46 protein-coding genes and 1 pseudogene are annotated in these 45,314 nt (G+C 72.6%); 24 read left to right on the top strand and 23 right to left on the bottom strand.

Annotated elements, in window-relative coordinates; genetic code table 11:
• Nucleotides 1-121 precede the first annotated feature (121 nt).
• Nucleotides 122-886, bottom strand: a complete 765-nt coding sequence (locus ACFV2S_RS10220; protein ID WP_385556033.1) for an alpha/beta fold hydrolase — start codon at nt 884-886, stop codon at nt 122-124.
• 88 nt (nt 887-974) lie between these two features.
• On the opposite strand from ACFV2S_RS10220, the gene ACFV2S_RS10215 reads away from it, so the two are divergent.
• On the top strand, nt 975-1,502 hold the full coding sequence (locus ACFV2S_RS10215) for a PadR family transcriptional regulator (protein ID WP_385556031.1): 528 nt from the start codon (nt 975-977) through the stop codon (nt 1,500-1,502).
• A gap of 318 nt (nt 1,503-1,820) precedes the next feature.
• Entirely contained in the window at nt 1,821-2,024 is a 204-nt protein-coding gene (locus tag ACFV2S_RS10210) for a cold-shock protein (RefSeq protein WP_147981444.1), read from the top strand.
• Between the two features lie 84 nt (nt 2,025-2,108).
• On the opposite strand, the gene ACFV2S_RS10205 is transcribed toward ACFV2S_RS10210, so the two are convergent.
• Nucleotides 2,109-3,749, bottom strand: a complete 1,641-nt coding sequence (locus ACFV2S_RS10205) for an ABC-F family ATP-binding cassette domain-containing protein (RefSeq protein WP_385556028.1) — start codon at nt 3,747-3,749, stop codon at nt 2,109-2,111.
• Between the two features lie 79 nt (nt 3,750-3,828).
• Nucleotides 3,829-5,463, bottom strand: coding sequence for an ABC-F family ATP-binding cassette domain-containing protein (locus ACFV2S_RS10200; RefSeq protein ID WP_385556026.1), 1,635 nt, complete (start codon nt 5,461-5,463; stop codon nt 3,829-3,831).
• 326 nt (nt 5,464-5,789) lie between these two features.
• Between ACFV2S_RS10200 and ACFV2S_RS10195 the strand changes: the two genes are divergently transcribed.
• Genes ACFV2S_RS10195 through ACFV2S_RS10185 form a run of 3 tightly spaced genes read left to right on the top strand, consistent with a single transcriptional unit; the run spans nt 5,790 to nt 7,282 of the window.
• Entirely contained in the window at nt 5,790-6,068 is a 279-nt protein-coding gene (locus ACFV2S_RS10195; protein WP_385556024.1) for a hypothetical protein, read from the top strand.
• A gap of 12 nt (nt 6,069-6,080) precedes the next feature.
• Nucleotides 6,081-6,608, top strand: coding sequence for an HAD domain-containing protein (locus ACFV2S_RS10190; RefSeq protein WP_385556022.1), 528 nt, complete (start codon nt 6,081-6,083; stop codon nt 6,606-6,608).
• A 56-nt stretch (nt 6,609-6,664) separates the two neighbouring features.
• Entirely contained in the window at nt 6,665-7,282 is a 618-nt protein-coding gene (locus ACFV2S_RS10185) for a hypothetical protein (protein ID WP_385556020.1), read from the top strand.
• A gap of 70 nt (nt 7,283-7,352) precedes the next feature.
• Here the strand turns inward: ACFV2S_RS10185 and ACFV2S_RS10180 are convergent, their stop codons facing one another.
• The 5 genes from ACFV2S_RS10180 to ACFV2S_RS10160 all read right to left on the bottom strand — a co-directional run bounded on the left by ACFV2S_RS10180 (nt 7,353) and on the right by ACFV2S_RS10160 (nt 13,760).
• Nucleotides 7,353-8,129, bottom strand: a complete 777-nt coding sequence (locus tag ACFV2S_RS10180; protein WP_385556018.1) for an ABC transporter ATP-binding protein — start codon at nt 8,127-8,129, stop codon at nt 7,353-7,355.
• A complete protein-coding gene (locus tag ACFV2S_RS10175) occupies nt 8,126-10,936 on the bottom strand; it encodes an ATP-binding cassette domain-containing protein (RefSeq protein WP_385556016.1) in 2,811 nt (936 codons plus the stop codon). The genes ACFV2S_RS10180 and ACFV2S_RS10175 overlap by 4 nt, the downstream gene beginning before the upstream one ends.
• Nucleotides 10,937-10,948: 12 nt before the next feature.
• A complete protein-coding gene (locus ACFV2S_RS10170; RefSeq protein WP_385556014.1) occupies nt 10,949-12,196 on the bottom strand; it encodes an ABC transporter substrate-binding protein in 1,248 nt (415 codons plus the stop codon).
• A gap of 113 nt (nt 12,197-12,309) precedes the next feature.
• Complete coding sequence (locus tag ACFV2S_RS10165; RefSeq protein WP_385556013.1) at nt 12,310-12,987, bottom strand: class I SAM-dependent methyltransferase; 678 nt, start codon at nt 12,985-12,987, stop codon at nt 12,310-12,312.
• Nucleotides 12,988-13,106: 119 nt separating this feature from the next.
• The gene (locus ACFV2S_RS10160; protein WP_385556011.1) at nt 13,107-13,760 is read right to left on the bottom strand and encodes an SMI1/KNR4 family protein; all 654 of its coding nucleotides are present in this window, start codon (nt 13,758-13,760) and stop codon (nt 13,107-13,109) included.
• A gap of 120 nt (nt 13,761-13,880) precedes the next feature.
• Here ACFV2S_RS10160 and ACFV2S_RS10155 point away from each other — a divergent pair, with 120 nt between their 5' ends.
• On the top strand, nt 13,881-14,825 hold the full coding sequence (locus ACFV2S_RS10155; protein WP_385556009.1) for an ADP-ribosylglycohydrolase family protein: 945 nt from the start codon (nt 13,881-13,883) through the stop codon (nt 14,823-14,825).
• A gap of 130 nt (nt 14,826-14,955) precedes the next feature.
• On the opposite strand, the gene ACFV2S_RS10150 is transcribed toward ACFV2S_RS10155, so the two are convergent.
• Together ACFV2S_RS10150 and ACFV2S_RS10145 are read right to left on the bottom strand one after the other, a co-directional pair.
• Complete coding sequence (locus ACFV2S_RS10150; RefSeq protein WP_385556259.1) at nt 14,956-16,230, bottom strand: pyroglutamyl peptidase; 1,275 nt, start codon at nt 16,228-16,230, stop codon at nt 14,956-14,958.
• Between the two features lie 115 nt (nt 16,231-16,345).
• Entirely contained in the window at nt 16,346-18,559 is a 2,214-nt protein-coding gene (locus tag ACFV2S_RS10145) for an FUSC family protein (RefSeq protein ID WP_385556007.1), read from the bottom strand.
• A 162-nt stretch (nt 18,560-18,721) separates the two neighbouring features.
• Between ACFV2S_RS10145 and ACFV2S_RS10140 the strand changes: the two genes are divergently transcribed.
• Nucleotides 18,722-20,242 carry an MFS transporter gene (locus ACFV2S_RS10140; RefSeq protein WP_385556257.1) on the top strand — a complete coding sequence of 507 codons (1,521 nt, stop codon included), beginning with the start codon at nt 18,722-18,724 and terminating at the stop codon, nt 20,240-20,242.
• 251 nt (nt 20,243-20,493) lie between these two features.
• Entirely contained in the window at nt 20,494-21,012 is a 519-nt protein-coding gene (locus tag ACFV2S_RS10135) for a TetR family transcriptional regulator (protein ID WP_385556255.1), read from the top strand.
• Between the two features lie 18 nt (nt 21,013-21,030).
• Here the strand turns inward: ACFV2S_RS10135 and ACFV2S_RS10130 are convergent, their stop codons facing one another.
• The gene (locus tag ACFV2S_RS10130) at nt 21,031-21,735 is read right to left on the bottom strand and encodes a response regulator (RefSeq protein ID WP_385556005.1); all 705 of its coding nucleotides are present in this window, start codon (nt 21,733-21,735) and stop codon (nt 21,031-21,033) included.
• A 17-nt stretch (nt 21,736-21,752) separates the two neighbouring features.
• A complete protein-coding gene (locus ACFV2S_RS10125) occupies nt 21,753-22,931 on the bottom strand; it encodes a sensor histidine kinase (RefSeq protein WP_385556003.1) in 1,179 nt (392 codons plus the stop codon).
• A gap of 301 nt (nt 22,932-23,232) precedes the next feature.
• Here ACFV2S_RS10125 and ACFV2S_RS10120 point away from each other — a divergent pair, with 301 nt between their 5' ends.
• Together ACFV2S_RS10120 and ACFV2S_RS10115 are read left to right on the top strand one after the other, a co-directional pair.
• Nucleotides 23,233-23,631, top strand: coding sequence for a hypothetical protein (locus tag ACFV2S_RS10120; RefSeq protein WP_385556001.1), 399 nt, complete (start codon nt 23,233-23,235; stop codon nt 23,629-23,631).
• Between the two features lie 140 nt (nt 23,632-23,771).
• Nucleotides 23,772-24,503, top strand: a complete 732-nt coding sequence (locus ACFV2S_RS10115) for a DUF4232 domain-containing protein (protein WP_385555999.1) — start codon at nt 23,772-23,774, stop codon at nt 24,501-24,503.
• Nucleotides 24,504-24,538: 35 nt separating this feature from the next.
• On the opposite strand, the gene ACFV2S_RS10110 is transcribed toward ACFV2S_RS10115, so the two are convergent.
• Complete coding sequence (locus ACFV2S_RS10110) at nt 24,539-24,688, bottom strand: hypothetical protein (protein ID WP_385555997.1); 150 nt, start codon at nt 24,686-24,688, stop codon at nt 24,539-24,541.
• Here ACFV2S_RS10110 and ACFV2S_RS10105 point away from each other — a divergent pair.
• Both ACFV2S_RS10105 and ACFV2S_RS10100 read left to right on the top strand, forming a co-directional pair.
• Nucleotides 24,675-25,331 (top strand): maleylpyruvate isomerase N-terminal domain-containing protein, encoded by a 657-nt coding sequence (locus ACFV2S_RS10105; RefSeq protein ID WP_385555996.1) that lies wholly within the window; start codon nt 24,675-24,677, stop codon nt 25,329-25,331. The genes ACFV2S_RS10110 and ACFV2S_RS10105 overlap by 14 nt on opposite strands.
• Nucleotides 25,332-25,473: 142 nt before the next feature.
• Nucleotides 25,474-25,917: a hypothetical protein gene (locus ACFV2S_RS10100; protein WP_385555994.1), complete on the top strand. Its 444-nt coding sequence runs from the start codon at nt 25,474-25,476 to the stop codon at nt 25,915-25,917.
• A gap of 116 nt (nt 25,918-26,033) precedes the next feature.
• Here the strand turns inward: ACFV2S_RS10100 and ACFV2S_RS10095 are convergent, their stop codons facing one another.
• Both ACFV2S_RS10095 and ACFV2S_RS10090 read right to left on the bottom strand, forming a co-directional pair.
• The gene (locus ACFV2S_RS10095; RefSeq protein ID WP_383789719.1) at nt 26,034-26,267 is read right to left on the bottom strand and encodes a hypothetical protein; all 234 of its coding nucleotides are present in this window, start codon (nt 26,265-26,267) and stop codon (nt 26,034-26,036) included.
• Between the two features lie 329 nt (nt 26,268-26,596).
• Nucleotides 26,597-27,538 (bottom strand): LysR family transcriptional regulator, encoded by a 942-nt coding sequence (locus tag ACFV2S_RS10090; protein ID WP_385555992.1) that lies wholly within the window; start codon nt 27,536-27,538, stop codon nt 26,597-26,599.
• Nucleotides 27,539-27,609: 71 nt separating this feature from the next.
• Here ACFV2S_RS10090 and ACFV2S_RS10085 point away from each other — a divergent pair, with 71 nt between their 5' ends.
• The 5 genes from ACFV2S_RS10085 (at nt 27,610) to ACFV2S_RS10065 (ending at nt 30,953) form a co-directional block, all read left to right on the top strand.
• Nucleotides 27,610-28,272, top strand: a complete 663-nt coding sequence (locus ACFV2S_RS10085; protein ID WP_385555990.1) for a maleylpyruvate isomerase family mycothiol-dependent enzyme — start codon at nt 27,610-27,612, stop codon at nt 28,270-28,272.
• Nucleotides 28,269-28,814 carry a DUF1772 domain-containing protein gene (locus ACFV2S_RS10080; protein WP_385555988.1) on the top strand — a complete coding sequence of 182 codons (546 nt, stop codon included), beginning with the start codon at nt 28,269-28,271 and terminating at the stop codon, nt 28,812-28,814. Before ACFV2S_RS10085 ends, ACFV2S_RS10080 begins: the two co-directional genes overlap by 4 nt.
• Before the next feature lie 92 nt (nt 28,815-28,906).
• Nucleotides 28,907-29,365, top strand: coding sequence for a group II truncated hemoglobin (locus ACFV2S_RS10075; RefSeq protein ID WP_385555986.1), 459 nt, complete (start codon nt 28,907-28,909; stop codon nt 29,363-29,365).
• A 107-nt stretch (nt 29,366-29,472) separates the two neighbouring features.
• Nucleotides 29,473-29,595, top strand: coding sequence for a hypothetical protein (locus ACFV2S_RS10070; protein WP_385555984.1), 123 nt, complete (start codon nt 29,473-29,475; stop codon nt 29,593-29,595).
• A 146-nt stretch (nt 29,596-29,741) separates the two neighbouring features.
• Entirely contained in the window at nt 29,742-30,953 is a 1,212-nt protein-coding gene (locus ACFV2S_RS10065; RefSeq protein ID WP_385556253.1) for a DUF2254 family protein, read from the top strand.
• Nucleotides 30,954-31,657: 704 nt separating this feature from the next.
• On the opposite strand, the pseudogene ACFV2S_RS10060 reads toward ACFV2S_RS10065, so the two are convergent.
• A pseudogene (locus ACFV2S_RS10060) lies at nt 31,658-32,719 on the bottom strand (sulfatase-like hydrolase/transferase); the annotation flags it as partial.
• A gap of 275 nt (nt 32,720-32,994) precedes the next feature.
• Between ACFV2S_RS10060 and ACFV2S_RS10055 the strand changes: the two are divergent.
• The gene (locus ACFV2S_RS10055) at nt 32,995-33,255 is read left to right on the top strand and encodes a hypothetical protein (protein WP_385555982.1); all 261 of its coding nucleotides are present in this window, start codon (nt 32,995-32,997) and stop codon (nt 33,253-33,255) included.
• 82 nt (nt 33,256-33,337) lie between these two features.
• Here the strand turns inward: ACFV2S_RS10055 and ACFV2S_RS10050 are convergent, their stop codons facing one another.
• Together ACFV2S_RS10050 and ACFV2S_RS10045 are read right to left on the bottom strand one after the other, a co-directional pair.
• Nucleotides 33,338-33,505: a hypothetical protein gene (locus tag ACFV2S_RS10050; RefSeq protein ID WP_385555980.1), complete on the bottom strand. Its 168-nt coding sequence runs from the start codon at nt 33,503-33,505 to the stop codon at nt 33,338-33,340.
• 8 nt (nt 33,506-33,513) lie between these two features.
• Nucleotides 33,514-33,741 carry a hypothetical protein gene (locus ACFV2S_RS10045; RefSeq protein WP_385555978.1) on the bottom strand — a complete coding sequence of 76 codons (228 nt, stop codon included), beginning with the start codon at nt 33,739-33,741 and terminating at the stop codon, nt 33,514-33,516.
• Nucleotides 33,742-33,971: 230 nt separating this feature from the next.
• Here ACFV2S_RS10045 and ACFV2S_RS10040 point away from each other — a divergent pair, with 230 nt between their 5' ends.
• Both ACFV2S_RS10040 and ACFV2S_RS10035 read left to right on the top strand, forming a co-directional pair.
• Nucleotides 33,972-34,505, top strand: a complete 534-nt coding sequence (locus ACFV2S_RS10040; protein ID WP_385555976.1) for a hypothetical protein — start codon at nt 33,972-33,974, stop codon at nt 34,503-34,505.
• A gap of 678 nt (nt 34,506-35,183) precedes the next feature.
• On the top strand, nt 35,184-35,453 hold the full coding sequence (locus tag ACFV2S_RS10035; protein ID WP_385555974.1) for a hypothetical protein: 270 nt from the start codon (nt 35,184-35,186) through the stop codon (nt 35,451-35,453).
• A gap of 53 nt (nt 35,454-35,506) precedes the next feature.
• Here the strand turns inward: ACFV2S_RS10035 and ACFV2S_RS10030 are convergent, their stop codons facing one another.
• The gene (locus ACFV2S_RS10030; protein WP_385555972.1) at nt 35,507-35,707 is read right to left on the bottom strand and encodes a hypothetical protein; all 201 of its coding nucleotides are present in this window, start codon (nt 35,705-35,707) and stop codon (nt 35,507-35,509) included.
• 354 nt (nt 35,708-36,061) lie between these two features.
• Here ACFV2S_RS10030 and ACFV2S_RS10025 point away from each other — a divergent pair, with 354 nt between their 5' ends.
• Entirely contained in the window at nt 36,062-37,741 is a 1,680-nt protein-coding gene (locus ACFV2S_RS10025; protein ID WP_385555970.1) for an FG-GAP-like repeat-containing protein, read from the top strand.
• Between the two features lie 25 nt (nt 37,742-37,766).
• Here ACFV2S_RS10025 and ACFV2S_RS10020 read toward each other — a convergent pair whose 3' ends face one another.
• The 4 genes from ACFV2S_RS10020 to ACFV2S_RS10005 form a co-directional block, all read right to left on the bottom strand.
• Nucleotides 37,767-38,768 carry a nucleotidyl transferase AbiEii/AbiGii toxin family protein gene (locus tag ACFV2S_RS10020; RefSeq protein WP_385555968.1) on the bottom strand — a complete coding sequence of 334 codons (1,002 nt, stop codon included), beginning with the start codon at nt 38,766-38,768 and terminating at the stop codon, nt 37,767-37,769.
• Complete coding sequence (locus ACFV2S_RS10015; RefSeq protein ID WP_385555966.1) at nt 38,765-39,421, bottom strand: hypothetical protein; 657 nt, start codon at nt 39,419-39,421, stop codon at nt 38,765-38,767. The genes ACFV2S_RS10020 and ACFV2S_RS10015 overlap by 4 nt, the downstream gene beginning before the upstream one ends.
• Before the next feature lie 33 nt (nt 39,422-39,454).
• Nucleotides 39,455-39,748: a hypothetical protein gene (locus ACFV2S_RS10010; protein ID WP_385555964.1), complete on the bottom strand. Its 294-nt coding sequence runs from the start codon at nt 39,746-39,748 to the stop codon at nt 39,455-39,457.
• A 178-nt stretch (nt 39,749-39,926) separates the two neighbouring features.
• Nucleotides 39,927-41,672 carry a lysyl oxidase family protein gene (locus ACFV2S_RS10005; protein WP_385555962.1) on the bottom strand — a complete coding sequence of 582 codons (1,746 nt, stop codon included), beginning with the start codon at nt 41,670-41,672 and terminating at the stop codon, nt 39,927-39,929.
• Nucleotides 41,673-41,976: 304 nt separating this feature from the next.
• On the opposite strand from ACFV2S_RS10005, the gene ACFV2S_RS10000 reads away from it, so the two are divergent.
• The 3 genes from ACFV2S_RS10000 (at nt 41,977) to ACFV2S_RS09990 (ending at nt 45,170) form a co-directional block, all read left to right on the top strand.
• Nucleotides 41,977-42,546: a dihydrofolate reductase family protein gene (locus ACFV2S_RS10000; protein ID WP_385555960.1), complete on the top strand. Its 570-nt coding sequence runs from the start codon at nt 41,977-41,979 to the stop codon at nt 42,544-42,546.
• Nucleotides 42,547-42,791: 245 nt separating this feature from the next.
• On the top strand, nt 42,792-44,045 hold the full coding sequence (locus ACFV2S_RS09995; RefSeq protein WP_385555958.1) for an extracellular solute-binding protein: 1,254 nt from the start codon (nt 42,792-42,794) through the stop codon (nt 44,043-44,045).
• Nucleotides 44,046-44,291: 246 nt separating this feature from the next.
• Nucleotides 44,292-45,170, top strand: a complete 879-nt coding sequence (locus tag ACFV2S_RS09990) for an alkaline phosphatase family protein (protein WP_385555956.1) — start codon at nt 44,292-44,294, stop codon at nt 45,168-45,170.
• Nucleotides 45,171-45,314 lie beyond the last annotated feature (144 nt).

Here is a 45,314-nt window from a genome sequence, read left to right as displayed (position 1 = left end):
GGCACCGCCTCCCCCTGCCCCGCCCCCCCCCCCCAGCGGGCGGGCGCCCGCCCCCGCGGGGGGCCCCCCCCCCGGGCCCCCCCCCCGCCCCGCCCGCCCCCCCCGGGGCCCCCCCCACGGTTCAGGGCAGTGGCCGGCCCGCCACCGCCCGGGCGAAGACCTCGGGGTGGTCGAACATGATGTTGTGGCCGGCGTCCGGGACGGTCACGACGTCCACGCCGGCCGCCCGGAGCGCGTCCGCGCCCGGGAGGTCGCCGCTCCGCTCTCCCTGCAGGAAGACACGGGGCACGCGTGCGCGGAGGAGCATCTCGCGCATCACGGGGTCGGTTCCCCGCACCAGGTGGACGGCGGACCGGTGCAGGGCCAGGGGGTCGGCGAGGCGCATCGTGGCCGCCCAGGTGGGGCCGACGCGTTCGAGGACGCGGGCGAAGCCCCCGCCCCGTACGAACTCCTCCTCCGTGTACGACGCGATGCCGCTGCTGCCCGCCGTGGGCGGCGGGAACGGGTCGAGGTTGCCCTCGGTGACGACGAGCCTCCCGACCAGGTCGGGTCTGCGGTGGGCGAGGACTACGGCGACCGCTCCGCCCATGCTGTGACCGGCGATCACCCCTTCGCGGACCCGGGCCGCGTCGAGCGCGGCGGCCAGGGCGTCCGCGTGATCCTCCAGGGAGTAACCGAAGTCGGCGGGCCGGTCGCTGATGCCGTGCCCCGGCAGGTCGACGAAGAGGACCTGCCGGCCGGCGAGTTCACGTCGGGCCCCGATGTGGGCGTGGTACACGGTGGACGCGGCGCCCAGGCCGTGGACGAACACCACGGCGGGCCCCTCCCCGACCGCTTCGGTCCACCGGATGACGCTGCCCCGCTCGTCGATTCGCGCCTCGCGCACTGTTCCGCTCCCCTCTCGCGTACTTCGCCATCACAGTACTACGTCACCGTAGTACTACGGCATCGTCGTCATGCGAGAGAATGCGGGCATGCTGGAACTTTCGATCCTCGGCTTCCTCTACGAGACACCGCTGCACGGCTACGAGCTGCGCAAGCGCATCACCGCCCTCACCGGCCACGTCCGTCCCGTCGGCGAGTCCACGCTGTACCCGGCGATCAAGCGCCTGGAGAAGAGCGGCCTGCTCGTACGGGAGTCCCGGCCCGGACCTTCCGCCGCCCCCCGGCAGGTCCTCACCCTCACCCCCGCCGGCCGGGACGAACTCCGACGCCGCCTCGCGGAGGCCGAGGGACCCGAGGTGACGGACGAGAACCGCTGGTTCACGCTCCTGGCCTTCCTGCGTCACCTCGACGAGCCGACCGCCCAGGCCGCCGTCCTCCGGCGCCGCCTCGCCTTCCTGCAGGAGCCCGCCAGCTTCTTCTACGACGGCGAGCGCCCCTTGCGCGCCGAGGAGCTGGACGATCCGTTCCGCCACGGCATCCTCACCGTGGCCCGCGCCACGACCCGCGCGGAACTCGCCTGGCTCCACACGACGCTCACCGACCTGGAGAACGCGTAGGGTCTCTCGCCGCGCCCAGAGTCGTACGGGACAGCGAGAAGACCGCTCGCGTCTCGACCTGGATCTCCGCGGCCCACGCGGCAAGCCGCTGCGCCTGCGGCCCGAGCGCGATCAGGCTCCGGCCGTACGCACCGATAGAGCGCGAATCGGCCAAGGCTCGCGCCCGGCGTCGGCGACGACATCGCGGCTCTCCGGAGCAAGATCCCGTGAACGGGTGTAGGCACGGGGGCACTGGGGCAGTACTGGTTCGGGCGTCCGATGGGGACGCCCGGGGTGGCCCACCTCCGGGCCACCGCTGAATTGACCAGAAGGACGAGCATGGCCAGCGGCACCGTGAAGTGGTTCAACTCCGAAAAGGGCTTCGGCTTCATCGCCCAGGACGGCGGCGGACCGGACGTCTTCGCCCACTACTCCAACATCTCCGGCAACGGATACCGCGAACTGACCGAGGGCGAGACGGTGACGTTCGACATCACCCAGGGCCAGAAGGGCCCCCAGGCGGAGAACATCATCCGCGGCTGAGTCCTGCTCCCGCACCCCGGCGGCGCCTGCACGAGGTGGAGGCGCCGCCGGGGTGTTCAGGCGGGCCGGCGCCCGCCCGGCGGCCTACTCCTCCACCGGTTCCAGCCGCAGCTCGCGCCCCTGCCACCGGCGGCGCAGCCAGCGGTCGTGGCTCGCGAGCACGATCGCGCCCGGGCCGCTGCCCAGCGCCGTCTCCAGCTCGTCGCACAGGCGCGGCGAGAGGTGGTTCGTCGGCTCGTCGAGCAGAAGGAGCCCGGGTGGCCGGGCCATCAGGAGTGCCAGCGCAAGGCGGCGGCGCTGCCCCACCGAGACCTGCCCGACGGGCTTGTCGAGGTCCGCTTCCGCCAGCAGCCCGAGGCGCGCCAGCGGCATCCGCTCGGCCCGCTCCGGGCCCAGTGTCCGCGCGTACGTGTCCCGTACCGTGCGCTCCGGCCGGTCGAAGACGGTGTCCTGCGTGAGCAGCCCCACGGTCAGCCCGCGCCGCCTGCGTACCTCGCCCCGGGCAGTGAGGCGTCCCGCGAGCACGGCGAGCAGGGTCGACTTGCCGGCTCCGTTGTCCCCGGTGACCAGAAGCCGTTCAGCTGTCGACACCTCGACGAGGCCGGGCAGGACGAGCCGTCCCGGCACGCGCACACCGTGCAGGGACACCAAGGGCTCCGGGCCGTCCGCCGGGAGCGTGTCCGGCACATCCGGCGGGGGCGCCGCGAACCGCAGAGGGGTCGGTGGTTCGGCGACCCGGGTGCGCTCCAGCTCCCCCAGGCGTCGCGTCGCGCTGCGTACGCGACGGGAGATCTGGCTCTGGACGCGGCCCGCCCGGTGGCCGTATCCCATCTTCTCGTGGTCGCGGGGTCCCCGGTCCGGCGCGAGCCGGTGCGCGGTCACGCCCGCCGCGTACCGCACCGCCTCCAGCTCCTCCTGCTCCTCGGCGTAGCGGCGCTCCCAGCGCTCCCGCTCGGCGTGCTTCTCGCGCACGTAGGCGCTGTAGTCGCCGCCGTAGCGGACCGGCCCGTCGACCGCGGGATCGAGGTCGATCAGGTCGGTGCACACGGCGTCGAGGAACGCCCGGTCGTGGCTCGCGAGGACCACGGCTCCGGGCAGGCCGCGCACCTGCTCCTCCAGGAATGCGGCGGCACCGTCGTCGAGGTGATTGGTCGGCTCGTCGAGCAGCAGCGCCGCCGGCCGGCGTACGAGCAGCGCCGCCAGGGCGAGCCGGCCGCGCTGTCCGCCGGACAGCGAGCCCACCGTCCGGTCGTGGCCGAGCGCGCCGAGGCCCAGCCCGGTGAGGACGAGGGCCGCGCGGCGGTCGGCGTCCCAGGCCTCGCGGTCCTGGACCTGTTCGAGGAGTCTGCCGTACGCGTCGAGCAGCCCGGGGTGACGCGGATCGTCCTCCGGGACGCGTCCCAGCTCCTCGCCGAGCCGTTCCAGCCGCGCGAGGTCCTCACGGGCCTCGCGCAGTGCCTCGTCGAGGACGGCGGAGACGGTGGAGGCGGTTGCGAAGGGCAGCTCCTGGTGCAGGAAGCCGAGGTCTGCCGGGCGGGTGACGCTCCCGGAATCGGCTTCGTCCACACCGGCCAGCACCCTCAGGAGGGTGGACTTGCCGGTGCCGTTCTCCCCGATCAGGCCGATGCGGTGGCCGGGCGAGGCGGTGAGGGACACGCCGTCGAGGACGCGGCGGCCCCCCAGGACGCGGACGATTTCATGGGCGAGCAGGGCGGGCTGGGGCACGGGGATCCGTCCGGTGTGATCGAGGGTCGGCCCGCCGGGCACGAGGCCTCGGAGGCGGGCCGCTGAACGCACCGGCGGCTCACACCTCCGGAGCCCCCGTCGTCCCGAGCACCCCGTCGGCCAGCCGCAGCCAGCGGTTCACCCCGATCCCGGCGAGGAACCTCTCGTCGTGACTGACCACCAGGAACGCACCCCGGTAGGAGTCGAGCGCGCTCTCCAGCCAACCCACACCGACCAGGTCGAGGTTGTTGGTCGGCTCGTCGAGCAGCAGCAGCTGGGGGGCCGGGTCCGCACACAGCACGCAGGCCAGGGTGGCGCGCAGCCGTTCGCCGCCGGAGAGCGCGCCGACGGGCAGGTGCGCCCCGGGGCCGCGGAAGAGGAAGCGTGCGAGCAGGTTCAGGCGCTCCGCCTCGGGACGCGCGGGCGCGGCGGCGGCGAAGTTCTCCGCGACGGTGCGCTCCGGGTCCAGGAGGTCCAGGCGCTGGGAGAGATAGGCGACGCGACCGTCGCCGCGCTTGATCTCGCCTTCGACCGGGGTGAGTTCACCGGTGATCAGCCGCATCAGGGTGGTCTTGCCCGCACCGTTGGGCCCGGTCAGCGCGATGCGCTCGGGGCCGCGTACGGAGAGGTCGATGCCGCCCTGCGCGAAGACGTCCTTCCCGGCGTGCCGGACCTGCATCCCCTCGCCGAGGAAGAGGTCGCGACCCGCGGGCACCTGGGTGTCGGGCAGGTCCAGCGTGATGCGCTGCTCCTCGCGCACGGCGCGCCCGGCCTCGTCGAGACGGGCCTTCGCCTCGCCGACCCGGGCCGCGTGCATCTGCCCGGCCCGGCCCGCGGACTCCTGGGCTCCACGCTTCATGGTGCCGGCGAAGATCTTGGGCAGCCCGGCGCTCTTGAGGTTGCGGGAGGCGTTGCTCGCGCGGCGGTCGGCGCGTTCCCGCGCCTGCTGCAACTCCCGCTTCTCGCGCTTCAGTTCCTGCTCGGCGTTGCGGACGTTCTTCTCCGCGACCTCCTGTTCGGCGCGTACGGCCTCCTCGTAGGCGGTGAAGTTGCCGCCGTAGAACCGCAGCCGTGAGCCGCCGAGTTCGGCGATGCCGTCCATGCGGTCGAGCAGGGCGCGGTCGTGGGCCACGACGAGCAGAAGGCCCTTGAAGTCCGACAGCACGTCGTACAGCCGGTGCCGGGCGTCGCGGTCGAGGTTGTTGGTCGGCTCGTCGAGCAGCAGGACGTCGGGGCGCCCCAGGAGTTGTGCGGCGAGGCCGAGCTGGACGACCTGACCGCCGCTGAGGGTGCTCAGCCTCCGGTCGAGGGCGAGCCGGGCGAGGCCGAGCCGGTCGAGCTGGGCGCGGGTGCGCTCCTCGATGTCCCAGTCGTCGCCGATGGTGGTGAAGTGCTCCTCGCTCACGTCCCCGGACTCGACGGCGTCGAGGGCGCGGATCACGTCGGCGACACCGAGCACCTCGGCGACCGTGAGGTCACCTGTCAGGGGCAGTTCCTGAGTGAGGTGACCGAGCGTGCCGCTGACGGTCACCGAGCCGGCGGAGGGCCGCAGTTCACCGGCGATCAGCTTGAGCAGGGTGCTCTTGCCGGAGCCGTTGGGAGCGACCAGACCGGTACGGCCGGAGGTCAGGGCGAAGGACAGGTCGTCGAAGACCGGGGTGTCGTCGGGCCAGGCGAAGGACAGGTTCGAGCAGACGACAGAGACGTCGGACATGGTGAGACCTCAAGAGGGCTGGGGGTGGAGACAGCTCCGCCCCGGGCAGGTGTGGGAGAAGGAGGTACGACGAACGAACCACTCCGGCGGCGCTTCCTCAGCACGCCCAGTGGCCGTCAGATCCGGATCTCACCCGGAGATGTCGTCGTCACCCACCACGTCTGCGACTCCTCGATACACGGTCTACGTCTCCCTCAGCGTAACAGGAGGCTTGTCCGTTCGGCCCGGGAATATCAGACCCCGGCATGTCGCCACCGCCGTTTGAGACACCGTCTTAGTGCTCCGCCCGAGATCCTCACCGCTTGCGTCCGGGTTACCCTGCGCCCGTGAAGGTCTATCCCCTCTGGCACATCGGGCACCAGAACGAAGCCGGCCCCGACGACGAGACGGTTCACGTCGACGACGGGGGCGTGTTCATCGACGAGCAGGACGGCGACGACGTCAAGCTGCTCGGCATCTACTCCTCCGAGGCGGCGGCCGCGGAGGGGATGCGCCGCGCGCGTCTCCTGCCAGGCTTCGTCGACGAGCCGGACTGCTTCGAGATCGGAGAGTACGAGCTCGATGAGGACGACTGGACCGAGGGCTTCGTCCGCGTGCCGGTCTGAGGGGGTGGTTCTGTGACCAGCTCCGCACGGCTTCCGCTGCTGTTCCTCGACGTCGACGGACCGCTCATCCCGTTCGGGGCGGACCCGCGCCAGTACCCGATCTATCCGACCGGTCTCGACCCGCGCGAGGCCGAGGCCCATCCGCTGCTCTCCAGGATCGATCCGGAGCACGGAACCAAGCTGGCCGCGCTCGGCTGCGAGGTGGTCTGGGCCACGACGTGGGAGGAGGACGCGAACGAGTTCATCGCTCCCCTGATCGGTCTTCCACGCCTGGACGTGGTGGTCTGGCCGGAGGTGTCCGACCTCGATGAGCAGGACGAACACGCCGGTCTCCACTGGAAGACCCGTACCCTCGTCGCTCGGGCGGCCGGGCGTACGTTCGTGTGGGTCGACGACGAGGTCACGGACGCCGACCGGGTCTGGGTCGCCGCTCATCACCCGGGGCCCGCCCTGCTCCACCGCGTCGACGCGCGCCGGGGACTCACCGACCGCGACTACGCCGCTCTCCACTCGTGGCTGCTGGAGCGGACTGCGGTCTGAGCTGCGCTCCGGGCGCGCGGACGCCGTCGTGGGGCGGCGTCAGGAGAATGCCTGGCATGGGTACAGACATCAGCGGCTTCATCGAGTATCGAATGCCGCGAGACGATCAGGAGTCGGCTTGGTGTGGCGCACACGACCTCAGCTCCCTTGACGATGACCGCAACTACGACGCGTTCGGCTGTCTCTTCGGGGTCAGGAACTTCGCGAACTTCCGTCCCCTGGCCGCAGGCCGGGGGTTTCCCGCCGATGCCTCGGCCACCGTGCGGGCGCGCTTCGCCCAGTTGACCGAGTGGTACGGCGAAGACGGCTTTCACGGCATCACGTGGATCACGTGGGCCGAGGTGAAGGCCGCCGACTGGGACGAGCCCGCGGAGAAGCCCGACAGCCGGCTGCACGAGTACCGCCAGACTCCGGGCGGGCTCAGGATGACGGGCAAGGCTTCCTGGAGCCCGGCGTTCGTCGAGGCCGTCGGTCTCGAACCGGGCGAGGTGCGGGAGTGGCCCGACGGAAGCGAGTGGCTCGTCGGGGACACCCTCTACAGGTCCGTCACCCTCCGCCGCAGAGACGCCGTCAGCGAAACCGGCGCGTGGCAACCCGTCTGGGAAGCCATGCGAGAACTCGCCGAACAGCACGGTGACGACAACGTGCGCCTCGTCGTGTGGTTCGACGACTGAGCGGGACGTTCCGAGTGGCCTCGTCGGCCGGCGACCGGTGGAAGGCCCCGGCCGTCATGACGGGGGCGCATCAGGCACCGGCGTCAGGGAGCTCGGTGGTCGCACCGCCCGGGTCCGGGCCGGTGCCGAGGTATGCCTCTCGCACCGCCGGGTCGGCCTGGACCTCGGCCGCCGTCCCCTCGGCGAGCACCCGGCCGAGGTCGAGCACCACGACGCGTGAGCACAGCTCCATCACGAAGGCCACGTTGTGTTCGACGAGGAGCACCGCGCATCCCTCCTCGTCGGCCATGTGACGGATGACGGCCGCGAGTTCGCGTCGCTCCTGCGCCGTCGTCCCGGACGCGGGCTCGTCCAGGAGCAGGACCCGGGGCGGGTCCGCGAGCGCGCGGGCCAGTTCGACCATGCGGGCCCGGCCGACGGGCAGGGCGCCCGCGTAGGTACCGGCGAGCGGGTCGAGCCCGCACTCGTGGAGGACGGCGGCGGCCCGCGCCCGGCGCAGGCGTGCCGCGGGCCGGGCTCCGCCCCGCCAGTCCTGCGCCACGACCAGGTTGTCCGTGACGGTCAGCTGTCCGAAGAGCTGCTGGCGCTGGAAGGTCCGGCGGATGCCGTGCCGGGCCCTCCAGACGGGGGATCGGCGGGTGATGTCCGTACCGTCGTACGAGATCGAGCCCGCGTCCGGCCGCCGCATCCCCGACAGCACGTCGAAGAGGGTCGTCTTGCCCGCGCCGTTGGGGCCGATGAGGCCGCAGACCTCGCCGGGGCGGACGGAGACGGCCACGTCGCGCAGGGCGTGGACGCCGCCGAAACGGACGTCGATCCCGCTCGCGCGGAGCAGTGCCTGGCTCATCGGCGGACTCCCGTTCCCAGGTAGGCCTCGGCGAGCCGGTCCCGGTCCACCTCGGACCGGGGCCCGGACCAGGCGATCTCGCCCTGTGCGAGGTACGCGACGGTGTCGGCGATGCCGAGCACGTCGGCGGCCTTCTCCTCGACGAGGACGAGCGCGGTGCCCTGGTCGCGGAGTTCCGTCAGGAGACGGAAGACCTCGTCCACGACGCGTGGCGCGAGGCCGAGGGAGGGTTCGTCGGCGACGAGGACCGCCGGTGGCCGCTGGAGGAGCGGGGCGAGGGAGAGGAGCTGCTGCTCGCCGCCCGACAGGGACCCGGCGGCGACCGTGCGGCGGGCGGCGAGTGCGGGGAAGCGCGCGTACACGGCGTCGCGGTCCTCGGCCGCCGTCAGCTGCAGGGTGAGGTTCTCCTCGATGGAGAGCCCGGCGAAGATGCCGCGCCCCTCGGGGGCCAGCCGCACCCCGCGGAGCGCGCGGGCGACCGTCTCGTCGCGGGTCGCGTCCTCGCCCCGTACCCGCACGAGGCCGCCGGCCGGCCGCAGCAGTCCCGCGGCGACCCTGCAGAGGGTGGACTTCCCGGCCCCGTTGGGCCCGAGCAGGACCAGTACCTCGCCACCGCGCACCGCGAGGTCCACGCCGTTCAGCACGGGCGCTCCGCCGTACCCGGCGTGGACGCCGCTCAGTTCGAGCACGGCCGGCGCTTCGTGGGGGCCGCGGCCTCCTTCCGGGGCGGTGCCCGCGGCACGTGTGGCGGCGGGCGTGGACGGTCCGCCCGCGGTGGCGGTCATGTCTCCGGGCGCGACGGTGATTCCGCCCTCCGGGTGTCGGGGGCCCTCGGCCCGCTCCACCGACCGCGCCGCGCGGGGCGGAGGGACGGCACCCGCCAGGCCCTCGCGTCGGGCCGCGCGGCGGGCCGCGAGCCGCGACGGGAGCGCCGCGCAGTACCCGTCAGGGTCGTTCGCCAGTGCCAGCCCCGCCAGGCCGAAGAGGATCACCGGCAGGTGCGCGGACTCCGTCACGTACGTCGTCAGCAGATGCGGGGCCACCGCGAGGACCAGCCCCGCCACGACCGCGTACTGCGGTCTGCGGACTCCGGCCGCGACCACGACGGCCAGCCACACCAGGCCCGTCATCGCCGTGAAGTCCGTGGCCGTGATCCTGGTGTTGTACGAGGCGTAGAGCACCCCTCCGAAGCCCGCGAGGCCCGCGGACACCGTGAAGAGCAGGAGCTTCGTCCGTACCACCGACACCCCCGACGCCGCTGCGGCCTCGGGGGCCGAGCGGACGGCCAGCACGGCCCGGCCCCAGCGGGAGCCGCGCAGCCGGGTGAGGAGCGCGACCGCCACCGCGCTGAGCAGCACGAGCGCGAGCCCCAGCGCCCGGTCGTCGCCCAGGTCCAGCGGTCCGGCCACCGGCCTCGGGATCTCCCACCCGGTGTCGCCGTTGCGGAGCCCGCCGAGCTGGAAGAGCACCTGGTCGGCGAGGAAGGCGAGCGCCAGGGTGGCGAGGGCCAGTGATCTGCCGCCGAGCCGCAGTGCGGGGAGCGCGACCACCGCGCCGAGGAGGGCCGCCGCCGCGGTGCCGGCCGCGGCCGCGGCGACGAAGGGCCAGCCGTGGCTCATCAGGAGCCCGGCCACCAGGGCCGCGCCGGTCACGAACGTCGCCTGGGCCAGCGACACCATCGCGCCGAGCCCGGTGACCACCGTGAACGACATGAGGACGAGCCCGATCGCGAGTCCCTGGGCCAGGATCCCGCTCCAGAAGGGCGTGGTGACGGTGTAGAAGGCCGTGGCCAGGAGGGCTCCGGCGACCGCCCACGCGCCCCAGCGGCGGCCCCACCCCTTCCCGGCGAGGTGGTCGGCCGGTGGCGGGTCCGCGGCGGCCGTGCCCGCCGCGCGGCGGCGCCGGCGCCCCAGGAGCACGAGGCCGGCGAAGAGGATGAGGAACGGTACGGCCGTGCGGAAGCCGGTGATGTCCTCGGCGAACGACGCGTATCCCGCCACCAGGTTCTGGAGGACTCCGAGTCCGAGGCCGCCGGCGAAGGCGAGGGGCACCGACAGGAAGCGTCCGAGGACCGCGGCGGTGGCGGAGACGAACAGGAACAGCGTGTAGTCGTGTGCGGAGAGTCCGAGGAGCGGGGTGGCGAGGACCCCGGCGAGGCCCGCGAGAGCCGACGACAGCATCCACGCGATCGAGGACAGCCGGTCGGCGCTGATGCCCCGCAGTTCGGTCAGGGCCCGGTTGTCGACGGCCGCCCGCAGCTGGAGGCCGAGCCTGGTGTGCCGCATCAGGACCCACAGGGCGGCTGCCGCGAGGGCGGTGGCGATCCAGGTGATCAGCTGGTCGGAGTCGATGCCCACGCCGTCGAGCGGCTGCCAGGACACGGCGGGGCTGGGCCCGACGCCGGGCAGCCCGTACTGGTTCTCGGCGGGCACGACCGGGGCGCCCGCCCGTTCCAGGAGTTCGACCGTCCACAGTCCGGCGGCGGGCAGGGCGACGAGCAGCCCGATGGTGGCCACGATCTGTGCCGTCTCCCCGGCCCCGACCAGCTTTCTGAACATCAGCCGGTCGAGGCCCCAGCCGAGGCCGGGCGCCACGAGGCAGACCAGGAGCAGGGCGGTGGGGACGGCCGGCCAGCCGAATCCGGAGTGCAGCTCGTAGAACGCGAGCGCGCACAGGTAGGCGGTGGCTCCGTGCGCGAAGTTGAAGAGCCCGGAGGCGGAGTAGGAGAGCACGAGGCCGGTCGCGAGCAGCGCGTACAGCGCGCCCGAGACCAGCCCGCTCAGGACGAAGCCCAGCAGGTCACCCACGTGACGCGCCCCTCAGCCGAAGGGGATCGGCGGATAGCACGTGAACGGCACGGCGACCTCGTACCGCCCGTTCTTCAGCCGGACGAGTGCGCCGCAGCCGAAGCTCTCCTTCTGGCCCTTGGGCTCGGCGCGGTCACCCACGAGCGTTCCGGTGTCGGAGAAGCCGACGGCGGCCTTCTGGAAGGAGTCGACGGAGAGGTCCTTGCCGGCCTTGGCGGCGATCGAGAGGAAGAGGTCGGCGCTCATGTACCCCGTCATGATGTGCATGTTGAGGGGTACGTCCTTGCCGCCCGCGGCCTTCTTGACGTCGGTCTTGAACTGCCGCATCGCGGGGGTGTCCGACTCGAAGGGCTGGAACTGGAGCAGCACATATACCCCGTCGAGGGCCTGCTTCGTCGCGTCCTTGGTGAGGAGCCCGGGGTCGTAGTCCGTCGGATCGGAGATGACCCCTTGGTAGCCGGAGCGCTTGAGCGCGGTGAACAGGCCGATGTTGTACGGGGTCTGCATCACGGAGACGACGGCGTCGGGTGCGGCGCCGCCGGGGCCGGAGCGGAGGATCTCCTTGGTGTACGCCGACCAGTCGCTCGGCATCGAGGTCGCGGGCACCACGGCCTTGGCGTAGGCGACCTGGAAGCCGGCCGCCTTGAAGCCCTGCGTGAAGGTGCGGATGCCGAACTTGCCGGCGTCGTTGTCGCCGGCGATCAGCGCGACCGACTTGCCGCGCGAGCCGCCGAGTACGGAGGCGAGGCCCTCGGGCCAGGTCTGGTTGAGCGTACCGCCGGGCGTCGGGACGAGGCAGCCGTTGAAGCCGTAGAGATGCGCCGGACCGCAGAACGAGGGGAGCGTGCCCCAGCCCACCGTGGGCACCTTCTGGGCGTCGAGGAAGTCGGCCCCGGCGAAGGTCACCGAGCTCATGGGAGAGACCGCGAAGACCTTGTCCTGCTGGACGAGCTTGCGGGCCGCAGCGAGGTTCCTCGACGGATCCTGCCCGTCGTCCTCGGCCCCCAGGTACTCGATCCTCCGGCCGTTGACGCCGCCCTCGGCGTTGGCCCGGTCGTAGCGGGCTCGGGCGCCGAGGTCGGTGTCCTTCTTGGAGTAGCCGCTGGCGGACGTCATGGAGACGATCCCACCGACCCTGATCGAGTCGGCGGTGACTCCGCGTACGGAGGAAGGGCCGCTTCCACCGGTGGAGGCGGAGTTACAAGCGGTGACGAGGAGCAGGGTCAGGGCGGCTGCTGTGACGCGCAACGGTCGAGGCACGGGCGATCCCTCCGTCGGGTGACCGCATTCTGTGACCGGGCCGATGAACCGTCAATAACTGATGCACCGTCAATTGACGATACGTCAGAGACCGCTTCGAGCGCGGACGTGCCTCAGTCCGCCTCCCCCACGCCCTCCGCGAGGGCCGGGCGGCGGGCGTACGTGAAGAGGTGCTCCTCGGGAGCGGCGCGGTCGTCGTCCGGGGTGAAGAACGACACCGCGTGGTGCAGCACGTCGAGGCCGCAGTCCTCCCGCTGGAGGCGCAGGTACTCCTCCACCGGGAAACTGGAGACCCGCACCGCACGCTCCATCCAGACGATCTCGACGTCCTCCACGTCCGCGGGCACGGTCGCGGTCACCAGGAACCCGCCCGGCGCGAGCCAGCCGGCCATGCGCCGGAGAGCGGCGGACGCCTCCGCCCGGGTCATCATCATCAGCGGGAAGAACGCGCACACCGCGTCGAAGCTGCCCTCGGGTGCGTCGAAGGCACGGAGGTCGCACTGCTCGAAGCGGGCCCCGGGCACCTGGGCGCTCGCGAGGGCGACCATCTCCGCGGACACGTCGATGCCGGTCACCTCGCAGCCGGCGCGCGCCAGGAGATCGGCGACCGGACGGCCCGTGCCGCTGCCGACGTCGAGGACCCTGGCCCCCGCGGCGAGCCGTGCGGTGAGCCACTCGATCGCCGCCCGCTGGGCCGGCAGCCGGACGAAGGCGCGCTCGTACTCGATCCCCAGGCCGTCGAACAGCTCCGCCGCCGACACCGTCCGCGCCTTCGCACCGTCGTGGTCCATTCCGATTCCCCTTCCGTCGCCGGATGCGTACGTGGGGTTCGTACCACGCGCGGGCCCGTCCGACGGAGGCTTTCCGCCGACGCGGCCCGGCCGTCGGGCGGGGCAGCGCCGGTACGCCGTCACGCGGAGCCGTCCCCGGACGGGAGCCGTCCCGCTCTCCGGGCGGTGGCCCTCGGGCCCGAGGGGGCGTGGGCGACGGTCGCCGGAGAGGTGAGTCCCAGTGCGCTGTTGTCCTTGCCGTCGCGCATGTGGTCCAGCCAGCGTTCGTACCAGCTCAGGAAGTCCGGGGCCGAGGAGACGTTCGGGCGCAGGAATCCGCTCGAATTGCCGGTGACCACGCGGCCGGTGAGCGGTCCGGTCACGCCGACGAGGCACAGGTCGGAGCAGCCCATCTCGACGACGTTCAGGAACCGGTCTCCCCCGAGCGCGTCGGGGTGGTGGACGTGGTGGAATCCCCTCGGGGTGTTGTCCGGGAGTTGGCGATCCATGGTGTACAACCTGCACCGCTCCAGGGGAAGCAGGCCGTAGAAGGGGCCGGCGCCGCTGCCTCCGAGCTCGACGAGGAACTGTCGGTAGGCGGACGGCAGTACGATGCGGTGTTCACGCTCGAAGGCGTCCAGCCGGTCGGGCCCGACACGCGGGCCGAGGCGGAACCCGTGGTGTTCGGCGCCCATCGAGTGACTGCCCCCGACCAGGTACGGAGCCTTCGCGAGTTTGGACCGTATGCGGACTGTGCGAGCAGTGCGGATGGTGCGGGCTGTGCGGGAGTCCATCGGAGGATCTCTTCTCTTGTCTCCGGGCACTCTACCGACGCCCGGACGCCCGCCCCCGCGCGCGGGGACCGCGGAGAAATCGGAGTGCCCGGGCCGCCGTGGCCCTGTGATACTGCCGCGATGATCGACCTTCCTTCCGCCGCCGCGGACTCCCTGTCCGGACTCGCCTTCGGTGACGCCTTCGGCGACCGCTGGTTCGGCATCCTGCGCCGCGAGGGCACCACGGCCCTGGAGGCACGGACGCTGCCGCCCGAGCCGCTCTGGCGCTGGAGCGACGACACCGCCCAGGCGGTGGTCCTCGTCCGGGAGCTCGCCGAGGGCGGCGGGGACGTCGACCAGGACCGTCTCGCCGTGCGTCTCGCCGAGGCCTACGCCGACGACACCCACCGCGGCTACGGAGCCTCGATGCACGACGTGCTCCGCCGGATCGGAGCGGGCGAGCCCTGGCGGGACGTGGTCGCCGGACAGTTCGCCGGCCAGGGCTCCTGGGGCAACGGCGCGGCGATGCGCGTCGCCCCGCTGGGGGCCTGGCACGCCGCCGACCTCGACGTCGTCGCCGAGCTGGCCGCACGCCAGAGCGCGGTGTCCCACCACCACCCGGAGGCGGTCGCCGCCGCGGTGGCCGTGGCCCTCGCCGCCGCCCTGGCGGCGCGCAGCCGCGGCGGGCCCGCACCGGTGCGTGCGGACCTCCTCCACGCCGTGGCCGCACGGCTCCCCGACAGCGACGTCCGGTCCGGGCTGCGGATCGCGGCCCGGATGCCGGCGCACACATCGGTGCGGCACGCGGCGGAGGTCCTGGGCTCCGGCTACCGGATGTCCGGACCCGACACCGCGCCCTACGCCCTCTGGTGCGCGGCGGGACACCTCGACGACCTGCAGGAGGCCCTGTGGACCACCGTCGCCGGGCGGGGCGACATCGACACCACCTGCGCCGTCGCGGGCGGGGTCGTCGCCGCCCGCACGGGCACCGGAGCCCTCCCGCCCGCCTGGCACGCGGCCCTGGAGCCGCTGCCCCCGCTCGGGCGGGGCGTTCGGGGTGGCCGCACGGGTCGGGGCCTCACCTGATCGCGGGGCTCGTCCGATCGCGGGGGCGTCGTCCGACCGCGAGGGCCTCACCTGATCGCCGGGGCCTCCCCTGGCGAGCCGGGACTCTGCGCCCGGGAGCGCGGAGACGAGGAACCCCGGATCACCCGGATCACCCGGACCTCCGGGAACCGGCGGCCACGGCGACGATCGCGCGGACCTGGGCGATGATGTCGAGCCGGTTCCGTACGAACTCGGTGTCGGTGACCGTTCCCGTGGCCGGGTCGGTGTTTCCGGGGCCGAACTCGAGGACCGGCGTGTGCACATGCCCGCCGGGCAGCCGTGTCAGGCCGAGGCGGTCGCGCAGCAGGGTGGCCCGGTAGGCGATCTCGTTGGACAGGTAGTTCCCGCCGCCGCCCGCGCGGGCGGCGGAGCCGGGTGTCGGCCCGTCGGGGCGGACCACGGGGGTGTCGGACCCGGCCGGCAGTTCGGTCACAGAGGTGTTGTCGTACACCGGGAAGCGGCCGGTGGAGGCGGCCGTGATCGCCGTGTACGGGAGGGTCGTGGCCGTCCACTGGGGCTGTGTGCCCGGATCGGCGACGGGTACGGCCTCGGTGCGGGACAGGTTCTCGTTGTCGGGGAATCCGCCGCGCCAGGCGCCGTTGGTCCGCTCGATGTCGAACCGGCCGGGACGGCCCTGGCTCACCGTGGTGAAGAGGTCCACCTCCGGCAGGTGCGGTCGCAGGGTCCGTTCCACCGTGCCGTCGGCGAAGTCCTGCCAGCGGACCGGGAAGACGGCTGTCTCCACCCGGGCGAGGGAGCCGTCGGAGGTCCGCAGCCAGGTGCCGTCCAGCGCCAGCGCGGCGGCCCCCGAGGGGTTGCTGATCCGGGTGTCCCGGTCGAGCGTGAACGGGTCGAAGCCGGTCAGCAGGATGCGCTTCACGCCCTTCCCCGCCGGGTAGCGGAGGGAGTCCTGGCCGCGCGAGGAGCGTTCGAGGCGATCGAGCAGTCGGGTCCTGCCCTCCTCGGTGAGGGTGAATCCGGGCTGCCACGAGCGGAGTTCACGGGTGAGCGCGAGTCGTGACCAGTACAGCGGCCGGTCGTCGTCGCGCGAGAGGCCGCTTCCCGCCCCTGCCCTGCCCTGGGCCCGGTCCACGGCGCGCCGCCAGAGCCCCGATCCGTACCGGACGACCGTCTTCTCGGCGGCGGCGAAGGTGTCGGCACCGGAGAGGGCGTCGGCGAACCGCGGGGCCAGGGAGTCGAATCCGCTGAGCCTCAGGATCTCCCGGGGTGCGGCCCGGTCGAGCCGGGCTTCCTCCACGGTGACGGCGGTGACGGCAGTGGCCGTGGCCGTGGTCGTGGTCGTGGTCGCACCGGCGGCCGCACCGGGCGGGGTCGCCAGGGCGAGGGGGAGCGCGGCGAGGGGGAGCGCGAGTGCGCTGCGTATCGAGGGCACCTGAGTCCTTTCGTACGAACGTGGCGTTCCGTCAGAAGCGGACTTCCGCAAAGGAACTCAGGCTACGGCGTCATGAGCATGCCCAGCGGATCGCCAGGGGGCGGATTCAGGACGATGCGCCGCGGTGGCCGTCGGGGGCGGCGTCGGGCCCGCCGTCGGGGGCGGCGGCGCCGTCGCCCGCGAGGCGTACGAGGTCCGTCGTCAGATTGGCCAGCCAGGACACGGTCGCGTAGTACGCGCGCGGTGCGCCGGGCGGGTCGGCGGCGAGGGCGGCCGTGAGGGAGGGCAGCGCCGTGGCGTGGGGCGGTACCGGCGTGTCGGGCGCCTCCGGCGTGTCCCCGCTGGGATCCATCCGGGCGGAGGTCAGCAGCATGCCCGCCGCGACCCGGTCGCCCGCGCGGACGACGGACTCCGCGGCTTCCGTCCCGAGCGGCGGAACCACGACCGGCTCGGGCGGTACGAGAAGCCGGTCGGCGCCCCACAGCGTGTGGTGCCCGGCGATCAGCGCGGCCTGCCAGTCCTGGCCGGACGACGGCCGCCCGGGCCCCTTGGGTTCGCTCTGGTACTGCGCGTACGCCGACTCCGCCAGGACCAGGGCGTGCTGCAGCGACCGGTGTCCCGGTGCGGTGAGCACCGGCACACGCCGTCCGCCGGCCGCGATCTGCGCCGTCGTGGCCACGACGATCTCCGCGGCGATCCGCAGGAGCACCGCGGCCGACCGCCGGAGCTCGTCGTGGGCCCCCCGGGGCCAGGCCAGCAGCCCGAACACCGCGCCGATCGCGCTGCCGGTCAGCACGTCGAGCAGCCGGAACTCGGCGAGCTGCCAGGTGGCGGGTGCCAGCTGCGCGAAGACCAGGGCGACCACCACCGTGAACAGCGCCTGCGCCCACCCGACGCCCTTCACCGGCCCCAGGGTGAAGGTGACCAGCATCAGCGGCGGCAGCGCGACCGCGTAGACCTCGATGTCGGTGCCGACCAGCGCCAGCAGGGCCGCCGCGACCAGCGCGCCGACGAGCGTGCCGGTCAGCGCGATCCGCTCCGTCGTCCGGGTCTCCCGTACCGTCGTGCGGGTCAGGGTCAGGGTGGCCAGCAGCACCCAGAATCCGTGCGGGAGCGTGTCGATGCCCGCGATCAACCGGGCCGCCGCCAGGGCGAGGCTGATCCGTACGGCGTTCTGGAAGAACACCGACCGGCCGCCGACGTGGCCCGAGAGGCGTCGCCACCAGAGTCGTGGTGCCCGCATCCGCGCGTACCAGAACCGGCCGGGCGCCGGTGGGTCGGCCGCCCGTCCCCGTACGGCGATGTCGGCCGCGGTGGACATGGCGAGCGCCGCGTCCGTCACCTCCAGGAGCGCCGCGTTGCGGCGCAGCGCGGCGGGCGTGGCGCCCTCGGCCGCCGCGAGTGCCTCCCGGACCTGCCTCAGCCGGGCGTGCGCCCGGCCGTCGGGGGCTCGGCCCCGCAGCCGGGCCGCGGTCTCCCGCGCCGCTTCCGCGACCGCCCGCAGCGGGTCGGTGCCTCCCGCCCCCGGCTGTTCGGCCGCGCCGGAGGGTACCGCGCGGACCGCCGCGGGCGGCGGCATCACCACGAGCCGTCCGAGCAGGGTGCGCGTCGCGAGTCCCATGTGGGCCAGCGCCCTGGGCCGCACCCCCGCCCCGGCCGGCCGCTCGGCCTCCGGGACCTGGGAGGAGCGGAGGCCCGTGCTCAGGGCCCGGGCGGTGCGCAGCTGGGCCTCGGGCAGCGTGTACGGGGCGGACCGCAGCCGGTCCGCGCAGTCCGCCGCGCCCGCGGCGGCCCGGGCGGCCCGCTCGTGGTAGGGCAGGGCCGCCGGCTCGGGCAGCAGGGTGACCTCCGCGATGATCAGCAGGACGAGTCCGAAGGTCGCCCCTCCCAGGCGTTCGCCCAGCGAACCGGGGTCGTAGGGCGGGAACGACGGCAGGATGTACATCAGCTGCAGGCCCGTCGCCGCGCCCGCGAACCGTGGCCCTCCGACGGCCATGAAGGCCAGTGCGAACCCGACGACCAGCATGCCGACCACGGCGCTCCACGTCCGCACGGACAGGTACGTGCCGAGCGTGATCAGCACCCAGCACACCGGTACCGCGCCCAGCAGCACCACGGCCCGCTGGCGCCCGGACCCGGGGATGCGGGAGAGCCCGGCCATGGCGATCGCGCCGAACAGCGCGTACGTCGCGGCGATCGCCGAGTCGAAGCCGTAGAGGAGTACGTAGAAGCCGGCCGCGGCGGTGAGCGTGACGCGCAGCGCCCCGCGCGCCGCCGCCCGGTAGGCGGTCGGCAGTCGGTGCGGGGAGGCGTCACCCATGTCCCCAGGATCACCCGCCCCACGGCGCCCGGCACGACGGGGCACGTGACCCGGCAGGAACCGGCACCCCGGCCTTGGCCATGGGTGCACACGTGTTTACCCTGGGGGTGAACACGTGTGCACCCCCTCCGCCTCCCGCCCTCGCACCGCCTCTGGAGCACGATGTCCGTCGCCGGATCCGCATCGGAACCCCTCTCGGCGTCCCCGCCCGGCCCGCCGCCCGCACCCGCCCTCTCCCGGCTCGTCGTCCCCGTCCTGGCCTTCTGCGGCATGGTCGTCGCCGTCATGCAGACCCTCGTCGTCCCGCTGCTGCCGCACGTCCCCGAGCTGACCGGGGCGAGCACCGGCGCCGCGGGCTGGCTCGTCACCGTGACCCTCCTCACCGGCGCGGTGTTCACCCCGGTGCTCGGGCGGGTCGGCGACATGTACGGCAAGCGGCGGGTGCTCCTCGCGTCGCTCGGGGTGCTCACCCTCGGTTCCGTGCTCTGCGCGCTCAGCTCCGACATCGGCGTACTGATCACCGGCCGGGCCCTCCAGGGCGCGGCTCTCGCGGTGATCCCGCTCGGCATCAGCATCATCCGCGACGAGCTGCCCGCCGAACGCGTCCTGCCGTCGATCGCGCTGATGAGCTCCACCCTCGGCATCGGCGCGGCGATCGGGCTGCCCATAGCCGCCGTGGTGATGGAGAACTTCGACTGGCACACCATGTTCTGGGCGTCCGCGGCGCTCGGCCTGCTCGACCTCCTGCTCGTGCTGGCGATCGTGCCGGAGTCGGGCGTGCGGTCCCCGGGGCGCTTCGACGTGCCGGGCACGCTGGGACTCGCCGTCGTGCTGGTCGGTGTGCTCCTCGCGATCACGCAGGGCTCCGACTGGGGCTGGACGTCCGTGCCGACGCTCGGCCTGCTCGGCGCCTCGGTGGTCGTCGGGCTGCTCTGGGGCCGGTACGAACTGCGCACCCCGTCCCCGATCATGGACCTGAGGGTGTCCGGCCGGCCCGCCGTGCTGCTGACCAACGTCGCGGCCCTGCTGATCGGCTTCTCGTTCTACGCCAACTCCCTGGTCACCGCCCAGCTCGTGCAGGAGCCCACGAGCACCGGGTACGGCCTCGGCGCCTCCCTCGTCGTCAGCGGACTCTGCCTGCTGCCCGGCGGGCTCGCGATGGTGGCCCTGTCGCCTCTCTCGGCGCGGATCTCCGCCACGTACGGTCCCCGCACGGCGCTCGCCGTCGCGGCCGTCGTCATGTCCGTCGGCTACGTGGTGCGCTTCTTCACCAGCCACAGCCTGTGGCTGATCGTCGCCGGCGCCACCGTGGTCGCCTGCGGCACCGCCATCGCGTACTCCGCGCTGCCCGCGCTCGTGATGCGGGCCGTACCGGTGAGCGAGACCGCGTCGGCCAACGGCCTCAACACCCTGATGCGCTCCGTCGGGCAGGCCTGCTGCAGCGCCGTGGTCACCGCCGTGCTGGCCCGTGTGACCTTCGTGGCGCACGGCCGTACCGCACCGACGCTCCACGCGTACCTGCTGATCTTCCTGGTCGCCGCCGGAGCGGCTCTCGCCGCCCTCGTCGCCACCCTCCTGCTGCCGTCCGACCGGCCGGGCCGGGACACCGCGCGCGGCGGCGAACGGCCGGGCGGTACGGTCACGGTGTCACCACCCGCCAGCGCCGCCCGAGGGAACGCATGAGCACCGCCGACGAAGCCACCTCTCCGGCCACCGCCGACCCGGATCGAAGCATCCGCCCGCACGCCGGGGTCTCCCCCAGGCACGGAGCGGGCAGGGACCAGGAGCCAGGACGGCCGGGAGGGGGGACGGACCAGGAGCCAGGACGGCCAGGAGCGGGGACGGACCCGGAGCCAGGACGGACTGGAGGGGACGGAGGCCCGGAGTTCGGACGGCCGGGAGCGGAGGAGGGCCCGGGGACCGGACGCGATGCCATCATCCGCGCCGCACGGCGGGCGTTCACGCTCAAGCCGTACGCCGAGGTCACCATGCGCGGCATCGCCGCGGCGGCCGGGGTGAGCCCCTCCCTGATCGTCAAGCGCTTCGGCACCAAGGAAGCCCTGTTCAACACGGTCGTCGACTTCCGTCCGGCCGCGGCCGAGCTCTTCGGGGCTCCGCTTCCCGGTCTCGGCCGGCACCTGGTCCTGACCATGGTCGACCTCCGCGACCGGCTCCGCGGCGACCCCCTCCTGCGCGTGGTCTTCTCGCTCGGCATCGAGGACGAGCGCACCCTGCTGCGCGCCCGTTTCCGCGAGCAGGTCACCGACCACCTCACCGGCCTGCTCACCGGCCCCGACGCCCGGCTGCGCGCCGAGCTGATCGCCGGTCAGCTCCTGGGCCTGGGCGCCACGCTGAGCCTGCACCGCCCCGACGGCGCCACCGCCCACACCACCACCGACCGCCTCGCGGACCTCTACGCCCCCGGCATCCAGAGCCTCGTCGACGGGCCGTGAGGGGCTCCGCTCCCCCGCTCAGGGCGTGCGTGGACTCCCGCCGGGCGCGACGAGACCCGTCTCGTACGCCAGCACCACCATCTGCGCCCTGCTGTTCAGGTCGAGCTTCGCCATGGTGCGGTTGAGGTGCGTCTTGACGGTCGCCTCGGAGATGAACAGCCGCTCCGCGATCTCCGCGTTGGACCTGCCGGTGCCCGCCAGTCGCAGCACCTCCGTCTCGCGGGCCGTGAGCTGCGCGATCTCCGGTCGCCGTGCGCCGGGTTCGACGGGTTCGCCGGGTTCCGACGTGCGGGTGAAGGCCTCCACCAGGCGCCGCGTCACGCTCGGGGCGAAGAGGGCGTCGCCTCCCGCGACCGCCGCCACCGCGGCGAGCAGCCGCTTCGGGCCGGTGTCCTTGAGGATGAAGCCGCTGGCGCCCGCGCGCAGGGCCCGGTAGACGTACTCGTCGAGGTCGAAGGTGGTGAGCATCAGGATCCGGGGCGGCGGGCCCGCCCCTTCGGCGGCGTCGGCCAGGATCCGGCGCGCCGCGTCGATGCCGTTCATCCGGGGCATGCGGATGTCCATCAGGATGACGTCGGGCCGCAGCCCGGCGGCCTGGGCGACGGCCTCGTCGCCGTCTCCCGCCTCCCCGACGACGGTCATGCCGTCGGTCGCCTCCAGCAGTCCCACGATGCCGGCGCGTATGAGGTACTGGTCGTCGACCACGAGTACGCGGATCGTCATGGCCGGCCGCTCCCCCTTCAGGTGTCGGCCTGCGTCTCTCCTGCCGTGGCGGTGGAGGTCGGCAGTGTCAGCCGCACGTGGAAGCCCCCTTCGGGGCCTGGGCCTGTCGTCACGGCACCGCCGTAGAGCTTCGCGCGTTCGTGCATCCCGATCAAGCCATGGCCTCCCCCGGCGTCGACTCTGGCCGGATCCGGGCCCGGCCCGTCGTCCGTGACGCTCACCAGGAGGCGGTGGGTCTCGTACCGGACCGTCACCACGGCACCGCCCGGCCGGGCGTGCTTCAGTACGTTGGTGAGGGCCTCCTGCACCACCCGGTAGGCGCACAGCTCCGCACCGGGCGGCAGCGTCCGGGGCTCTCCCTCCACAACGAGCTCGACGGGCACGCCCCCGGCGTCCATCCGTGCGGCCATGTCCGCGAGACCGCCGAGCGTGGGCATGGGAGCGTACGACTCGGGGGCGCTGTCCCCCGCGCGGAGCAGGGTCAGCATCCGCCGCATCTCCTCCAGGGCCTCGCTGGAGGTGTCGGCGATGGTGCCGAGGGCTTTCCGGGCGGTGCCGGGATCGGTGTCGAAGACGTAGTCGGCGAGCCCCGACTGCACGGCGATCACCGATATGTGGTGGGCGATCACGTCGTGCAGCTCGCGGGCGATCCGCGCCTGCTCCTCGGCCACGGCCCGGAGCGCCTTGGCGTCGCGTTCCTCCTGGAGTTGCGCGGCGAGCTCGGCCAGCCGCTGCCCCCGGCGTTCGGACTCGCGCGCGGACTGGCCGAATCTCACCAGTACGGCCGGAACCACGATCCCCAGGGCGGCGGCTGCCGCCACCGAGCCTTCGGGGGCCACGAAGCCTCCGTACAGCCAGATCACTCCGAGGGCCGCGCCCGCGGTGACCGCCGTGCGCGGCGGGCGGGTGGACGCGAGGGTGTAGAGGGCCAGCTGTGCGGCGAGGCTGTTCACCACCGGCCAGTAGCCGAGCGCGATGTACACCGTCCACAGGGCGAAGATGCCGCCCGTCACCGCGTCCGGGTGGCGGTGCCGCCAGCACAGCAGCAGGTGGACGGCGAGCGTCAGCAGGAAGCCGGCCGCGTCCAGCGGCGGATATCCCTCGCCGGTGTCCTGGCGGCCGAGCAGCAGCGCGCACCCCAGGACCGCCGTCGCGATGCCGGTGTCCAGGAACAGGGGGGATCGGGGTATCGGCACCCGCGGACGCTGCATCGGCGCAGCCTACTCGCGGACCCGGCGCGCGGCGTCAACCGTACGCGGTACCACGGCCGGTGGAGGCGAAGACCGTACGGTGCCCGGTCCGCTGCCGCGCGGGGCCTACCGCCAGGGTTTACCCGTTGTCCACCAGCGGGTTGACGCCGGGGCCGACGGCTCCCGCGTAGCGTCACGGCCACCGACTCGGCGGCTCACCGACAAGGCCTCGCGCCCTCTGTCGACGCCGAGCGGGTCGATCCACCGGCCGTGTTGCCGGCTCCGGCACCAGAACCGAAGGAGACCCATGTTCAGCCTGCGTCAGTCGAACCGGACCCGGTCCGGGAGCAAGACGGTCCGCAACGCCCTCGTCGTGGCGGCCGCGGCCGCCTCGGCCCTCGTCCTGGCGGCTCCCTCCGCCGGAGCCGCGGGTGTTCCCGGCGGGGCGGGCAGCGCGACGTGGTACTCCAACGGGGACAAGCTCACCATCTGCGACAACGCCGCGGACAACAAGTCCGTGGTGGTGCAGGCGAGCTTCACGAGCACCCTGAAGTGGCACACCAGCGGAGCCGGCAAGTGCACCGACCGCTCGTACGGCGACCTCGCCGAGGGCTTCTCCTTCTCCTTCCGCGTCTGCCTCGGCGACTACAGCGAAGGGATCTACTACCCGGCCACGTGCAGCGGCTGGGTCGGCGCCGTCGCCTGACGGTGACGCACGGGGGGCGGCCCCGGCGGTCTCAGGACGGCCGGGGCCGGTGCCGAGGGGACCTCTCCTCCGTCCCCTCCGCCGGCGCAGCACAGAGCCGTTCGGGTCACTCGCACCACAAGAACTTCACGGGGAGCACCATGCACACCGCCCTCAGCGCCTGGAAGACCTACGTCCTGGGAGGCGTCGCCCTCGCCGCGCTCGTCGCCTCGACAGGCTGTCAGGCGAACGACGAAGCGAAGGGGACGGGCACGCCCGCGCCGTCCGCCACCAGCGCGACCAGCGTCTCGGACCCTCCGAGCGCATCGAGCACCACCCCGCCCGCCGACGGGGGGACGAGCGCTCCCGCCACCACGAGCGCCCGGCCCCCGACCGCCGCATCGCCCGCCGCGAGCGGCTCCGCCGGCAAGGGCTCCGAGAACAGCGGAAAGACCACCAGGGCCTGCACCGACGAGAACATCGCCGTCACCGCGAAGGCCGAGCCGCACGACTCGCTCCGGCACCTCACCCTGACGGCCACCAACATCGGCGACAGGACCTGCACCCTCTACAAGTACGCGCTCATACGTTTCGACGAAGGCTCCTACGACGAGGTCGGCCCCCTCGAGTCCAACTGGCACGCCGTCGCCACGCTCGCGCCGGGCGAGAAGGCGTACGCGGGCATGCGGCTGTTCGTGGCCGGCGAGGAGACCCGGGCGGTGCAGACGCTGACCCTGGGCTTCCAGGGCCGCGACTCGGCCGACGAGATCGGCTCGCCGATCGACGTCCCGCTGCCCGACGGAAGCCCCATCCTGAACATCGGCCCCACGCCCGGGGTCACGTTCTGGGACACCGACCTCAAGTCCGTCCAGAGGTACACCTTCGCGAGGTGACGGGGGGCGGCGCGGTCGCCGGTGCCGGTACGGGCTCAGGTGCCGGTGCTGGTGCTGGTGCCGGTGCTGGTGCCGGTGCTGGTGCCGGTGCTGGTGCCGGTGCCGGTCCCGGCACCGGTCACGCATGGCACGGAGACCCGGCGGGCCCGCCCGAGTTGGTAGCTTGCGGGCGTGGACGACTTCACCCGCTCGTGGACCGCACTGCGCGAGGCCGTCGCCGGTCTGTCCGACGAGGACTTCGCCCGGCCGTCGGGCTGCGCCGGCTGGCTCGTACGCGACCTGGTCTGCCACCTCGTCATCGACGCCCAGGACGTCCTGATCACCCTCGCGACCCCCGTCGGCACGCCGCCGACGCGCGACGCCGCGAGCTACTGGGAGGTCGCCGGCGCGCCGCCGACCGGTGACGACCCGCTCGACGCGCTCACCGTACGGCTCGCCGCCGCGTACGAGGACCCGGGACTGCTGAAGTTCCACCTCGACGACGTCGGCGCCGCGGCCGGAAGGGCCGCCGTGCTCGCCACCCCCGGCCTCGCGGTCGGAACGCGCGGAGAGGTGCTCGCCGTCGGCGACTACCTCTGCGCGTACGTCCTGGAGTGGACCCTGCACCACCTGGACCTGGTGGCGCGCCTCGGAGGGGCACCACGACCGCCCGCGGAGAGCCTGGCCGCCGCGCGTGAGCTCCTGGAGCGGATCGCCGGGGCGCCGTTCCCGGCCGAACTGTCCGACACGGATGCCCTGCTCGTGGGAACGGGCCGCCGCGCGCCGAGCGCGGAGGAGCAGGCTCTGCTGTCCGCGACGGCTGCCCGGTTCCCGCTCTGGCTCGGCTGAAGGGGCCACGCCCGGAGCGGCGGGTGGACCCGGCGCCGGGAAGTACGACTTGAACATGTTCAAACCCCGTGCCAGGGTACGGCGTGGGTTCCCGAGTCCCCCGGTCGCGTGCGCGGCCCGCGGAACCCGCTGGGAGTGGAACATGCCGCGTCGCCGACGAACCGCGCTGATCCTGCCCGTCGTGGCCCTCGCCCTGACGGCCTGCGGAAGGCTCACCGTCATGCCGCCGCCGGAAGGCGAGCCGGTCCGGCTGAAGCCGGCCGACCTGACGACCACGTGGACCGACGCCGACGGCGGCACCCTCACGCTGAAGCAGGACGGGACGTTCGTCGCCCACGAGGTCTGCGTCGCCGTCGCCTGGTACGACAGTCTGGCCTGGTCCGGGACCGGCACCTGGGAGCACGGGTCCAACAAGAAGCAGAGCTTCGTCGATGTGACCTTCGACGCCGATCACCCCGAAGTGCGCGGACGGGTGCCGGACGCCTACGGCGCGTTGAAGCAGGGCGAGGTCCTGAAGCTCTGGGCCGCCATCGGCGATCCGGACAACGACTACCCGAACTGCGTCCTGACCAGCCCGGCCGGCTGACTCCGGCGACGAACGGCCCGCTCTCGATGAGAGAGCGGGCCGTTGACGCATCCCGTGCGCGAGCACGGGATGCGAGGTTCCGAGGAACCGCACCCGTTGCCGGGTGGGACAGCAGGTCAGTGGGCGCCGAGGTAGGCGAACTCCGCGCCCTCTTCCCAGCCCTTCTCCGAACACGAACCCGTGAAGATCGTTCCGTACACCGACGGAACGCCCGTCAGCGCGCAGTGCGAGCTGAAGCCGGCGCCACCCTCGGAGAAGCTTCCGATTCCGACGCCGTCGTGGGCGAGCGCGGCGCCGGCGCCACCGAACAGAATGCCCACAGCCAGAACAGACGCGGCCAGAGAACGCATAACCACTCCTCAAGAGCTCTGAATGACGTGCCAGAAATGACCCGTCGCGCGGTCAAACGCCACGTCGGGCGACGGGTCACGCATTCTCACTCCAATGCCGGAAAGTCCGTCCGGAGGCCACAGGAGTGCAGAAACGATGCACTTCAGAGGGCCGTTGGAAAACCGCTGCTTCGACAACGAGAATTCCCCGGAAGCGCTCGGCAGTGAAAGTACAAGTGGTATTTACCGGAGAAGGGAAGTCAGCAGAATCCTTTCACCGACCGGAGTCGGCCGGGCGGGGATTCCTTCGGGGAGTCATTCCCGACGCCTCGGGCGGCCGCACCGCTTCGTCACGGTGAAGCCGTCGCTTCGGCCGGTGTCGACGGCGGCTCCGGGAGGCTCTCGCGCAGGCGGTCCAGGAGGACCCGGGCCGCCGGGCTCGACGGGCCGGCGGCCTGCCACGCGAGCACGACGCGGGCACGCATCTCGGGCTCGACGATCCGGAGAGTACGGAGCCGGCCGCCGAGCGGGACGTCTGCCTCACCCGCGGGGAGCACGGCGATGCCGAGTCCCCTCGCGGCGAGCTGCGCGAGCACGTGTGGGGCTGCCGCCTCGAAGGTGACCCGGGGCCGGAACCCCGCCCGCGCACCACCCCGTTCGAGCGCCGCGCGCACCCCCGTACCGCGCGGGAGGGAGATCAGCGGCCGCTCGCGCAGATCGGCGAGCGGGACGCTCGTGCCGCCGACGTGGGCGAGAAGCGGATCGTCCGGCGCGACGGCGGCCACCAGCGGGACGTCGATCAGCAGCTGGAACTCCGCTCCCGGCGGTGGCGCGTCCTCCGCCGTCCCGAGGAACGCGATGTCGAGTTCGCCGGCCAGGAGCGCGGCCTGCATGCGCTCCGTGGAGTCCTCGGTGAGTGCCACCTCCACCGACGGGTGGTCCGCGTGGAAGTCCGCGAGGAAGGCGGCGATGTCGAAGGCGTGCCCGGTGGCTCCGGAGACCAGTCCGAGGGTGACCCGGCCGCGCAGCAGCCCGGTGTACGCGTCCACCGTCTCCCGCACGGCGTCCGCCGCGGCCAGTGCCGCGCGGGCGAACGGCAGGACCGCCCGGCCCACCTCGGTCGGTGTCACCGACCGGCCGGACCGGTCGAGCAGCGGCTGCCCGACTTCCTTCTCCAGCTGCCGGATCTGGGCACTGAGGCCCGGCTGGGCCAGATGCAGCCGGGTCGCGGCGCGCGTGAAACCGCCCTCGTCGACGACGGACACGAAGTAGCGCAGCTGACGAAGCTCCATAACCACTGATTCTAGAGCGCAGCAGAACTATCTACTGGAACTATCGATCGGCAGGCCGCAGGCTTGCTCGCATGGAGAACGCGACGACCCGCAAGGGGAAGCTCACCGTGGTCAGGGACGCGATCGCGGCGGAGCGCCGAGAACTGGCCGATCTGTTCGACACCCTGAGCGACGAGCAGTGGAACGAGCAGAGCCTGTGCGGGGGATGGCGGGTTCGTGACGTGGTGGCGCACATGTCGACGGGATTCCGGCACTCCCTCCCCGCGACGCTCGGCGAGCTGGTCAAGGCACGCGGGAACCTTCACCGCATGACGGACAGGGTCGCACGCAGGGACGCGGCCGCCCATTCCACGTCGGCCCTCGCGGCCTTCCTGCGGGACAACGCCCACCATCCGTGGACGCCTCCGGTCGGCGGGCCGGCGGCGGCACTCGGCCACGACGTGGTGCACGGCCTGGACATCACCGTCGCGCTCGGCCTCGACCGGCGCGTCCCCGAGGACCGGTTGCGGATCCTGCTCGACCAGATCCGGCCCAGCGGCCTCAGGTTCTTCGGCGTCGACCTCGACGGGCTACGGCTGCGCGCCGAGGACCTCGACTGGTCGTACGGCTCCGGCTCCCCCGTGTCCGGCACCGCCCAGGACCTCCTGTCGCTGGCGTACGGCCGCAAGCTCCCGGCCGGCCGGCTCCGGGGCGAGCCGAGCGTCCGCTTCACCCGCCGGGCGGACGGAGCATGACCCAGATGCGCGTACGGCTCCTCCTGGGCCTGTCCCTGCTGTCGACCGGGCTGCTCTCCGGCGCCTTCGGCTACGGCGCCGCCAACCTCGTCCCCACCTTCCGTTCCGTGCCGATCGAGATGAGGCTCGACTTCCACGCCGAGCTGATGAAGTGGAACGGGATCACCGTCCAGGGAGCGATGGTGGTCTCGGCTCTCAGCGCCCTGGCCCTGGCCGCCGTGACACGCCGGCGGACCCGCGTTCTCGCGGGCACGGCCGGGGCCCTGACCGTCTCGTCCTTCCTGATCACCCGCTTCGGCAACGTCCCGATCAACGGACGCATCAAGCAGTGGGCGGTCACCGCTCCACCGGCCGACCACGCGGAGGTCCTGCGACGGTGGGAGCTCTTCAACGATGCCCGCACCCTCACCGCCGTCGCCGCCTTCGGCCTCCTGATCGCCGTCGCGCTGCACCGGCAGGCACACGACCCGCCCACCGCCGAGGCCCCCCGCGCGCCGGAAGAGGGGCGGCCCGCGCCGCGCCCGCCCGCGCCGGCCGAGTGACCGGTGTCGCCCCGCCGAGAGCGAACATCCTTGGATCCGGGCCCTGTTGTGTGAAAGCTGGGGGCACACATCCCGGATCACGGAGGCCTTCCATGAGCGCCGAGCACACGAACACCCTGTACGAGGCCGTGGGAGGCGCCGACGCGCTGCGCCGGCTCTCCGAGACGTTCTACGAGGGGGTCCTCTCCGATCCCCTCCTCGCCCCCGTCTTCGCCGACTTCACCGCCACCCATGTGGAGCACGTGGCCGTCTGGCTGGCCGAGGTCTTCTCCGGGCCTGCCGAGTTCACGGAGCGGCACGGCGGGCACCAGGCCCTGCTCCGCGCCCATCTCGGGCTCGGGATCACGGAGGAGCAGCGCCTGCGCTGGATGGAGCTCATGACGGCGGCCGTCGAGAAGGAGCTGCCGGACGACGCCCTGCTGCGCCGCCGGGTCATGGAGTACTTCGACTGGGGCACACGTATCGCCGAGGACGTCTCGGCCTCGGCCCCTGGCACGGACCTCGGAGACCCCGGCCCCACGCCGCGCTGGGGGTGGGACGGCCTGGCCTGACGCATCCCCCGCGCCCGGCGGCCCGCCCCCGCCCGACGGGCCCTCGCATTCGCTCGATCGGAGCGTGACCCGTACGGGCCGGCTCGCGTTTCATCGGCGCCGCCGACGTGTGCGTCCAGGAACTCGCCGTGGTGCCCGCCCTCAGCGACTGGCCCGGAGACCACAAGAACAACTGCTCCCCCGGCGACGTCATCGACCACTCAGGCGGCATCCAGGCGCCCGGTCACTGACTGCGCACGCCCGCGGCCCCCGTCGAGGATGACCCGTCCGGCCGAATCGCGGCATGTCGCCTTGAGTCGGCCCGGCTCGGGTCCGAGCGTTTCCTCGCCGCGACCGCGCACCTGATCGGAGAACCCCCTTGGACGCCCCGCCTCTGATGCTGTTCGGTCCGGACCGCTCGGCGGAGCGGGTGGTGCGGCCACGGCGTGCGCTCCGCGCGGGCGTCGCCCAGGTGTTCGCGGCGGTCGCGGGGCTGGCGCTCGGGCTGCTCCTGCCCGGCATCGACGGCGGATACCAGGTGGCCGCCGTGCGGGCCGTCGACGTGCTGAAGGTCGTCGGCGTGGGGGTCCTGAGCGTCACGACGCTGATCTTCTCGCTGCTCTTCCTTGTCGTGCAGTGGGCGGCCGGGAACTTCAGTCACCGGCTGCTCCTCTTCCGGACCGACCCGGTGGTCTGGCGGGTCTTCGCCCTCGTGGTGGGTCTCCTGGTGTACTCGGTGACGGCGACACTGGCCATCGGTTCGCACCGGACGGTGTCCGTCTCCGTGCCCACGACCGCCCTGGTACTGACCGGGGCCGCCCTCGTACTGGTCCGCAGGCTCCAGCTGACCGCCCTGCGCTCCATCCAGCTCGCCCACGTCCTCGCCGACGTGCGGCAACGGGGGCAGAAGGTCCTGCGGGCCCTCTACCCGGAGGACTCCACGGGCGGCGAGGCCCGCCGCCTGCCGGACGTCACGTCGACGGTGGTGTGGGCCGGGGACTCGGTCCTCCTGGCCCAGGTGGACGTGCTGCGGCTGGTGAGGACGGCGACGCGGGCCGACGCCGTAGTGGTCCTGAAGGTTCCGGTGGGAGTCGCTCTCCAGCCGGGGGACGTGGTGGCCGACGTACGCGGGGGCCGGGTGCCGGACGCGGAGGTGCTCGCGGCGGTGGTCGGCGAGGTCGAGCGGGTGTTCCACCAGGATCCGACCCTCGCGTTCCGGCTCCTGTCCGACATCGGGCTGAGGGCCCTCTCCCCCGCGATCAACGATCCCGCGACGGCCGTGCAGGCCCTGGACGCCACGGAGGGCCTGCTGCGGCCGATCGCCTCCGCGGACCTGGGCGACCGGTCGATCGCCGACGAGGCGGGGGCCGTCAGGGTGGTGATGCGTCTTCCGTCCTGGGACGACTTCCTGCGGGTCGGATTCGACGACCTGTGCCGCGCGGCCTCGGACCAGCCCATGGTGCTGTCCCACGCACACGAACTCCTCGGCCGGCTGCGCGCACGGGCGCGGGAGGACCGACGGCGTTCCCTGGACGAGCGAATGGCCTGGGTGGAAGGGGAGCTGACGTCCCGGCACCCGGCTTTCCTGCGCGGCACGGTCGGCCGCTGAGGCGTGGGCGGCGCGGCAAGATTGTGGTCCCTTGCTCGACGCGGCAGATCGCGAATCGTGATCGGCGCCGCAGTCGTGGGCCGGCCGGGTCGTGTCGGCGCCGCCGGCCGGGTCGCGGCCGGCGGCGCCTCCCCGGCCCTCAGCGTCCCGTCGCGGCGGCTCCCGCCGAGGCAGGCCGGTCGGTGTCCCCGTGCCACGTGGGCCAGCCGAGGAGCCGGGGGCGCTCGGTGACCCACGGCGCGGGATTCCTCGCCGATCTCGGCGTCGATCAGCGACTCCAGGAGGCCGGAGCACCGCAGGACGAGGTCACGATGGGCCGGGTCCGCCGCGAGGTTGCGGACCTCGCCCGGGTCCGTCAGTCGGTCGTACAGGACGACGTCGTTGTCGGCGAACAGGGATTCGAGATCTCTCGGCCGGTTCGGGTTCAGCGGGGAGAAGTAGCGCCCGAACGTGTACCGCTCGTCCGTGTACCCGCGCAGGAAGCCCCGCTTGGCCCAGTCGGGCCGCAGGGCACCGGACTGGATGCGCGCCTGGGCGTCGGGGTCGGCGAACTCGAACCAGAACGACGCGTCCAGGGTCACGATCGACTCGACCGCGGAGAGGACTCCCGCGCGTACGGGGGATCCGTGGAGGACCGGGACGAGAGAGTGTCCCTTGAGTGCGGGGAACCGGGTGGCGGTCTCCTCGGGTGCCACACCCGCGCACGCGAGCAGGGTCGGCGCGAGGTCCACCGCCGAGCCGAGGGCCTCGGTGCGGGCGCCGCCGGGGACGTCGGGGTGGCTGAGGATGAAGGGAACGTGGAAGTTCTCGTCGTAGACCAGGTTGCCCTTCTGGCGCAGGCCGTGGGAGCCGGCCAGCTCCCCGTGGTCGGCGGTGAAGACGACGACGGTACGGTCCGCCTGGCCCGACGCCTCCAGGGCGTCGAGGACCAGCTCCACGCTGCGGTCGACGTCGCGCAGCGCGTTGAGATAGAAGTTCAGGCCGTCGTACCAGTGCGCGTCGTCGGCGACGGGCCCGAAGACGGTGTCGAGCATGCGCGAGAACTCGGCCACCGCGGGGGCCGCGCCCGACAGGTCGTCGTGCAGGCTGTCGGGCAGGTCGAAGTCCCACCGCCGCCGGTACACGGGGATGTCCGCCGCCGCCTTGGCGACCACCGCGTGCGCGAGGCCGAACGGCAGCTCGACCTGGGGGGAGCCGCCGTAGTCGAAGCTCATGATGTCGTGCGGGTTGACGAAGTTCACGGCCATGAACCACGGCTGGTCGGCGGCCACGACCGGGGCCCTGTCCCGCAGCCACCGCGCCGCCTGGCCGGCGATCACGGGGTCGACCTTCAACCCCGCCCACGCGCCTCCGTCGATGTCGCCCCAGTCGTTGAACTCGCTGAATCCGTAGGGCTCCAGGGCGTCCCTGGTGGATCCGGGGCGGTCGGGGGTGACGTAGGCGTTCGAGAGGTGCCACTTCCCCTGGTAGGTGGAGTAGTAGCCGGCCGAGCGCAGCCTCGTCCCCAAGGTCCCCAGGCCGGGGTCGAGCGGGCGGATGTACGGCATGTTGTCGTTGTCGTAGATCTCGGTGACGGGCAGGTGCCGGCCGGTGTAGAGCACGGACCGGGCGGAGCTGCACATCGCGGAGGCGGAGTAGAACCGTTCGAAGGTCGTCCCCCTCGCGGCCAGCCGTTCCCGGGCGGGTAGGGAGAACCCGTCGGGGCGGGGAATCACCGCCCGCTCCTCGTCGGTGACGATCAACAGGATGTTCGGCCGATGTGTCATGGGCCCGTGCCCTTCGTTGCTTCTCGCGCGGCGGCGTTCCCCCGTGAATGTAGGAGCGGGCGCGGCCGGCGTGGAGGACAGACACGGGGCGTGGGGCCGTCCGGGTGACGCGGCCCGATCGGCGGGGAGCGGAGCCCTTCTCCCGGCCCGGTCCTCAGGCGACAGAGCCGAGGGTCCGTACACATCAACGGCACATGTCACGGCGGCCGTTGCGATACACCTGATAGTGTGAACACGTTCAAAAAGGGGCGTCCTCTCAGCCAGGAGAACGAGACATGACCTCCGAACCGCACAACAGTCCGGCGACGCTCTACGGACCCGCGTCCCTGCTCTTCGGCGTGTTGGGCCTCGTCGCCACACTGTTCGCCGGCGTCGCCGGCGGCGGGATCCCGCTGCTGACCGCATCGCTCGCGATCACCTTCGCCCTCCTCGGTCTCGGCCGCGGGATGAACCGGGCCCAGTGCGTGACCGGTCTCGTCACCGGCGGCATCCCCCTGGCCTGGCTGGTCTTCGCCCTGACCACCGTCACCGTCTGAGCCGTACGCCTGGCGGCACCTGGACGAGCCCCGGAGACACCGACCCTGCGTGGGATGCGTGAGCAGGTCGACGCCGGGTACGTCAGCTCGCAGGCGACCAGGCCCGCCTGGGCCCGGCCCGGAGCCGGCCCAGATCGGCGGGGCCCGGGGCCCGGGCCCCGCCGAGCGTGGCGGCCTCGACGTAGTGCTCGACGGGGACCGCGTCGAGCCGCCGGTCGACGCGCTTGGCGAGGTGCACGCCCAGGTCCATGCCGCGGATCAGGTCGGGCGGGAGGAGTCGGTGCCGAGGCAGAGGTCGACGCCGGCCCTGCGGTACGCGCCGTAGGAGCGCAGCACGTCCCCGTACCGCCGGGAGATCAGCGGGCAGCGCACGACGGACACGCCGGCGCGGGCGAGCGTGGCGAGATCGTCGCGGTCCTCGCCGTACATGTCGGCATGCCGGTCGACGAGCACCCTGTGGGGCACGAGCAGGCGAGCGCTCACCATCAGTCCGAAGGGGCCGTGCCACAGTGGCGCCGGACCAGGCCCCCTTCGAGACTGCCTTGGAGAGCGTGCAGGCGTACGGGGACGTCGCGACGGCGGACCGCTGACGCGGTGTCGCACAGCAGCGGCAGGGCAGCAGTACGCCGGTGAGCAGCGGATCGGCGCGCTCGTCGAGGTACCACCCTTGGCTCCCCCGCGCTCTTCGCGGCACTCTGTGGTTCTAGAGTCCCCCCGTGGACGTCAACAACTGGTTCGAGGTCGAGGACCCGGAGGAGTACGGCGAGGAGCCGTGGGACTTCAGCGAGGCCGAACTCGCCTTTGTGGCCGCCCTGCGGGCCCGGGCGGCCTATTGGCAGGTGCCGTGGGCTCCCAGTCAGGTCGGACGGCCCGAGGACGAGTCGTCGTTGCTCGTCCACATCAGCCTTCTCGACGAGGCGCGCCGACTGGTGCTCGGCGAGTGGGCCGTGCGCTTCTCCGGCACGCACGTGCGGGCCGGGAAGGTCTCCGACCAGTTCTTCCACCTTCACGAGTCGCCCGAGAGCGGCTTCTTCCGGGCCTCCGGCACGGTCGAGGAACTCGCGGAACGGTGCGCCCGCTGGTTCGAGAGCCTGTTGGACCGACCCGTCGTCCGCGTCGAATGGCCCCTCAAGGGCGGGAGGCACGCCACCCACTGGGAGTTCGCCGACACGGGCGAGGTCCTGGTGGCGCAGGGCTCCCTCCCCGCCGACGGCTCGCCCCCGGCCCACCGCCACCAGGTCCGCCCCTGACCCTCCGGACACGGCCTTCCGGCGAGCAGCCAACCACGTGGTGTGACTTGTGATGTCCGTGGCCATGCGATGCGACCGAGGCAGGTGGCTGAACCATCGTTGAGGGACGTGGCGGTGAAGGAACACTGGTTCTGTGCCTGGTGCTACGCGTGGACCGAGTTCGGAAACGACCCGCGCGAGGGCTCGCGGCGGCAGTACGGCCACAGACCGTGGGAGCGGGCGGCATCCCCGCGCCTTCCGGAGGGCGCCGCCCGCGTGTACGGCGTCGCATACGCGTACTCCGCCGACGGATTCGGTGCAACGCTGTGCGGACAGGCCCATGAGGGCCTCACCGCCTCGGCACACCTGCGGGTCCCCGAGCGGCCCGGGGCTTGCGCGGCGTGCAAAGAAGCCGTTGCGGTCATCGACGCGCGCCGGCCTCTGGAGAGGCGTCACGGCAACCGGGTCCCTCCCGCCCCGCCTCCGGGGTCCGACTGGCCCCGCTGCTGATCGCCCTCGGGTCATGGATGGGTGCCCTCAACCGGCCGCGGAGGCTGTGGGCACGCCGGTTTTGCGGCATGCTCAGTCGACCCGCTTACTCGCTCCACTTCGGCCGTGACGCAGAATCATCGTGTGCTTCCCTCTCGTCTGTTGTGGTGCGACCCTCGGCCCATCCCCCGGTTCGACCGTCAGGAGCCGGTGACGCTGATCATCCGGGACCCTGGCCTCTACGAGCCGACGGATGAGGACGACTGCACGGTGTTCTCGTACTTCTGCCAGACGCATGGCCGCTTCCACCAGCGGGACGCATGCGGTGAGGGGCCGCATCTCGTGGCTCTGCACTGTGAGGAGCACGGGCCCGAAAGCATGTGGCCGCAGCCCCACATGCTCATGTTCCCCGAGAGTTTCGAGCCTTCGCTCAGCGAGGCGCAGCTCGGTCGGCTGCGTGCGGAGTGGGAGGGAAGCTGAGCATCATCCGGAGACGACGCCCCGGAGCGTGGTGAGCAGTCGATCGCGGCGCATCACTCGTCCGCGTTCCCACCGTGCGCGGGAGCGGCGTCTCCGGCCGTCGCGCTCCTGAGCCTTCGTGCTGCCTGCAGCGCGGCCCTCGCCGCGGCGGCCTCCCGGTCGACGCGCTCCTTCAGCATGCGTAGGCGTGCTTCCCTCTCCGGGCCGGACAGACCCGTCAGGCCCAGCCTCGCGTCACGTTCCTCTTGGGACACACCCCCTCCTTCCCTCGGTAGACCGACACCGCAGTGGTGGGGACATGGAACCCTACCGCCCGGCCGGACGCCCCTCGGGCCGGTGCGGTGGGCGGCCGGGTCAGCCGGGCCACGGGCAGGCGCCGCAGCTCCTGCGGACTGCCGCGTACCTCCAGCCACGCCCAGTCCCCCGCGGAGCGACCTGGTGTCCGCCGAGCTGGTCGACCCCGCATCGTACGGCGAACTGGGTTGCCTCGGCGCGGTGTTGGACTGGCACGGCGGCGAACCCCCGGGTGGACCAGGACCGCGTCCTCGCTCTCCCAGGCACTACGATGCCTCGGTTTGATGATCTTCCTTCGCGAAGTGAGGCATCCCTTGAACAACAGAACACGCTTCCGCGCGGCCGCCGGCCGGTGGATCGTCGGGCTGGCCGTTCTGGCCGGTTCGCTGGTCGGGGGCTCACCGCCCGTGTCCGCCGCCGCAGCCGCACCGCAGGCGGTGCGTACCGTCTCGTACAACGCGTGCGGCGCGTCCACGTGCCAGAACACCACGGCCACCGCCGACGAGTGGGCCGCGCAGTTCCTGGAGCGGATGAACGCCGTCGGAGCCGCCGACGTGATCGCCCTGCAGGAGGTGTGCATGGGCCAGTACGAGGCGCTCAAGAAGCTCCTGGTCGGCTACACGTCCGTGCGCGAGGGGCAGCAGGTGCCCACCGGCTGTGCCCGCTGGGGCGGCAGCTCGGCGAAGTTCGGCCAGGCCTTGTTCGTGAAGGGCGCCGCTGCGGACTTCACCACCTACCAGGCGCTGGTGAACCCGGGCGAGAGCGACGTGCGGCGCCAGCGCTGGGTGGTGTGCGCGAGGGGCCCGCTCGGCGGACGCACCACCCTGGCGTGCGGGACGCACCTGGACACCGCCCTCCCCGACAACGGCACACCCGTGATGCTCGACAGCATGGAGCGCTGGGCGGCGGGCGCACCCGCCCTGATCACCGGTGACTTCAACGCGATACCGGCCCACTCCGCGCTCAAGCCCGTACGGACCGGCCTGTGCGCGACGGGGCCCTTCACCGAGGCGGACGCGGCGCGGAACACACCCACCGCCTGGGCCGACGCGGCACCCGTCGGATACCGGCTGAAGTACGATCACGCGTTCTTCGGGAGCAGGGACTTCACCGGTCTGCGGGCCACGACGGCCGACATCGACCTCACCCCCGTCGAGGACCACAAGCTGCTGTGGGCCGAGGCCCAGCCGCTGGAGCGGACGGCGGTGCACGTGCCCGGTGACCTCACCGGCGATCTCTGCCCCGACCTGCTCGCCGTTCGCAAGGACGACACCCTGCGGCTGTATCCGGGGGCGGGCAGGGGCAGGTTCGGCTCCCCGCGTGTGATCGGCAGCGGCCCCGAGTGGAACGGGGCGGTCGTCAGCCACCGCGGGGACTGGGACGGTGACGGCGACGAGGACGTCGTGGCCCGCAAGGGCGACCAGCTGGTGCTCCACAGGAACACGGGCGACGGCGGCCTCGGGGACGGGGTGGTCATGAAGGTGTCCGAGACCGGCTGGGCGCACGCCACGCCGGTCGCCGCCGGGGACGTCGACGGGGACGGCGCCCCCGACGTGGTGGCGCGGAGCAGCACGGGGCTGTGGCTGCACCGCGGCCGTGTGGCGGCGGACGGTGGCTGGCTGTCCCACGGCGCCGTCCGGATCGGCACCGACGAGTGGAAGGACCAGGAGCTCCTCGTGCCCGGGGACGTCACCGGGGACGGGAAGGCGGAGATCTGGGCGCGTGACGCCGCCGGGGACATCAGGCAGTACGCCCTCGCCGACATCACGACGGGCCTCGGTGCCCCCACGGTCGTCGGGAACCTCCCGGTCGCCTCCCGCGTCCTGGGTGCCTCCGTGGGCGACGGCAACCGGGACGGCCTCGCGGACCTCTGGTACACCACGCCGGCCGCCGACCTCGTGTTCCACCCGGGTGGCTCCGCCTTCACGGAGGCGGACGGCAGGTCCGTCACCGTCGGTTCGGGCGGCTGGGGCTACTTCTCCCACCTCGGCTGAGACGGGACCGCGTCCCGTCCGGGGGTCAGGCCTCCGGACGGGGCGCGTCGAGGACCGGGGCGAGGGCGGCCAGCAGCCGGGTGCCGAGTGCGTGCCGCGTGGCCGGGGTGTCCGGGTGTGCCTCGTCGAAGCCGTTCCAGTCGACGTCGCGTACGGCGGTCTCGAACATCCCCAGGTTCAGGGGCTCGTCCGGGAGTCCCGGCCACTCGTCCGCCGCGCGCAGCACCGTCTCCAGGAGGTCGCGCGGCAGCGCGCTGCTCTCGGCGAGGAGGACCGCGTCGTACAGGTCCTTGGCCTGCGGGTACATGTCGCAGCTGAGCCACAGGAGCTTCCAGGCCAGGGACAGTTCACGGTCCGCGGCCCGGAGGCGGACACCGGCGACCTCGGTCGGGCGGGGCGGGGTCGGCAGGCGCTCGTGGAAGACGAAGTCGAGCTGGACCTGGCCTCCGGGCAGCCCGGGGGCCCGCCAGGGCAGGACCAGCCGGTGCCCGGGGACCCGCTCGTACGTCCAGATGTACTCGGACACGGCTCCGGCCGCCGAGATCGACAGGGCCGTGCCGCTGTCCTCGGCGACGCGCTGCGCCGCTTCGGCGATCCCGTCGAGCATGGCGCGGGTGCGCGGCTCCTCGATGCGCCAGGTGTCGGGGACGACGACGAAGTCGATGTCCTTGGGGGCGCGGGCGGCGTCGCCGAACCAGGCGGACATCAGCATGCTGCCCCGCAGCACGAGGGAGTCGGCCCACGGCGAGCCGGCGACGGCCGCGAGGACGAGCTCCAGGGCCGTCCGCCGCGCCGTGCGCCAGCGGGCCAGCAGTTCCGGGTCCTCGACCACGCCGTCACCGGGCCGGTAGGCCTCGTCGAAGTGCTTGAGGGCCGGGTCGAAGACCCGGTGCCGGACGGCCGCTTCGCCGATTCCGGCGGTCAGGGTGCGCGGGAGTTCGTCCTTGCGGCGCGCGTGTTCCGCGCGGGGCTCCGAGGTGCTGTCCGGCCCGTCCGGGATCGACGGTGTCCACGGCTTCTCGTTCATGAGGTCTCCTCCGGCCCGCCGCCGTCCGGCCGGCCCTCGTCCGGGCGGGCCGGGTCCAGCCAGCCCTCGTCCCACGAAAGGTCGCTGTCGGAGAGGACGAACTCCCGCTCCTCCGCGACCGGCTCGTACCCCGCGGCGAGCAGCGCGGTGACGAGCGCGTCGCAGGCGCGGCGCGCCGTGTCGGCGGGCCCCTGGTGCCGCTGGGTGACGAAGCGCTCGTGCCGTCCCCCGGGGCCCGCCAGGACTCGGCGGGCGTTCCAGGAGACGTGCGCCCCGTGCGGGACGACGAGGGCCTCCAGGGCGGCCCGGTCGTAGCCGGCGGGCAGCGCGAGCTTGAGGTGGTGCTCGTAGTAGCCCCCGCCGGGGCCCACGGGCTCCGTGCTCCACGGCACCGTCTCGACCTTGACCCGCACCGGCTCGAAACCGGCCTGTCGCAGCCCGGCCACGACCGACGGGTGGCCGGTCCGGTCGGGCAGCGTCAGCATCGGCTGGACCGGCGTCCGGCCCCGCGCGAGGACGATGGTGGTGACCTTCAGTCCCCGGTCCGCCGCCCAGGCGCCGAGCCGGGCCTGCTCGTCCTCGGTCCGGCACCGGACCGTCACATGCGTCTCGTAGAGGCCGTCGGCCCCCGCGTCGTCGAACTCCTCGTACACCGTTGCGAGTCTGCCAGACGGGGCGCGGGAAGATCATCCGGGTTTCGGGCCCGGGCGGCGCCGTGGAGCGGCCTCGCGGCGGGCCCTTCGGTCCAGGAACTCGATCAGTGCGGGCTCGCTCGCTTCGAGCCGTCTCCGCTGGTCGTCGGGGAGAGAGGCCAGTGCGTCGACGAGGACGCGCTTCCGGGCGACGAAGACCATGGAGCCGCGGAAGATCCTGCAGCCGGAGCACCACGAGAATCCGATGCTTCGCTCGAACGAGGAGGACTCGGGCGGGTGGTAGCGGTACTGGTACGAGCGGACGGGGGTCCGGCAGGCGGCGCACACGCGCCGGTCTCCGTCGGCGACCGTCTCCCAGGTCCCGACCTTGAGCCATCGCTGCCGGTCGTCTCGTGCTCTTCACATCGTCATGTCGGTGATTCTGCCCATGGGACGGCCGTCGCCGTCAAGTGCCGAGGACCGGACCGGCCGGAGGGCCGGTCCGGTCCCGAGGCCGACCGTGTGATCAGTTCGCGTTCACCAGGTCGTGCGCGGGGACGGTGACGGTCCGCCGGCCGGGCGTGCCGCCGAGCACGACCTTCCGCAGCGCGCTGTTGTTGTCGAGGTTGGTCTCCTTCAGCCGCTTGGCCGGGTTGGCCAGGACCTGGATGTAGTACGTGCCGTTGGGGACGTCCGTGATGTCGAACGACTGTCCCGGCAGGTCCTGGGTGTAGGTGTCGCCGGAGCCGACGTCCAGGACCTCGCGGACGGAGATGGAGTTCTCCTGGCCGCAGGCGGTGGAGAGGTCGGTGTTGTACGGGTGCCAGTTGGCGTTCTTCACGGTGTAGTCGACGGCGTCGGTGTTGGCCAGGCAGAAGGCCTCCTTGCCGCTGCGCACCGCTTCCTTCTTGTCGGCCTTCAGCAGCCGGTAGCTGGCGAAGTCGGTGAAGTGCCAGTGCACGTGGCCGGGGCGCGGGTCCCACTCCATGGTGCCGGTCGGGGTGTAGCCGACCTGCTTGCCCCGGGCGTCGTAGAAGTACTGGTAGGCGTCCATCTTGGCCTTGCCGGGCGAGCGGAAGCCGTCCACGACGAGCTGGGCCGGGCCGGCGTTCCACACGTTGGCGCTGAAGGCCAGGTAGTCCTTGCCGGGGATGTCCTGGCCACCGTCGCTGATGGTGATGCCGTAGGCCGGCAGCGAACGCAGGTCGGGCTTGGGGACGTTGGGCACGCTGGGGTTCCCGGCGGGCCGCTTGGCCTGCGGCGCGAGGGCGGGCGCACGGCGCGAGCCGTCGGTCTGCCCGGTGGTGTCGCCGGCCCGCACGTCGGCGCGGGCGGCCTGCTGCTTCTTCGTGGCCCAGGGCAGGGCGGGAGGAGCGGCCTTCAGCGGGCCGTGGCCGACGTTGTACGAGGGGCCCGCGCCGCTGGTCTCGGGTGCGCCGGCCTGGGCGGGCGTCGGGGCGTGGCCCGGCCCGTGCCCGTTGTGGGCCGCCGGGGCCTGGTGGCCGGCGCCGTGCCCGGCGTGCTCCCCCGCGGCGGCCGAGCGGGCGGGGGTGGCTCCCTCCTCCCAGCTGCGTTCCTGGACGGTGACCTTCACGGTCGCGGGCCGGTCGGCGATCCCGAAGAGGTCCCGGTACTTCTTGGCGACCCGGACCTTGGCCGTGTAGGTGCCCGCGGCGAGCTTCACCGGCTGGGTGTAGGAGCCGGCGTAGGTGTTGGCGGCCCACCCCTTCTCGACGCCCCACACGGAGCCGAGGGTGAAGGGGTTCGTGGGACAGCTCTCCGGATACTTCGAGGTGGCGGGGGCGTCGGGCCGGACCCGGCCGCTGGCGTTGTTCGGGCAGAAGTTCTCGGCCCGGCTGACGACCACCTTGCCCGTGCGGTCGGTGAGGGTGATCTCGGCGAAGCCGGGCAGCCCGGAGAAGTCCTTCACCGTGCCCTTGGGCAACGTCTTCGCCTTGGCCTTCCCGCCCTCGAAGACTGTCTGGGTGACGGTCACCGGATCCTTGTAGGACTTCCGGGTGACCTTGAGCTCCAGGGGCGTTCCCTCCGCGGTGAGGTAGGTGCCCAGGTCGAGGTAGACGCCCGGGTCCTCCTTCCAGGAGGTGAGCGTGACCGAGCCGGTCGCCGCGATGAGGCTCAGCCTGGGTCCGGTGGCGGCCTTGGCCTGCTCCGGCGTGGCGGCCATGAAGCCGACGGTCACGGCCATGGCGGCGACGGCCGTGGTCCCGGCGAGCAGTGGACGCCGTAGCCGGGTGGTGCGGGTGGTCGTCATCGTTCCCTCGTCCTCCGGATGCTGTGAGAAGAAAGCGGGTCGCGGCCCGGCGGGGCGGGACCGCCGTCCTGCCCGCGCGCCACGTGGCGGCGCTGGGCCCGTGGGGTGAGAGCGAGGGGACGGTGCACCTGGTTGTCCGGGGCGGTGAATTCGTCATGATGTTGGCCGAATGACGCCCCTGTGGCGAAAGGTCACCTGTGGACGGCACGGGGAAATATGACGAGATCCTCCCCACCGGGTGCGTCTCACGGAGAGCGGTGACCTGCGGTCGTAAGGTCGGACGCGTTCCCGAGGAGGGTTTCTGATGCGCAGCGTGACCTATTCGATGAACGTCTCGCTCGACGGTTACATCGTCGATCCGGACGGCGGTTTCGACTGGACTCCCCCCGAGGACGAGGTCTTCCGCCACTGGATCGACGAGATCCGCGACGTCGACGTCCATCTGCTGGGACGGCGGCTCTACGAGACGATGCTGTACTGGGAGACCGCCGCCGGGGATCCCGCCCTCGACGAGGCCGAGCGGGAGTGGGTCGCGCTCTGGAACCCGCTCCCCAAGGTGGTCTTCTCGACCACGCTGTCGACGGTGCAGGGCAACGCGCGTCTGGCCTCGGGCGGTGTGGCCGAGGAGATCGAGCGGCTGCGGGCCGAGCCGGGCGAGGGTGAGATCGCGATCGGCGGCGCGACGCTCGCTGCCCAGGCCGCCGCGCTGGGGCTGATCGACGAGTACCGGGTCATGGTCTATCCGGTGCTCGTCGGCGGCGGCATTCCCTTCTTCCCGCGGGACGAGCGGCGCGTGGACCTCGAACTCGTGGAGACGCGCGCGTTCGGGCGGGTCGTGTACCTCCGCCACCGCGTGATCCGCCGGGAGGCGTGAACGGTCGCGGCTTCGGACGGGCCGTCAATGCGCCGTACCGGAGTCGTTCTGGACGCCGTGGAGAGTTCTACGCGCGGTGAAATGAGCTTCGGCATATCGGAAGACACAATGCGGAATCCTCCGCCTTGGAGTTATCCCCACAACCGTTCGACAAGGGGCGCCATACGCCCGGGACCGGGAGATGATTTCGGACGCACTGTCCAAAAAAGCAAGAGGAAATATCCATGCGACCAAGACTCTTTCGCATGACCACCTCCGTGGCCGCATGCGGGCTGCTGGGCTCCCTCGTCACCGCCTGCGGCTCGTCCGAGAGCGACGCGACGACGCTGCGCCTGGTGGCCCCCGAGTACGGCACCAACGCGGCGACCGGCTCCAAGGCGTACTGGGACAAGCTGACCGCCGCCTTCACCGCCGCCCACCCCGGCAAGAAGATCGAGGTGACGCTCTACCCCTGGGCCGACATCGACCGCGAGGTCACCCGCATGGTCGAGCAGGACGACGCCCCCGACGTGGCGCTGATGGGCGCGTACTCCGACTTCGCCGCGCAGGGCCGCCTCTACTCGGCCAGCGAGGTGATGTCGGTCAGGTCGGAGGCGAACTTCCTGCGGCCGCTCGCGGCGGCCGGCTCGGTCGACGGCAATCTGTACGGGCTGCCGTTCGTGGCCAGCAGCCGGCTGCTCTTCTACAACGAGAAGCTCTTCGACGAGGCCGGGGCGAAGCCGCCGAAGACCTGGTCGGAGCTGAAGGCCGCGGCGAAGGCGCTGAAGAAGGACGGCGTGCTCTACCCGTACGCCCTTCCGCTCGGCCCCGAGGAGGCGCACGCCGAGGCCCTGATCTGGGAACTGAGCAACGGCGGCGGGTACACCGACGACAGCGGCGGCTACAACATCGCCTCCGAGCAGAACACGGAGACGTTCGACTGGATCAAGGAGAACCTGGTCGTGCCGGCCCTGACCGGTCCGGTCCCGCCGGCCGAGCTCAACCGGCAGGACGCCTTCACCGCCTTCCTCCGCGGCGACGTCGGCATGGTCAACGGCTACCCCTCGCTCCTCCACGAGGCGAAGGCGAAGGGCATGAAGGTCGGCACGCTGCGCATGCCGGTGTCGGACACGCTCGACGGCACCCGGACCCCGCCGGCCGCGGGCGTCGCCGACTGGATGATGGCGTTCAAGCACGACGGCAACCGCGAGCTGGTGAGCTCCTTCCTGAACTTCGTCTACGAGGACAAGAACCTCAACGAGTTCGCCGGTCGCTACCACCTCCTGCCGTCGACGGTGTCGGCCACGGAGGCGTCCCAGTACGCGGCGACGGACCCCAGCGCCGAGCAGTTCCTCACGGCGCTGCGCGGCGCCGAGCTCTACCCGGTCGACGAGCCGTCCTGGCTCCAGGTCAGCAACACCATCAAGCGGAACATCGGCAGGGCCGTCGCGCCCTCCGCCGACCCGAAGACCGTGCTGGAGCAGATCGCCCAGCAGGCCAAGGACGAGTCGCAGAAGTAGCGGCCTCCCGAACCCGCGGAGACCGGCGCGGCGTCGACCGGACGCCCCTGTCGTCGCTCGCGAGACACCCACAAGGTGCGCGACGCGACGACCGCCCCCCGCCCCGGAGCGCCGGGGAACCCCGCGACGACCGGGCACGAGACGTTTCCCGGGTCTTCACGCGGAACACCTTCAAAGTTGTCATGCGCACTTCTAGCCTGCCGGTTGCACCGCTCCCGTAGCCATCACCCTCAACCGGAGGTAGTCGTGTCCGGCGCGCCCAGAAAACGCCGCACCGCCCTGCTGTCCACCCTCGGCCTCGCCGCCGCGTCGATCGGCCTGTGGGCCGGAATCGGCGGCACCCCGGCCCAGGCCGCGGCGACCGTCCCCACCCCCGACCACGTGGTCGTCGTCGTCTTCGAGAACCACGCCTACAGCCAGGTCATCGGGAGCTCCAGCGCCCCGTACATCAACTCGCTGAAGACCGGCGGCGCCAACCTCACCCAGTCGTACGCCGAGACCCACCCCAGCCAGCCCAACTACTTCGCGCTGTTCTCGGGGTCCACCCAGGGCATCACGGACGACAGCTGCTACACGCCGGGCTTCTCGTCCGCACCGAACCTGGCCTCCGAGCTGATCGCCGCGGGCAGGACGTGGAAGAGCTACAACGAGACGCTGCCCAGCCAGGGCTCGACCACGTGCAGCAGCGGCAAGTACGCGCGCAAGCACAACCCGTGGTTCGGCTTCTCGAACGTCCCGACCTCGTCCGCGTACACCTTCGCGCAGTTCCCGACGGACTACAGCACGCTTCCGCAGGTGTCCTTCGTGGTCCCGAACCTGTGCAACGACATGCACGACTGCTCCGTCGGCACCGGTGACACCTGGCTGAAGAACAACCTGGGCGCGTACGCGACCTGGGCGAAGACCCACAACAGCCTGCTCGTCGTGACCTTCGACGAGGACAACCGGCTCGCCGGCAACAAGATCGCGACCGTCCTGTACGGCCAGCAGGTGGTGGCGGGCTCGACGTCCGCGACCACGTACAACCACTACAACCTGCTGCGCACCATCGAGGACATGTACGGCACCACGCACGCCGGCCAGGCCGCCAACGCGGCCCCGATCACCGGCATCTGGACGCCCTGACGTGTACGTAGCGGACAGTCGCAGCACCCCCGCGACGGGGGGGGGGGGGGGGCGCGGGGGCCCCGCCGGGGGGGGGGCGCGGGCCGCCCGGCGCCGCGCCCGCGCGGCGCCCCGCCGCGGCGGTCGGGGCGAGTCTGGGGTGTG

It is taken from the genome of Streptomyces sp. NPDC059695 (genome assembly GCF_042733785.1).
Classification (GTDB): domain Bacteria; phylum Actinomycetota; class Actinomycetes; order Streptomycetales; family Streptomycetaceae; genus Streptomyces.
This window is presented reverse-complemented; position numbering and strand designations above follow the sequence as displayed.

Coding starts and splice junctions, on each gene's coding strand:
- ACFV2S_RS10215 (WP_385556031.1), top strand. CDS start 975: ATGCTGGAACTTTCGATCCTCGGCTTCCTCTACGAGACACCGCTGCAC.
- ACFV2S_RS10210 (WP_147981444.1), top strand. CDS start 1,821: ATGGCCAGCGGCACCGTGAAGTGGTTCAACTCCGAAAAGGGCTTCGGC.
- ACFV2S_RS10200 (WP_385556026.1), bottom strand. CDS start 5,463: ATGTCCGACGTCTCTGTCGTCTGCTCGAACCTGTCCTTCGCCTGGCCC.
- ACFV2S_RS10185 (WP_385556020.1), top strand. CDS start 6,665: ATGGGTACAGACATCAGCGGCTTCATCGAGTATCGAATGCCGCGAGAC.
- ACFV2S_RS10180 (WP_385556018.1), bottom strand. CDS start 8,129: ATGAGCCAGGCACTGCTCCGCGCGAGCGGGATCGACGTCCGTTTCGGC.
- ACFV2S_RS10165 (WP_385556013.1), bottom strand. CDS start 12,987: ATGGACCACGACGGTGCGAAGGCGCGGACGGTGTCGGCGGCGGAGCTG.
- ACFV2S_RS10160 (WP_385556011.1), bottom strand. CDS start 13,760: ATGGACTCCCGCACAGCCCGCACCATCCGCACTGCTCGCACAGTCCGC.
- ACFV2S_RS10155 (WP_385556009.1), top strand. CDS start 13,881: ATGATCGACCTTCCTTCCGCCGCCGCGGACTCCCTGTCCGGACTCGCC.
- ACFV2S_RS10145 (WP_385556007.1), bottom strand. CDS start 18,559: ATGGGTGACGCCTCCCCGCACCGACTGCCGACCGCCTACCGGGCGGCG.
- ACFV2S_RS10140 (WP_385556257.1), top strand. CDS start 18,722: ATGTCCGTCGCCGGATCCGCATCGGAACCCCTCTCGGCGTCCCCGCCC.
- ACFV2S_RS10130 (WP_385556005.1), bottom strand. CDS start 21,735: ATGACGATCCGCGTACTCGTGGTCGACGACCAGTACCTCATACGCGCC.
- ACFV2S_RS10120 (WP_385556001.1), top strand. CDS start 23,233: ATGTTCAGCCTGCGTCAGTCGAACCGGACCCGGTCCGGGAGCAAGACG.
- ACFV2S_RS10115 (WP_385555999.1), top strand. CDS start 23,772: ATGCACACCGCCCTCAGCGCCTGGAAGACCTACGTCCTGGGAGGCGTC.
- ACFV2S_RS10100 (WP_385555994.1), top strand. CDS start 25,474: ATGCCGCGTCGCCGACGAACCGCGCTGATCCTGCCCGTCGTGGCCCTC.
- ACFV2S_RS10095 (WP_383789719.1), bottom strand. CDS start 26,267: ATGCGTTCTCTGGCCGCGTCTGTTCTGGCTGTGGGCATTCTGTTCGGT.
- ACFV2S_RS10090 (WP_385555992.1), bottom strand. CDS start 27,538: ATGGAGCTTCGTCAGCTGCGCTACTTCGTGTCCGTCGTCGACGAGGGC.
- ACFV2S_RS10085 (WP_385555990.1), top strand. CDS start 27,610: ATGGAGAACGCGACGACCCGCAAGGGGAAGCTCACCGTGGTCAGGGAC.
- ACFV2S_RS10080 (WP_385555988.1), top strand. CDS start 28,269: ATGACCCAGATGCGCGTACGGCTCCTCCTGGGCCTGTCCCTGCTGTCG.
- ACFV2S_RS10075 (WP_385555986.1), top strand. CDS start 28,907: ATGAGCGCCGAGCACACGAACACCCTGTACGAGGCCGTGGGAGGCGCC.
- ACFV2S_RS10065 (WP_385556253.1), top strand. CDS start 29,742: ATGCTGTTCGGTCCGGACCGCTCGGCGGAGCGGGTGGTGCGGCCACGG.
- ACFV2S_RS10055 (WP_385555982.1), top strand. CDS start 32,995: ATGACCTCCGAACCGCACAACAGTCCGGCGACGCTCTACGGACCCGCG.
- ACFV2S_RS10050 (WP_385555980.1), bottom strand. CDS start 33,505: ATGGACCTGGGCGTGCACCTCGCCAAGCGCGTCGACCGGCGGCTCGAC.
- ACFV2S_RS10045 (WP_385555978.1), bottom strand. CDS start 33,741: ATGGTGAGCGCTCGCCTGCTCGTGCCCCACAGGGTGCTCGTCGACCGG.
- ACFV2S_RS10020 (WP_385555968.1), bottom strand. CDS start 38,768: ATGAACGAGAAGCCGTGGACACCGTCGATCCCGGACGGGCCGGACAGC.
- ACFV2S_RS10005 (WP_385555962.1), bottom strand. CDS start 41,672: ATGACGACCACCCGCACCACCCGGCTACGGCGTCCACTGCTCGCCGGG.
- ACFV2S_RS10000 (WP_385555960.1), top strand. CDS start 41,977: ATGCGCAGCGTGACCTATTCGATGAACGTCTCGCTCGACGGTTACATC.
- ACFV2S_RS09995 (WP_385555958.1), top strand. CDS start 42,792: ATGACCACCTCCGTGGCCGCATGCGGGCTGCTGGGCTCCCTCGTCACC.